Here is a 55,422-nt window from a genome sequence, read left to right on the forward strand (position 1 = left end):
CGGGCGCGCTCACCGAAGCGCAGTACGAGGCGCTTGCCGCGCCGCAGGGTGCGGACGGGCTGAGCGGCCACCCCGACGATCCGGCACCCGTGCGGGTCAGCGGTTCGCAAGCGATCATCCCCGCCGGCCTGAAGGGCAACCTCCGCGGCTTCCCGTGGGCGTCCGGCAGCGTCGACACCTCGCACACCATCGATCTGAGCGGGCCGGCCCGCGTCGACCTGATCGTGCTCCGGCTCGACCGGGCCGCCGGCTACGTCGTGGGGACGGCCGTGCGCAAGGGCACCGCCGACACCGCGCCTGCTCCGCTCACCGGCACCGGCCCGAACGACGTATACGAGATCCCGCTTGCCGAGGTCCGCGTCTCGGGCGGCGCGCTCACCCTGCTGCGCCTGCGCGCTTGGTACATCGGCGAAGACGGTCAGATCCTCTGCAAGTCGTCCACCCGTCCTCCGCACGCCCCCGGCCGGCGCATCCGCGAGACGGACACCGGACGCACCTACGAGTCGACCGGGACGGTCTGGGCCGCCGTGCTGGACGACTCGGGAACCGTCGGCGTGAGCGTCGCCAGTGGGTACACCTTCTTGGAGAACAACCTCCGTCGGGTCGGCCGCCAGTGCATCGCGTCGGTCAAGGTCATGCGCAAGGGCGCGGCGATGCCGGCTGGCTCGACGGTGAAGGTCGGCGTGATTCCGGACGGCTTCCGGCCGTCGTTCCCCGTGAACGGCACGGCCCTCTACTGGTCCGGGCAGGCCACGGTCGGGCTCCGCGCGACCCCTGACGGGTCCTTCTATGTCGTCACCCCCGCCGGCCTGGGCGTGAACCCTGACCGCTCCGTCGACGGCTCCCTGACCTGGTTCACCGACTAATGCGTGAGACGACTCACGCGCACCTTGGAGACTCCTAATGCGCTACTGGTTCTGCGGCGGCCCCGCCGACTACACGATCACGACCGGTGACGCGGTCACGATCAGCACGCCCGCCGGCAGCGTCACCGGCCGTCAGTCCGTCGTCGTCGGCGGACAGCCGATCACCTTCTGGTCCGCTGAGACGGGCGGCACCCTCCTTACCGACCTGCTCGACGACCAGGGCACGGCCGTTCAGTCGGTCAGCTCGGCCACCGGCACCGGGACGCGCGGCCTCGGCCAGATCCCGCCCGTGCAGGGGCCGGACGACGTAACGGAAATGTGGGCTTCGGCCGGCAACGGTCCCCGCGTCCGCATGGTCGCCGTCACCGGCTGGCGGCTGGTCGCACTGGCCTCGGCGCTCGACACCGTCTCGGCGAAGCTCGACGCCCACCTTGCCGCCCCCAACCCGCACGCGACCGACCTCGGCGACCTGGCCGACGTGCAGGCTGCGACGCCGCTGGACGGGCAGCTACTCGCCTACGACGCCGCCGCGAACGTCTGGCGGCCGGTGGCGGTCCCCGGCCTGTCCGGCGTGGCCGACCTGACCAGCGAGCAGACGATCTCCGGCGCGAAGACGTTCGAGTCGACCGACACCGGGACGCGCGTCACGCTGCGGTCGGCGGCCGGTCAGGTCGGCGACATGCTCGTCTTCTGGTCGTCGCCGTCTCAGGGCGAGGGCGGGCAGCGGCAGCGCACCGGCTACTTCAACGAGAAGGGCGAGCTGCGCGTCATCGCGGCGAAGGGCAACTCCGTTGCCGTCCGCATCAAGGGTCAGCCGACGCAGTCCGCGCACGTGTTGGAGCAGACGGACACCGCGAACAACGCCGTTTCGTGGTGGGAGCCGAACGGCTCTTGGCGCGCGCCGAACCTCGGCATCATGCCGGTCTGGACGCTGGACACGGCCGCCGTCGGCACCGGCACCTATCGGATCTACAACCCGACGCCGGTCCCGCTGACCATCCGGGGCGCAGTCGCGTCGTGCGGCGGCAGCACGCCGGCCGGCTCGGCGCTGATCGTGCAGCTTCGCGTAGACGGTGCTGCCGCGTACGCGGACGCCAACCGGCCGACCATCCCGGCGGGTGGCCGGTCCTCGGGTATCGCGTCGGCGCTTGCGGTCACCACCTGGCCCGCCGGCTCTTACCTGACTGTCGATGTCGTGCAGGTCGGCAGCACGACCGCCGGTAGCAAGCTGACGGTGCAGGTGCTCGCGTACTGATGGCTATCTCGCGTGTAAACGACAACGCGGCGATGCCTTCGGGGTCGGCGACGGCGCTTTCCGTCCCGGCCCCGTCGGGGGTCGCCTCCGGTGACCTGCTGCTGTCCCTCTTTGGTCTGCTGAACGCGTCGACCACCGTCACGGAGCCCGCCGGCTGGACTCAGCAGGGCGGCGTGAGCGTCGCCATGGGCACGAACCTGGCCGCCCGCCTGCGGTCCAAGGTGGCCGGCACCGAGCCCGCTTCCTACGACTGGTCGATCCCGAGCGCCGTGAAGCTCGGCGGCTGGGTCGGCGCGTATCGCGGCCTGGACGCTACGAGTCCGATCGCTGACGTAGCAGTGGTGGCCGGCGCAGCGAGCACGACGCAGGCGACCCCGTCCGTGTCCGTCCCCGAGGGCGGATGGCTGGTGTACGGCGTCGTTACGAGGCACGCGCCGGGCGCGGCCGGCCTCTCGACCTGGCGCAGTAGCGCGGCGAGCGAGGCTAAGCGCGCCGAGCTGGCGACCAACGCCGGCAGCGCGGATATCACCCTGGCCGTTTTCGACTCTGGCGACCCGCTGGCGGCGGGCGCGGCGACGCGAACCCTGACTTCTTCCCTCACGGAACAGAACGCGGTCGTCTTCGCCGTCGCGCTGAAGCCGGCCGCGACGACTCCGCCGCCGGTCGACCCGCCGCCCGTCGACCCGCCGCCGGCCGCGACCGAGCTGCGGCCCGGCCTGCCCATCTTCTAACCAGCACACGCGTAGGGCGCCCCATCGACGGGACGCCCTTCGTCGTGCGCGCGAAAGGAGCCTGAATGACTGCGGCCCCCGCCAACTTGAAGGCCGTCCGTACCCTCCTGCTCGACTCCCTGCCCCTGCACCCCCTGGCCGTCGGCATCGTCGGCGACAGCGCTCACCGGGGCGGCTATCACTGCGGCTCTGACCGCGTCGTCACCGGCGACTACTCCGTTACCGAGTCTGCCCGCGACCGGGCCGGCCTGAGCGCGTACGCCTCGGCACTCGATGTCGGGCAGTTCTACAAGGGCGCGCACAACCTGCGGACGTTCTCCGTCTGGCTGGTCGGCGAGTGCGCCCGAGGTGCGGCCGACACCCGCGACATCCGCGAGGTCATCTACTCGCCGGACGGGCGGACCGTTCGGCGTTGGGACCGCGAGGGCCGGCGCAGCTCCGGCGACTCGTCCCACCTGGCCCACACGCATATTTCCTTCTACCGAGACGCGACGAAGTCCGGTCGGGACCTGACGCCGCTCTTCCGCCGCTACCTCGCCCTGGTCGCAGGCAAGGCCACGCCCGCCCCGGCTCCGGCTCCCGCTCCGAAGCCCGCCCCGAAGCCCGCCCCGGTCGTTTTTGGCTCCCGAGTGCTGAAGCGTGGCTCAACCGGCGCGGACGTGCGCGAGCTTCAGACCCGCCTGAACCACTACGGCGCGCGGCTGTCCGCCGATGGTGACTTCGGCGTCGCCACGGAGGCCGCGGTGAAGGCGTTTCAGCGGCTCCGCTGGCTGGCCCCGGACGGCATAGCCGGCCCGGCCACCGTCGGCGCGCTGAAGTCGAACCTCGGCGGCCGGGTGCTGCGGCAGGGCAACCAGGGCGCAGACGTGGCCGAGCTTCAGCGGCTGCTCAACCGGCGCGGCTACAAGCTGACCGTCGATGGCGAGTACGGCCCGGCCACGAAGCGCGCGGTGCTCGCATTCCAGCGCGCCCGCCGGCTGGTGGCGGACGGCGTCGCCGGTCAGGCGACCGTCTCGGCGCTTCGGACGTGATCCCCGACCATGCCCCTACGAGTGATCAGAGCTGACGTGTGGGAGACCTGGCAACCCTCATCACCTCCGGCGGCGGCCTTGGCGCGCTGGTCGCCATCATCGGCTACTTGCTCGGCTCCAACCGGACCGACCGCAAGGAGTACCAAGAGGCGATCGACCGCGCGGAGAAGCGCGCAGACGACGCGGAGAAGCGCACCGACACCGCCGATGCACGGTGTGAGGCCCTACAGCAAGCGGTCGACGAGGCCCGGACCGCTCGGCGCACTGCCGAAGACCGGGCCGACTTGCTCGCCCGCGAGCTGGCCCGGTGCCGCTGCGAGCCTGAGCGGAGGATTCCGTGACCGATGAGACTCGCCGGCTTCGTCGCCGGATGCACAACCGCCAGCGCCGGAAGGTGCTGATCGTCGCTCTGTCCTCTGGCGCTCTCGCGGCGGCCCTCGGATGGGGCGTCGCATCGGTCGGCCAGCGAGCCGACCACGAACAGCGCCGGGCAGATTCCGCCGTGTCCGGCGCTGAGGCCCTGTGCGATCAGGTCCGCCAGCTCGGCGGCACCTGCGTTGTCGACCCCGCCGACTTGCGCGGCGCGGACGGCCCGCCCGGTCCCGAGGGGCCCGCTGGCCGCCCGGGGCCCGTCGGCTCGCCCGGTTTAAACGGGGCGGACGGGGCGGCCGGCAAGCCTGGCCCCTCCGGCTCGCCCGGCGCGAACGGCAAGGCCGGGGCGGACGGGGCGGCCGGAGACGCCGGCCCCACCGGTCCCGCCGGTCCGCCCGGTCCCGCCGGCCCGTCCGGGCCTCCCGGTGCCGCTGGCGAGGCCGGCCCCGCCGGACCGCAGTGCCCCACCGGCACCGCCCCGGACACCGTCACTGTCGTCACGGCCGACGGCGTGAAGACCATCCACACCTGCACCGAATCCTGAAAGGCCCGCCCGTGAACCGTCAGCCCATCGTCAACCGCGCCGCCATCGTGTCTGTCGTAACCGCCATCGTCGCCATCCTCGCCTCCTTCGGCGTGGCGGTGCCCGACGATGTCCGCCTGGCGGTGGTCGAGCTGGTCGCCATCGCCGCCCCGTTCGCCGTGGCGTACTGGGCCCGCCGCCACACCACGCCCGTAGACGACCCGCAGGACGCCAACGGGTCGCCCCTGGTCCCGGCCGAAGCCGCAGCTACCGAGCCCGATGGCGGGGCCGGGGCGGGCAGCTACTCGCCCGAGGCGGACGACTACGAGCCTGAGCACGCCGCCTGAGCGCCGCCATTCGCCCCGCCCCTGGGTCCGTCCGGGTGCGGGGCGTTTCGGCGTTTCTGGGGCGGCTCGCAGCTGTAGCCGTGGCGGGTGAGGCGGAGGGCGGGGCGGTGTGGCAGACGCCCGCCCCGGAAATTGGCCTGAACAGCCTTGGCACTACTGGCCGACTCGCCCTGTGTCCGATTCACCGACACAAGGGAGGGCGGCCCCGTGGCCGACTACTTCATCGTTGACGAGCCGTTCCGGTTCGGCCGGACGAGCCTCGCCGGCTCGACCCGCGCTGACGCGATCCGCCGCGCCGAGCAGATCCTTCGGGCCGCCGGAGTGAAGTTCGATCTCGTCCCGCGTCACCCGGAATGGAAGGCCGGAGACGTGGTCGTCGTCTTCTACGGCCCGAACCGTGCCCCGTACACCTACGTTCGCGGCAAGGAGACGTGGCCGGCCGACGGTGGCCGCGAGCCGAAGACTGACGCCTTCATCAACAAGCTGTACGACGAGGGCCGCGTGAAGCCGCTGCTTCAGGCCGGGGGCGTGCCGTTCGTGTCGGGCCGCCTGTGACGCGCACGATTGTCGGCATGGTCGGCAGGGCCCGCGCCGGGAAGGACTCGGTAGCGGGCCGGCTGGTCGACCGGTATGGCTTCGTCCGCTACGCCTTCGCCGATGAGCTGAAGCGCGCCGCCCTGGCCCTGGACCCGATCGTTACCCCGGTCGACACGGTCGCCGGCTCCGTGCGGCTCTCCGAGCTGGTCGCGCTCGTCGGCTGGGAAGCCGCAAAGGAGCACCGCGAGGTGCGCCGGCTGCTTCAGCATTACGGCGTCGCCATCCGCGACATCGAGCCGGACTTCTGGGTGCGTGCCGTCATGCGACACGTCGAGCGGGAGCCGCGTCCGGTCGTGATCACCGACGTGCGCTTCCCTAACGAAGCCGGCGCGATCGAGGCTGTCGGGGGCGTTCTCGTCCGGGTGATCCGTCCCGGTCAGGACGAATCCGACCAGCACGTCAGCGAAACGGCGCTACGTGACTGCTCGACCGATTTCGAGCTGACCAACGATGGGGACTTTCACTCTCTGCTGAAGAAGGTTGACAACCTGGCACCACATCTGTAACTCAGGTCACGGGTAGAAGATCACCACTAGGCCCCTGTCACGGTCCGGCATACGCTGGCCCGATGGCAGGGGCCTTTTGGCGTATTGCGCCTACCCGACCATGGGTAAGAGAGCGCCTGCGACACGCCAGCAGAACCGGACAGCGAAAGTCGACTCACGCGGCTACGCTGTCCGAGCACATCCGCCGACAGACGGGACGGTAGGGCAAATGCCAGCCGACACCACGCGTGACCAGCTTGCGAAATCGCTTGTCCGCGCGCTGAAAGCCCTCAGAAACGTCCGGCCGGAGGACAAGGCGAAGCGTACGGAGTTGTTCCGGCACGTCGCCGACTGCACCTTCTCACTCCGCGAGTTCTTCCTAGTCGACGGCGAGCCCGACTGGTCGGGCCGGAGCTGGGCGTACCGCGAGTTCCTGCGCGAGCGCTACACGGAGGCCGGCTACAGCCGCGAGGAATCGCAGGCCGTGCAGCCGACGATCCGCTATCACGTCTCGGTCCTGGTCCGGCAGCGGCTAGAGCCCGAGCAGGTGCGCAACCTGGGTCTACGCACGGAAGACGTGCTCGGCCGGCAGAAGGAGCAGCGCGAGGCCCGGAAGGCGCTGCTCGACGTGGCGCGCGGGGGCGGCGCGAACCCCGACCCGGGGCGGACGGTGGCCGCCGCGAACCTCATGCTTCAGCCCCTGGACGCCGGCACGATCCGCTCACTGAGCGAAGAGGAGCGCGGGCAGGTGCGGACGCTGCTGGCGCGACTGGCGCGGCAGGTGGCGGAGCTGAGCGCGGCGGCCGACGCCGGCTGACGCAATGACCGTAGTTTCGTCATTTCCCTATCCTTCTTCTAGTCGTCTACCTCTCTATAAGCACTAATAAGGAATGACGAAACTTTCGCCATAGCGTCACCCGCCGGCCCTACCGCCGGCCCCGATAGCCCGTCAGGCCCTCACCGGCCCGGCGGGCGTTTTCGTGCCCGCGAACCCTGAACAGCTCCCCGCGTACTGGCCGACTTGCCCTGTGTCCGAGACACGCGGCACGAAAGGCCAGCGAGTGACTACACCCAAGGTCAACACCATCAGCCGGGGCGGTTCCCGGTTCTACGTCAACCCCGAGACGGGCGCGAAGGCCCCGGGCGTCACCTCCGTGATCGGGATGCTCCCGAAGCCCTTCCTTCAGCACTGGGCCGCGAAGGTCGTTGCAACCTACGCCGTCGAAAACCTCGGGGACATCGTCGGCATCGCACTCCGCGGTGACCAGGCCGGCGCGATCGACTACCTGAAGGGCGCACCGCGCCGGGACACGGCGAAGGCCGCCGAGACGGGCACCGCCGCGCACGACCTCTTCGAGCGCATCGCCAAGGGCGAGACGGTCGGCCGGGTGCACCCGGAGTACAAGCCGTTCGTCGACCACTTCGAGGCGTTCCTGAAGGAGTTCAAGCCCGAGATCGTCTTCCAAGAGGAGACGGTGTGGAGCGAGGCGCACGACTACGCCGGCTCTTTCGACGCCTACGCGATCATCGACGGTGAGCGCGTGTGGCTCGACTGGAAGACCACCCGCAGCGGCGTGCATCCCGAAGTCGCTATCCAGCTCGCCGCCTACCGCCACGCCGACTACATCATCCGGCCCGACGGCTCCCGCGTGCCACTTCCTGGCGCGGACGGGGGCGCGGTGCTCCACGTGCGGCCCGAGGGCTGGTCGTTCGTCCCGGTGCGCTGCGATGCCGAGGTCTTCGAGGTCTTCAAGGTGCTCCGGCAAATCTTCGATTGGGACAAGGCCGGCAAAGAGCAGGTCATCGGCGACGCCCTGAACAAGGCCCCGTCGTCCGGCCTCACCAAGCGCCGCACCGCCGCCCCGCGCCGCCCGGCGGTGGCCCGATGATCGAGAACGCCGAGCGCGACGACATCGTTTGGCTTGCCGGCCTGCTGGAAGGCGAGGGCGCTTTCGACCTGCACCGGGACCGCTATCCGCGCGTCCGGGTGGCGATGACTGACCGGGACGTGGTCGGCCGCGCCGCGACGCTCTTCGGGGTGTCCGTGCGCCTGAAGCTGAACCCGCCGCCGAATCAGGCCACCTGGCACGCCGAGGCGTCCGGCCCGAAGGCCGAAGCCGTCATGCGGGCGATCCTGCCGCACATGGGCGCGCGGCGCTCGCAGCGCATCGCGTCGATCCTCGGCCACGCCCCGAAGACGGCGAAGGTCACCGTTTCGATCTACCGCCCGCCGGGCCTGCCGCTGGGTCGGTCGTGAGCATCCATGAGGACTGCGCGTACTGGGGCCTGACATGGCGGCAGTGCGGCAGGTACCACCTCCGCCTAGCCCGGTACTACGGCGATCAGGCTTCAGCGCGGGCCGCAGAAGCCGAGCGCTTCAGCCGGCTCGCGTCGCGGCTCTTGTGGGTCGCTGCCGCCGTTCAGGCGCTCGCGCTCGCGGCGCTGATTCTCCGCCTGGTTCTCAGGTGAACAGCGCGAACACCGCTGGCCGACTTGCTCACTGACACCACTTCGGCGCGGCTGATCCCCCCGCCACACAACGGAAGGAGGCCCGTACGTGGGCCTGCGTATCTGGGAGACCGACCCCGAGGCCGAGCCGAAGCCCCGGCAGTCCTTCGCGAACGACCTCGTCGGCCGCTTCCGCAGCGGCTACCAGGTCAACGGCCGCCCGGCCAGCCTGGAAAAGTGGCGGGTGACGACCGGTGACCCGGAGGTCGCCAACGAAGTCCGCCAGCTCTTCGGTGGCGACAAACCGCAGCAGTGGGAGACACAGGGTGAGGACAACTTGGAGGTCTTCACCGACTCCCCGAAGGTGAAGATCGTCCTTGACGGTCCGACGGCGATCCGGCAAGAGATGGTCCTCTGGGGCCGCTCAGGCGCGATCCGCCGCTGCGACGGCATGGAGCAGACCGGCGTCGACAAGGACGACGACGCCAAGGGCCGGCCGTGCGAGTGCCCGGCCTCCTACGCCGACCGCAAGGCGGCAGCGAAGAAGGGCACCGGGTGCACGCCTTCAACCACGCTCTACTTCACGCTCGCCGACGCCCCCGAGCTGGGCAAGTTCCGCTTCAACTCGGGTAGCTGGTCGCTGGTCCGCGACATCGTGACCGCCGAAGCGCGGCTCGCCGAGATCGACGGGCCGGCCGTGGCCTACCTCGGCTTGGAGGTGGTCGAGTTCGAGGCCGGCGGGCAGAAGCGGATCTTCACGAAGCCCGTCGTAGACGTGCTCGGCCCGCTGAAGGACACCGAGCCGCCCTTCTAATCCTGGTGCGTGATACGTAGCGCGCACCCCTGATACCGGCCCCGGGGGCGGCGAGACATCGAGTCCGCCGGCCTCGGGGCCTCTCACGTTTGGAGCCCTCTTGACCGTCACCGTCCACGTCCGCGACAACCTCGGCCGCGAGCTGCCCGGCCCCGCCGACCTCCACGCCATCGGCCCTGGCGAGTTCGTCGTGATCTCCGGGGAGCACAAGCCCGACGACCTCGGCCCGTGGGCCGGAGCTATCGGCATGGCCGTCCTTCGCGGCGTGCGAATCGAGCGCGTGTGAGCGCGAACAAGGCGAAGGGAACCGCCTTCGAGACGCTGTGCGTGCGAGCCCTGAACGCCGTCGGCATCGCCGCGTACCGGCCCGCGCAGGCCGGCGCGAAGGACACCGGCGACCTTCACGGGCTGTCCCCGTGGGTCGGCCAGAACAAGGCTTACAAATCCTGGGAAGAGGCGATCCGGCTCGGCCTCGACGGCGCGGAGAAACAGCGTGTAAACGCTCGCGAGTCGTACGGGGTGGCCTTCGTCAAGCGGGTCCGCCGCTCGGTCGGCGACGCCTACGCCGTCCAGACCTTCGCGACCTGGGCCCGCGTCTGCGTCCGCCTTCGGCGTGCTGAAGCGCTGCTCGCCTCTCACGCGCCCGAGGCGTACGCCCGGCACGTCGAGCTGACCGCCGACGAGCTGGCCCGGCCCTTCCCGCTCGGCACGGAGAAGCCGCAGTGAGGCCGCCGCTCGGGTGCTTCTACTGCGGCGTAGAGGAGCGCCAGCACTGCCAGCTCTGGCACCCCGTGGCTGGCTGGCACGGCTGGAAAGAGCCGACCCGGACGCAGATAGCAACCCGCCTGCGCGCCCGCCTGGACGTGCCGTACGCCGTCGGTGACCAGGTCCGCATCCTGCCCGATCCCGGCCCGAACCACGGAAGCCCGTTCGCCGCTGGCGGCGTCGGTGTCGTCGTGTCCGTGCACGTCTACCCGCCCGAGGCCGGCCCGACCCTCTTCGAGGTCAAGCCCCTGGGCCGGGCCTCGCATCCCTACAGCGCTGACCGTCTCGCGCCGACCTGAACACCTTCCCGACTACTGGCCGACTCGCCTCCCGACACCAACGGAAGGACACCCCTTGACCCTGGACGACTTTCTAGGCCGATTCCCCGAGGTCGTCGACGAGCGCGACGGCTGGCTTGTCCCGTGCCCGGCGCACGCCGACTCTCACCCGTCGCTTCGGGTGGCCGTCTCGACCGCCGGTAAGACCCTGCTGAAGTGCCGCGCCGGCTGCGGCACCGACAAGGTCCTGAAGGCCCTCGGCCTGTCGTTCGGCGACCTGGACGACATCGAGCCCGGCGAGGTGAAGGCCCGCGCCACGTCGACCGACACCCCGGCGAGCCCTGCTGCGGTGGCCGCGCTGGCGGCCGACCTGGACCGCTGGGCGGCGAACCTGCTCACGGGCGGGGACGAGGCCGCCGCGTACGCCCGGGACCGCTTCGGCCTGGACGAGAGCGACCTCTCCCGGCTCGGCCTCGGCTACGCCGTGGGCCTGGGCGGCGGGCCGCGCCTGGTTGTGCCGTTCCGCGACGAGCAGGGCGTACCGCGCGGCTACCAGGCCCGCGCCCTGGACCCGGCCGCCAAGGTGCGCTGGCTCGGGGCGAAGAGCCCGGAGGGCGAGAGCTGGACCAAGCTCGCCTGGTTCCCGTCCGCGACCGGATGGCCCGAGGTCGTCGTCACGGAGGGCCCCGGCGACGGACTGACCGCGTCCGCTGCGGGCTATGACACGATCGCTGTGCGTGGTGCCGGCTTGGCGGCGACCGTGGCCGAGGACATCGCGCGCATGGTCGGCAGTCGCCCCGTCGTCATCTGCGGCGACGCGGACCCCGCTGGGGACGGCTTCGCCCGCGTGCTGGCCGCCGGCCTGGCGAAGCTGGGCGTTCCGGTGCGCAAGGTCCGCCCGCCGCGCGACGGCGACGACCTGACCGACTGGCGGGGCCGCAACCCCGACGCGTTCGCGGCCGACTTCATCCGGTCCGTAGCGGCGGCCCCGTCGCTGTCCGGTGTGGCCGTGCGGGTGGACGCCTGGACGGATGCGGACCTGACCGAGGTCGCGTCGGCCCGCCGGCTGAAGGAGCATTTCGAGGCCGCCGGCTCCGGCGTCCGCTACTCCCCCGAGGCGGGTTTCTTCATCCTCGCGGGCGGCGTGTGGCGACCGGACAAGCTGGACGAGGTCCGCACGGCCGCGCAAGAGGTCGCCGGCTCGATCTGGGCCGAAGCCGCCGAGCTGGCCGCCGAGCTGGACGCTATCGAGGGGGCGGGCGACCCGGCGGGCGAGGCGAAGAAACTCCGGGCGCGAGTCGGCAAGCTGAAGGCGTTCGCGAAGAACGCGAACAGCTCCAAGGGCATCGACGCCATGGTGCGCGAGCTGAAGGCCCTCCGGGGCGTGGCCGCCGACCTGGAATCGTTCGACAAGCACCATCACCTGCTCGCCTGCCGAAACGGCGTGGTCAACCTGCGTACCGGCCAGCTCGGGCCGCACGACCCCGATCTGTTGCTGACCCGGCGCGTTGACCTGGACTACGACCCGGCCGCGACCGCGCCCCGGTGGGAAGCCTTCCTCCGCGAGGTCTTCCCGCACGCCCGGCACGCCGGCCTGCCCGACTACATGCGCCGGCTCGTCGGCTATGGAATCACCGGCCAGACCGACGAACAGGCGTTCGCGGTGCTCTGGGGCACGGGTGCCAATGGCAAGTCGGTCTTCACGGACACACTGACGGAGGTCTTCCGCGAGCTGACCGTGACGACGCCCTTCAGCACGTTCGAGGAGAAGTCGAGCGGCGGCATCCCGAACGACCTCGCGGCGCTGAAGGGTGCCCGCCTGGTCTTCGCTGCCGAGGGTGAGCAGGGCCGCCCGATGGCTGAGGCGGTGCTGAAGCGGGTCACGGGTCGCGACTCGATCTCGGCCCGGTTCATGCGCAAGGAGTTCTTCGAGTTCCGCCCGACGTTCCTCCTGATGCTGGCGACCAACTTCAAGCCGCAGTTTCGCGGGCAGGATGAGGGCCTGTGGCGGCGGGTGAAGCTGATCCCCTGGGAGCGTTATTTCGCGCCGTCCGAGCGGGATCACAAGCTCGGCGAGAAGCTGCTTGCCGAGGCGGCCGGCATCCTGGCGTGGGCCGTGCGCGGGGCGCAGGAATGGTATCGGGACGGCCTGGGCGACCCGCCCGCCATCGTCAACGCGACGAAGGAATACCGGCAGACCAGCGACGCCCTTACCGGCCTGCTGCCCGGCGTCTTCGTCATGGACTCCGACGGCAAGGTCACCGGCAAGCTCGTCTGGGACGCATACCAGCAGTGGGCCGACGACGAGAACCTGCCGGCTAAGGAGCGCTGGACGCGGCGGGCGTTCTTCGCGGCGCTGGAAGAGCGCGGGGCGGTCAAGAAGAAGGAGGCCGCCGGCATCGTCTTTCTCGGCCTGCGGCGGGCCCGGCAGACGGACGCGGTTGACGACCATGCCCCGGAATTTCCGGACGAAGAGCGAACAGCGGATAGCCCGCTGGCCGACTCGTCTAGTGACGTCCCGAGTTCCGGCCCCTCGCTGGACGACATCTTCTAGGAGCCCTGCCTTGGAACGAAAGCCCTACCTAGTCGCCGTGTCCGGCGAGGATGTCGCCGAGTCGACCTTCCTCCTAACCGCCGCCGAGGCCGACGCCTTCGCCTTCGTGGCCGCGACGCTAGCCGAGGTTCACAACCGGCCCGGTACGCCCCTCCTGAGCATCGAGGAGGCGGCGTGACCACACCGGCCGAGGACTGCGGCGTGACTGGTGGGTGCCAGGCGTGCCCGCTCTTCACCGCGAACGTCTGCGGTGACCCTGCGCCCGAGGCGGCGTGCCCGCCTCCGACAGAGCTGACGGGGATGTGGGAGCCGGCCGACTTCCTCGGCGGTGCGCCGGACGAGGTCCGTCCGCCGGCTGTCGACCCGGACGCCCCGGACGTCGACCCGAACGAGCCGCGCCCCGAGGGTGCCGGCTGCTGCGGCGGTGCCTGCGCCGGCTGACCTTCCCCGACCCGCCCGAAGGGCCGCTCTCCCGCGACGGAGGGCGGCCCTTCCCGCTACCCGAAAGGAGCCTTCGTGCTGACTCTGACTCACGAGGTGGCCGGGGAGACGTGCGCAATCCACTTCCCCGAGCGGGCCGCCGACCTGATGGGCTTCGAGGCGTTCATTGCCGGCCCTGACAAGGTGCTCGCGGTCGACACCGAAACGACCGGCCTTGACATCTACTCCCCCGGGCACCGCCTGCGCCTGGTGCAGATCGGCAACTCGCGTGAGGCGTGGGTACTGCAAGCCGACCTTTTCGCCGCGCACATCCGGCGAGCGCTGGCCCGGCCCCGGCACTACGTCTTTCACAACTTCACCTATGACGCCCTGGTGCTCGACCGGCACCTAGGCATTCCGCTGGAAGACCTCGGGGCCCGGTCGTTCGACACCCGCGTAGCCGCGCACCTGCTCGATCCGCGCGCCCCGCAGGAAGGCGGTATCGGCCTCTCGCTGAAGCCGCTCAGCGCGGTCTACGTCGACCCGAACGCGGTCGACACGGCCGACGGGCTCACCGCGGTCTTCCGGTCGCTCGGCTTCACGAAGGCTACCGGCTTCGCCCGCATCCCCATCGACCACGAAACGTATGTGCGCTACGCCGGCCTGGACGTCGTCTACACACACCGGCTCTTCCGGGAGCTGGGCCCGATGGTGCGCGATGTTGGCCTGGACCACCTGAGCCGCTTCGAGCTGCACCTTCAGGTGCTTCTCGCGATCCTTCAGCGGCGCGGGATGCGGTTGGACATCCCCTACGTCGAGAAGTTGCGCGCGGACCTGCTGGCCGAGGCCGACCAGTTTAAACAGGTCGCCCGCCGCTACGGGGTGGAGAACGTCAACAGCACCGCGCAGGTCGCGACGGCGCTTCAGGCCATGGGCGAAGAGCTGACCGAGACGACCGCCAGCGGTGCCGCGAAGGTCGATAAGGGCGTGCTCTTGCCGCTGGCGGATCTCAACCTTCAGTGGGAGCGCACCGAGTCACGCACGCCGAACCCGCTCGCCGACGCGGTCGTGCGAAGCAAGCGCTCGGAAAAGTGGGCGACCGCCTACGCGGATGCCTTCTTGGAGCTGCGCGACTCGGAAGACCGACTACACCCGTCGATTGGCGCCCTTCAGGCCCGGACGGCGCGCATGTCGGTGTCCCGGCCTCCGCTTCAGCAGCTCCCGTCGTCGGACTGGCGGGTACGGCGGGCGTTCATCCCGGACCCGGGACAGAGCATCATCGCGGCCGACTACCAGGCCGTAGAGATGCGCGTGCTCGCGGCGCTGTCCGGCGACGAGACGATGATCAAGGCGATTGCGGACGGCGTTGACCTGCACAGCTTCACGGCTGAGAAGGTCTTCGGCCCCGACTTCACCAAGCAACACCGGAAGATCGCGAAGGCCGTCGGCTTCGGCAAGGTCTACGGGGGTGGCGCGACAACGATCGCACGGCAGACCGGCGCGGACATGGAGTCCGTCCGGGGCGCGCTGGCGGCGTACGACGCGACCTTCCCGGGGATCAAGCGCTACTCGCGCCGGCTGGTCAACCGGGCGGAATACGGCCGCAAGGAGGTCGTGACCCCGGCGGGCCGGCATCTCCCGCTCGACCGTGACCGGCTCTACGCGGCGACGAACTACGTCGTCCAGTCGACGGCGCGGGACCTGCTGGCGCAGGCCATCGTCGACATCTTCGATGCCGGCCTGGGCGATCACCTGCTGCTGCCCGTGCATGACGAGCTGATCGCGCAGGCCCCGGAGGCGGACGCCGAAGAGGTTATCCGCGAGATCGGCCGCGTGATGGAGAGCGACTTCTACGGCGTCCGCATCGCAAGTGACCCTGAGGTGGTCGGGGCGTCGTGGGGCGCAGCGTACGGGGCTCCGTTCTGACCCTGCGTGACCACGCATGAGACAACTGACACCCGGAGGGATTCGGCATGAAGCCGGCTGATTTGGACATGGACCGTGACGCGGTTCGCATGGTCGACCTGGTCACCGCAGTGAGGGACGAGCTGGCGGCGCTGGAAGGCGTTCTACCTGCGGCGATGGATGCGCAGTGGACCTCAGCCCCGGTCGCTCGGCCGAGGGAGGACACGGCCGAACGGATGAAGAATCGGAGGAGTGAGCCTACGGCGGACATCACTCTTGATCCGCATCGCTTGCAACTCCGTGACCAGGTAGTACGCTCTGGCCACACCCTTAACAGGGCCTTAATTGCTCTGCGGCAAGTTCGCCAGGGCGTCGAGCAGGCGTTGACGCCATGGCACGGGGAGGACATCGAACATGGTTAGTGGGTCCTGGGGTGATCTCCGAGAAGTCCCGTTGACGGGACTCCGGCCGCTATGCGTGTACCTCGCTGGGCCGTCCACGGGCACGCCGGAGGAGCGTCGAGCGCGCTTCAGCGCGGCTTACGACTCGCTGACCGCCGACGGACACTCGGTCATTGCTCCGGGCTGGGTCCACCCGGACACGGCCGACGCCCGGGAGCTACTGTCTGTAGTGGAGGACGACATGGCGTCGCTTGCCGCGTCCGATCTACTGGTGACCCTGCCGGGCTCTGATCACCTCTGGGAAGTCGTCGCCGCATCCGCTCTAGGCGTCCCGCGCGTGCCCTTCACTGCCGCTCTGCCCGATTCTCTTACCGCATGACCTAGCTGGGAAAACGAAGGCCCCGGGATTTCCCCCCGGGGCCTTTGTCCTGTTCGTGCCTCCCTCGTATCGGACTCTCTCACTCCCTGCCCGCTGCACTTGCGTGAGTCGACTCGCGCGTCTTAAGTTCTCCTTAACGCGGGTTTTCCCGAACACCTGTTCGACTACTGCCAGTGACACCCGGCGGGCTTCTCACACCCTTTGGAGGGTAACTATGTCCGCTTTCAATGCGCTTTGGACTGTTCCGGCCGTCCGCCTGACCGTCGCCGAGGAGGTTGCCGCCATCGCTGCAGCGAAGAAGGGCGACAGTGAGGCTCAGCTTCGGCTCTTCACCGCGTACGTCCCGGCGCTGAACTCGGCCGCCGCGCAGTACGCCGCGCTGCTGTCCCTGGACGATGCCCGGCAGACCGCGCTTCTCGGGTTCCTGGAAGTCATCGCGGCGCACGACCCAGAGAAGTCGGACCGCCTGGCCGGCAAGATGCGCGTGCGTCTTCACGACGCGATGACCGAGGCCGCGTCGGACGCTTCTAACGGCTTCACGGTGCCGGCGCGCACGCTGCGGCGGTTCTTCAACGTCATGAAGGCCGCGAACGGGGACGTTGCCGAGGCCGCGCGCATCGCTCCGACTTTCGAGCTGGCGACGGATCGGTTCTATGACGTGCTCGCCGCCGTCCGGGCGGACGAGTCCCTTGATCTGGAAGTAGAGATCAACGGGGGCGACGCCGCGACGACGGTCGTCGGAGAGGTAACCGGGCCGCGCGAGATCGCCGATGCGGAAGACCGCGTGCTGGTGGACCTCGCCTTCCGGGCTGTGAACGACTTCGAGGCCGACGTGTGCCGACTGGCCTACGGCTTCGCGGAGTACGACACCGTCCCGGACGCGGAGATTGGGCACCGCCTCGGCGGCTTCGGCCGGCTGAAGATTCAGCGCACCCGCACGCGGGCCCTGGACAAGATGCGCGTCGCGCTTGGTGCGTGAGTCGTATCGCGCAAGTCGGGGTCGGGGTGCCTGAACACCTCGGCCCCGACTGGCCGACTTGCCCAACGTCCCACACATCACGGAAGGAAACGCCCAATGGACCTCTTCGACGCCGACATCGTCCGCACCCCCGAGGCACGCGAGGAGTACGACCTGATGACCTTCGAGGAGCGGGACGAGCTGGACGCCGCCCACGCCGACCGGATGCGCGAGGAGCTGACCGGTCTTCCCGCCCGGCCCGGGACGCGTCGGTGAGGCTCTGGGCCCGACTCCGGACGTACTGGCGCGAACGGCGCGAGGCTGCGGAGGTGCCTACCGGGTGGGAGTCACCCGAGGCCCGCGCCGAGCTGGCCGCCATCGTCCGGGAGATCACCGGGGAACACCGCACGGTGGGCGTTGCCCCTATCCCCTACCGCAGCCGGCACGCCGCCGAGGGCGAGGCAGAGCGCACCGAGGATTACGCCCCGCGCCGGGACGGCTCGCAGTCGATGGAGAACACCGGCTTTCTCCTGACGTACCCGGCGCTGTACCGCGAGCGCTATCGGCAACCGCTGCGGCAGTGGCGGGCCGAGCTGGAAGACGAGCCGTGGGGATTTACCCGTGACTACGACGCGCGCTGACTTCGCTCTGTATGTGGACGAGCTGACCGGGTGCGAGTGCGGGCCCTGCCGGGCGACCGGCCCGGGTGCGCTGGCGATCCGGCTCGGGATGCTCCGGGCCGGCGCGCACCGCCGGGTGACGCTCGCAGAGCACGCCGCAGAGGCCCGCGAGGTGAAGGCCGGCCGCCTGGCCTACCTTCGTGCCTCCGGTGCCTCTGCGGCTCACCTGGCGGCAGCGGAGCGCGGCTACGCGAAATATGCGGGCTACATGCGGGATGGCATCGGGGCCGGCCTGACGCCGGACACCCCGGGCCGTTGGTCGACCCCGCGCGTGTCGACTCGCGGACTTGCGTGATACGACTCGCGCAAGTACGGTCGTTTACACGCACCCCGGACAGCGAAGGAGCCCCCGATGACGACGACCTACGGCACCCGCGAGGAATGGCTGACCGCAGCCGTCGAGGCCATGCGCCCGCTCTTCGCGGAGGTGGGCGAGACGATCCCGACCGTGCGCGTGTCGGTCGGCTGGCCCGGCGGCAAGGGCAAGAAGAACGCCACGATCGGGCAGTGCTGGCCGACCGGCCTCGCCGGTGACAAGGTCGCGCAGATTTTCATCTCGCCCGTGCTGGACAAGCCGGCCGACATCCTCGCGACGCTCGCGCATGAGCTGGTGCACGCAGTGGACGACTGCGCGAACCAGCACAAGGGCCGCTTCGTGAAGATCGCGAAGGCCATCGGCCTCACGGGCAAGATGACCGCCACCGTCGCGGGTGACGAGCTGGCCGGGCGGCTGGCCGCGATCGCGAAGACCCTAGGCGACTTCCCGCATGGCCGGCTGAGCCTGGTCAGCGGCAGCGAGAAGAAGCAGTCAACCCGGATGATCAAGTGCGAGTGCGGTGACTGCGGCTACACCGCGCGGACAACCCGGAAATGGCTCGACGAGTACGGAGCCCCGATCTGCCCCTGCAACAAAGAGCCGATGGGCGTCGCGTGAGCGGCGCGGAAGGAGCACGAATGACGGAACAGACGACCGTGAGCGCCTTGGAGGTGGGCGCGCGAATCCTGGTCGACGCCTCCCCCGGGCCGGTCGCGCTGGCGAAGACGACGGACTTCGTACAGGTCGCCGCAGTGACCGCGCTCTACAAGGCCGGGCGCAAGCGGGGCGTCGTGACCGACCTCGGCGAGATCATCGCCGGGCCAACGACACGGGTTTTCCTCGCCGCCACGCCCACACCGGAGGAGGTCACCGCGGACTCCCCCGACCCGGACCCGCTCCCCGCGCCGGCTGGCATCGTCTGGGCCTCGGTAAGCCTGAACGCCGCCGGCCGCGTGACGCCCGGAAGCGAGATCACCGCAGGCGACCGCACCGGCCCCGTACCGCCGGCCGCCGCCGACGGCGCTACGGACGCCCCGTCCCGGCTGGCCGCCGCGCTGGCGGCGATCGGCTACGAGCCGGCCGGCCGGTGGGCGTTGAAGAACGGCGCGGCTACCTGCCCCGTGCGGCCGATCCACCCCTGACGCAAGGCCCCGTGACCTGGATTTCCTCCGGGCGCGGGGCCTTCGTGTTGCGCGAGCCGACTCACGCATGTACTCTCGTTTATACACCGCCGGAAACCACGCAAGGAGCACGCCGTGACGACCACCTACTACGCCGCCACCGCCCACCAGCGCCTGATGTTCCGGGCCGTGGACGCGATCTACGACGGCTTGGAGGCCGGCGAGGGTCTGCGCACCGTCACCGCCCGCGTCGCCGTGGACCTGGCGAACGAAGCGATTGCCGCTGGCGCGACCCGCGCAGAGGGCTTGGAGATCGGCCGCGAGGTCTGCGCCGTGGCGCTCGACATTCAGCGCGACCTGATGGCCCGCCGCCCGGCTTCGGCTGCCTGAAGCCCCTCCCATCCCGAAAGGACAGTCCGTGACCCTCGCCCCGACCGCGACCGCCGTCAACCGCTACGGCGTCGAAATCGTGCCCGGCCCCTACCTCGCCTCCGTCGGCGTATGCCAGTGGTGCGCGCAGCCCGTCGCGATGGACGCGGAGAACGACCTGTACCGCTCCGCGACGACCGGCCGCGCGATGTGCTCGCCTGAAGACCGGGGCGCGACGTGCGTCGTCAAGGGCTACGCGGCGCACGGCATCGACCCGCTCTCGCTGAAAGATCACGACTTCCGCTGCTCGTGTCAGCGCTCGATCGTCCACATTCCGGCCGCAGGGTCGCAAGCCCCGTACCCACACCCGGACCGCATCCCCGAGCACTGCGGCCAGCCCGCCCGGCTAACCCTGGACGCCTGGGTCTGCCGACACGTCGAGTTCACCTGGCCGAAGCCCGGCAAGCGCGGCACCGGCCGCCCGACCCGTCGCGCCTGCGGCTGGACCGTCCCGACCTCGGCCGCCTGAAGCCTCTCCCCTATCTCCCGAAAGGACACCTCGTGAAGCTCCGCATCATCCGTGACTTCCTTGGCGCGCTCGCCGACGCCGTCCGCCCCGAGACGCCGGCCGCCCGCGAGATCCGCGAGCGCGAAGAGCTAAAGGCCCGGCTTCGCACCGGCCAGAACGGAGGCGTGAAGTGAAGGCGACGGGGCGCGGCTGGGCCTACTTCGGCGCGATCCTCGGCGGCGCGCTGTCCGTCGCGGCGAACGTCGCACACTCCTACATCGCTGGCGATCCGTCTTGGCTGAAGGTCGTCTTCTCGGTCGCGTGGCCGGTCCTACTCTTCGTCGGTATCGAGGTCTTAGCGCGGGTCGCCTTCCCGAAGGGTGCCGGCTACGCGCTGCTGCGGTTCGTCGGCGTGGGCCTGGTCGCCCTGGTCGCCGCGATCGTGTCCTACCGGCACCTGTCCGGCCTGTTCGCGCACTACGGCGAAGACGCGGTGACGGTCGTCCTGGGCCCGGTGGCGATTGACGGCCTGCTGGCTGTCTGCTCGGCCGCGATGATCCTCACCGCCCGGAAGCGGGCACTCGCTGCGGCCGACCCCGCGCAGGCCCCGATGCGTGAGACGACCCCCGCAACCCCTGATGAGGGGCCCGAGGAGCGCCCGCAACCCCCGGCCCCTACCGAGGACACCCCCGAGCCCGTCCAGCCCGCCGTAGACCCTCTCCCGACCCCCGCGCCGGCCGTTGTCCCGGCGATGACTGAGGCCCCGGCCGAGCCAAACACGCCGGACATCCTGACGACCGCCGTCGCGATCCCGCCGGCCCCGTCGGGCGGCCGTCCGGCGACGCAAACTCGCGCGCTGGCCGAGCTGCTAAAGACGGAGAACCCCGACCGGACGCAGCAGCACATCGCGACGATGCTCGGCATGTCCCGATGGGCCTTGCGCGACGCGTTGAAGGCCACCGCCCCGAGGCCGTCGAGCCCGCCGAAGTTGGAGCTTGTCAGCACTGACGCGTGACCAACGTCGAGAGCGCCCGCCCTGGACTCCCCCGGGGCGGGCGTTTTCGTTTCGATACTTGCGCGAGTCGACTCACGCATCTAGTCTGATCTCAACGCCGGAACGCCGGCCCTACCGAAGGAGCCACCCATGACCGCCACCGTCACCGCCGCCGACATCCGGGCCGCCAAGGCTTCCGCTGCCCGCGCCGCCGCGAACCTCTCGGATGGCGAGCTGGCGCACGCCGTGACCGTCGTCCGCCGCCTGGTAAGCGAGAACCTGGCTTACGACTGGGCCGCCGAGGTTCTGGCCGCCGAGGTCGCCCGTCGCAAGCCGGCCGTCCTCGGTGACCGGGTCGAGATCATCGACGGTGAGGGCCTGTCGGGCGAGGTGGTCGAGACGTTCGCCGAGTGGGTCGCCGTCGACCTGGGCGGGTACGAGCCGCGCTGCTTCCGTCAGAAGCAGGTGCGGCGGGTCGTCTGACCCGCTCGGCCGCAGGCCCCGCCCCGGACTCCCCGGGTGCGGGGCTTTTTGCTGTATGCCCGACTTTCCATGTGCGTCTGTAGGTATCTCCGTGGGCAGCGGCCTGCTGCACATCGAGGCGCCGCCGGAGCACCTGGTGATGAGCGGCGGCCTGTTCCACGGCCTGCAGCTCTGGGTCAACCTGCCCCGGGTGGCCAAGATGAGTGCCCCGCGCTACCAGGACATCCGCGGCCGGGAGTCGGCGCTGCTGACCACGCCGGACGGCGGCGGCCTGATCCGGGTGATCGCCGGTGCGGTCGCCGGGCACCGGGGTCCGGGCTCGACCCACACCCCGATCACCATCGCGCACGTGACGTTGCAGCCCGGCGCGGAGCTGAGCCTGCCCTGGCGGGCCGACTTCAACGCGCTGGTCTACGTGCTCGCCGGCCGGGGCACGGTGGGCACCGACCGGCAGCCGATCCGGCTCGGCCAGCTCGCCGTGCACGGGCCCGGCGACGCGCTGCGGATCACCGCCGACCGCACGCAGGACGGCAACACCCCGACGTTGGAGCTGTATCTCATGGGCGGGCAACCGATCCGTGAGCCGGTGGCGCACTACGGCCCGTTCGTGATGAACACCCGGGCCGAGCTGATCCAGGCGGTGGAGGACTTCCAGGCCGGCCGGCTCGGGGTGGTTCCGAGCGGGCGGGTGCCGCACAGCGACGGCCCGGGCGACCGCCCCTGACCCGGTGGAGAACGCCCGGGCGCTCCGGTTCGCCGGTGCGCCCGGGCGGCTCAGGAGACGGCGAAGATCCCGGCCACCCCGAGGATCACCATCAACAGGACCGCCACCAGCGCACCCCGCTCCCCCTCCACCGCCCGGTCGCGGCCGTCGGTCACGGTGTTCGTCGTCTCGGCGGGCATGTCGGTGCCTCCTTGAGTTTCGGGGTCCAGGGGTCCGGGGTACCCCAGGCGCATGCCACCGCCGCCGACCTGCTGCGTCGTGGTGCGGGGCCCGACCGGGGGTCCTACCGTGTGAGGACGTCATCGACCTCGGGAGGATGGAAACGTGACCTTGCGGGACTGGTTTCTCACCGCACAGGAACGCGCCAACCCGAGGTCCGAGTTACCCGTCTGGACCGATGGAAACCTCGTCGAGCCGCTCATTCACGGCGCCGCGTACTTCGACCGGCTGGTCAGCGAGGTGGAGGCACTGCGCGCCGGTGACCACCTGTTCTTCACCGACTGGCGCGGCGACCCGGACGAGCTGATGCGTCCGGACGGGCCGACCGTGGTCCAACTCTTCGCCCGGGCCGCCCAGCGCGGGGTGATCGTCAAGGGGCTGATCTGGCGCTCCCACCTCGACCCCCTCTCCTACAGCGAGGCGGAGAACCGCGACCTCAGCGAGACGCTCCGCGCGGCCGGCGGTGAGGTGCTGCTCGACCAGCGGGTCCGGCGCGGCGGCTCGCACCACCAGAAGCTGGTGGTGCTGCGCCGCCCCGACGACCCGAGCCGGGACGTCGCGTTCGCCGGCGGCATCGACCTGTGCCACAGCCGCCGGGACGACGCCACGCACGCCGGCGACCCGCAGGCGGTGGGCATGTCCCCCCGGTACGGCCCGACCCCACCCTGGCACGACGTGCAGCTCGCGCTGCGCGGCCCGGTGGTCGGCGCGCTCGACACCACGTTCCGCGAGCGGTGGACCGACCCGATGCCGCTGGACTCGGAGAACCCGTTCGCCTACCTGCGGGACCGGATGCGCGACTCGGACCTCACCCCGGACCCGCTGCCCGCGCAGCCGGCCGACCCGCCGCCGCTCGGCCCGCACCACGTGCAGGTGCTGCGCACCTACCCGGCGGTCCGCCCGCGCTACTCGTTCGCCCCGGACGGCGAGCGCACCGTGGCCCGCGGCTACACCAAGGCGGTCCGCCGGGCCCGGCGGCTGATCTACCTGGAGGACCAGTACCTCTGGTCCACCGAGGTGGCCGAGCTGTTCGCCCAGGCCCTGCGCGAGCATCCGGAACTGCACCTGGTGGCCGTGGTGCCCCGGCATCCCGACGTAGACGGCCGGCTGGCGCTGCCGCCGAACATGGTGGGCCGCGAGCAGGCGCTGTCACTGTGCCAACGGGCCGCTCCGGCACGGGTGCACGTCTTCGACGTGGAGAACCACGAGGGAAACCCGGTCTACGTGCATGCCAAGGTCTGCGTGGTGGACGACGTCTGGACCAGCGTGGGCAGCGACAACTTCAACCGCCGCTCCTGGACCCACGACAGCGAGCTGTCCTGCGCCGTGCTCGACGACACCCGCGACGAGCGGGCGCCCGTCGACCCGGCCGGGCTGGGCGACGGCGCCCGCGTCTTCGCCCGCGACCTGCGACTGCGGCTGTGGCGCGAGCACCTGGACCGCGATCCGGACGGCGCGCAGGACGACGACCTGCTGGACCCGGCGGACGCGGTGGCGGCGATCGACGCGGCGGCCGAGGCACTCGACCGCTGGCACGCCGGCGGTCGCGTCGGACCCCGTCCGCCCGGCCGGTTGCGGCCGCACCGCCCCGAACGACTGCCCTGGCGTACGCGGGTCTGGGCACTGCCGGCGTACCGGCTCGTCTACGACCCGGACGGCAGGCCGCTGCGGGCCCGGCGCGCCGGCACCTGGTGACCCGGCTTCGGCTCGACCGGTAATTCCGGTCGGGCCGGGTAGGCGAAGGACACCCGGGGTGAGTAGAACCCCCAGCAGACGTGCAGCGGGTTGGCCGGGCGCAGCGCGTAGACCGGGTGCTCGGGCACCAGGAACTCCACCGACTCCACCTCGAACGGCGAGACCGGCTCGGCCACGTACGGATAGTCGGTGACGACCAGTTCCCCGTCGCGGCGGGTGAGGTAGCGGTGGTGGCCGCTGTGGGCCGCGGTGCCGGTGTCACCGGCCCGGGCGGTGACCCGGATCAGCGGCCGGCCGTCGGCCCAGGTTTCCGCGGTGAGTCGGCCGCCCCGCAGCTCGAGCCGCGTCACGCCCTCCGTGGCGGGGGCGCCACGGGCGGCGGCGTACTGCCGGACCCGGGTGCTCGACGCCAGGTAGTGCGCCCACCAGCCGCCCGGGGTCTCCCCGTCCGGTGGCGCCATGCCCGCCAGTGAGACGCCCAGGTAGGTCAGCGAGTAGGCGCCGAAGCCCGAGGTCTGCGTCTCGTCGTCGACCACGTACTGGCAGGAGAAGACCTGCCGCTCCGGATGCGGGCAGAGCGCGGCGGGAACCAACGCCGCGGCCGCGTCGGGGTCCGCCGGAAGCCAGCTGAACAGCAGCGTCCGGGCGTTGATGACGAGTTGCGGCGCGGCGGGATCCAGCACGGTGCCTCCGTAGACGTGTCCACACGGACGCTACGGGCGGTCCCATCGGCGGGACAACGACAGAAAGTCGACAGTGCCCGCCACCTGTCGGGTTCTCCCTTGACCGTTCGGCGGACCATCTGCGCCGATTATGCTCTCGTTCAGGGTTTTTCTAACCTGATGCACCTTAAGTGCATCGTACTTTCGGCTGGCTTTTTTTCGACCGAACAGGTTACGGTTGCTCCCGAACGGACCACTTAAACATGAACCTAAGCGTCTCTTCTTTTTTCTCCGCGGACGAGGTGCAGGGAGGACCACCATGACCGCCCACACGATGAGCGCCCCGGCGACAACCAGACCGGCCGGCTCCGCGAAGCTCGACAGCCGCACCGGCAGCGCCGCCGCCCTGCTCGACGCGATGGCGGCGCTGCCGGCGCACCACCCCTCGCGGGCCGCCCTGCGCGACCGCGCCATCGAGGCGTGGCTGCCGCTGGCCAACCACCTCGCCCACCGCTACAGCGGTCGCGGCGAGCCCAACGACGACCTGACCCAGACCGCCGCGATCGGCCTGATCAAGGCGATCGACAAGTTCGACCCGTCCCGCGGCGTCGACTTCGCCGGCTACGCCATCCCCACCATCATCGGCGAGCTCAAGCGGCACTTCCGCGACCGCACCTGGGACATTCGGGTGCCGCGCCGGCTCCAGGAGCTGCGCCTGGCGATCTCCGACGCCAACAGCACGCTGCTCCAGACGCTCGGTCGCTCGCCCACGGTCGCCGACATCGCCGCCCACCTCAAGGTCACCGAGGAAGAGGTGCTGGAGGGCCTGGAGGGCGCCCGCGCCTACAACGCGGTGTCGCTGTCCACCCCGACCGGGGACGGCGAGCGCGCCACCGAGCTGGGCGACCTGCTCGGCGGCGAGGACGGCGAGTTCGAGCTGGCCGAGATGCGGGTCGCCCTCGGCCCGGCGCTGGCCACGCTCGACCGGCGCGAGCAGAAGATCCTCACGCTGCGCTTCTACGGCAACCTCACCCAGTCGCAGATCGCCGAGCAGATCGGTGTCTCGCAGATGCACGTGTCCCGCCTGCTGGCCCGGGCGCTGACCAAGCTGCGCGGTCAGCTCGACGGCACCTACTAGCGGTCGGCGTGTAAGGAGGGGCCCCCTGTTAACGCCTCCGGTAGAGAGGGGGCCCCTTCTCACTCGTCCTGGCGCGGGGCTTGACAACCGGGGCCGCTGACGATCGTCGCGGCAGGTGCGGCCGGCACCTCCACCTCGGGCGTCAACAGGGGGCCCTACCTCTACCGGAGGCGTTAACAGGGGGCCCCTCCTTGCGCAGGTGCGAGAGTGGGGGCGTGCTCGCTGACGTGTCCCTCGACCTGCCGGTCCGGCCGGTGCTGCCCACGCTGGTCGCCGCGCTGCGGCAGCGGGGCGTCGGCGTGCTGGTGGCGCCACCGGGGACCGGCAAGACCACCACCGCGCCGCTCGCGGTCGCGGACGCGGTCGCCGGGCGGGTGGTGATCGCCCAGCCCCGGCGGGTGGCCGCCCGCGCCGCCGCGCACCGGATGGCCGCCCTGCTCGGCGAGCGGGTCGGTGAACGGATCGGCTACGCGGTACGCGGCGAGCGCCGCGGCGGACCGCGTACCCGGGTCGAGGTGGTCACCACCGGTCTGCTGGTACGCCGACTGCACCACGACCCGGAGCTGCCCGGGGTGGGCGCGATCCTGCTCGACGAGTGCCACGAGCGTCAGCTCGACGCCGATCTGGCACTGGCGTTCAGTGTGGAGGCCCGGGCCACCCTGCGTCCCGACCTCTGGCTGCTCGCGATGTCCGCGACCCCGCAGGCGGACCGGTTCGCCGCGCTGCTCGGCGGTGACGAGCCCGCGCCGATCGTGCGGGCCGAGGCCGCCCTGCACCCGGTCGAGCGGGTGTGGACGCCGCCACCGCGTCCGGTCGTCCCGGCGGGTGCGGGCCGGGTGGACCCGGCGCTGCTGGACCACGTGGCCGCCACGGTCCGCCGGGCGCTGCGCGAACGCGCCGGCGACGTGCTGGTCTTCCTGCCCGGTGCCGGTGAGATCGCGGCCGTCGCCGGGCGGCTGGCGGACCTGCGCGACACCGTCGCGGTGCTGCCGCTGCACGGTCGACTCTCCGCGGCCGCCCAGGACGCGGCGCTGGCACCGACCGGAGCGCCTGCCGCCGAAGCCGCTGACGCGGGAGGCGGAAGCTCCCGAGCCGGCGGAACGCCAGCGACCAGCGCCGGAACCGGCGCCGCCGGGGTCTCGCGGCGGGTCGTGCTGGCCACCGCCGTGGCGGAGAGCAGCCTGACCGTGCCCGGGGTACGGGTGGTGGTGGACGCCGGACTCAGCCGGGTGCCGCGTACCGACCTGGCCCGCGGGCTGGGCGCGCTGGTCACCGTGCCGGTGTCCCGGGCCGCGGCGACCCAGCGGGCCGGCCGGGCCGGGCGGGAGGCGCCGGGCACGGTGTACCGCTGCTGGTCGGAGGCGTCACACGCCCGGCTCGCCGCGCAGCCCGAGCCGGAGATCGCCACCGCCGACCTGACCGGGTTCGCGCTGGAGTTGGCCGCCTGGGGCGTGCCCGACGGCACCGGCCTGGCCCTGCCCGACCCGCCGCCCACGGCCGCGCTGACCGTCGCCCGGGAGACGCTGACCACGCTCGGCGCGGTCGATGCCGACGGCCGGGTCACCGCGCGGGGCCGCGCGATCGCGGCGGTCGGTGCCCATCCCCGGCTGGCCCGGGCGCTTCTCGACGGCGCGTCGCGGGTGGGCGTCGACCGGGCCGCCGAGGTGGTGGCGGTGCTCGCCGAGGAGACGCTGGGCGGCGCCGGGGACGACCTGCCGGCCCGGTGGCGGCGGCTGCGCGCCGCCACCGACCCGGCCGCCACCGGGCGCTGGCGTGCCGAGGTACGCCGCCTGCGCGCGGCTCTGCCGGCCGACGGCCGACCGCGACGGACCGCCGACCAGCCGGAGCTGCCCGCCGGGTCAGCCGACGGCCGACCGCAGCCGGCCTCCGGGAGGACCGGCGGCCGACCCGGGCGAGATGCGAACGAGGCCGGCGGCCGGCCGGGGCCGCTGCCCGACGATCTGGCCGCGGGGCTGCTGGCCGGGTTGGCGTACCCGGAGCGGCTGGCCCGGGTGCGGCGGGCCGACGGGTCCGCGTACCTCATGGCGGGCGGGACCGAGGCGGAGCTGGCGGCCGGGTCGGGGCTGGCCGGGTCGACGTGGCTGGCCGTCGCGGTGGCCGACCGCTCCCCCGGCGCGCCCGCCGCCCGGGTGCGGCTGGCCGCGCCGATCGACGAGGCCACCGCCCGCGAGGCCGGCGCGGCGCTGCTGCGCGACGGGCGGGAGGTCGCCTGGTCCGGTGGGGACGTGGTGGCCCGGGAGGTGGTCCGGCTGGGCGCCGTCGTGCTGCTCGACCGGCCGCTCGCCGCGCCCGGCCCGGAGCTGGTCGCCGCGGCGGTGCTCGACGGGCTGCGGCAGGAGGGGCCGGGGCTGCTGCGGTGGACCCCGGAGGCGACCGCGCTGCGCCGCCGGCTGGCCTTCTGCCGGCAGGCGCTCGGCGGCGACTGGCCGGACGTGTCCGACGCGGCGCTGCTCGACGCCGCGCCGGTCTGGCTCGGGCCGGAGCTGGCCCGGGCCCGCCGCCGGGCCGACCTGGCCCGGGTGGACGTGGCCGCGGCGTTGCGCCGGCTGCTCGACTGGCGGCAGGTGGCCCGGCTCGACGAGCTGGCGCCGGAGCGGCTGCCGGTGCCGAGCGGCTCACGGGTCCGGGTGGACTACACCGACCCGGCGGCGCCGGTGCTCGCGGTGAAGCTCCAGGAGACGTTCGGCTGGCGGGACGTGCCCCGGATCGCCGACGGGCGGGTGCCGGTGCTGCTGCACCTGCTCTCCCCCGCCGGCCGGCCGGTGGCGGTCACCGCCGACCTGGTGTCGTTCTGGCGCGGCGGCTATCCCCAGGTGCGGGCGGAGCTGCGCGGGCGCTACCCGCGGCACCCGTGGCCGGAGGACCCGACCACGGCCGAGCCGACCCGCCGGGCCAGCCCGCGCCGGCGCTGAGCCGCGCGGCTCACTCCTCCACGACGTCGGCGACGACCACGGTGATGTTGTCCGGGCCGCCGGCCCGCAGCGCGAGGTCGATGAGCCGGGCCGCGCAGGCGTCCCGTTCCAGGCGCTCCCCGAGGACCTCGGTGAGGGTGTCGGCGCGGACCACGTTGGAGAGGCCGTCGCTGCACAGCAGCCAGCGGTCGCCGGCGCGGGGCACCATTGTCGCGTACGCCGGGGAGACCTGGTCGCCCTGCAACGCCTGGGTCACCACCGCGCGGCGGGGGTGGCTGCTCGCCTGGTCGGGGGTGATCAGGCCCTGGTCGACGAGCATCTGCACGAACGTGTCGTCGCGGGTGACCTGCTTGAGCACGCCCTCGCGGAACAGGTAGGCCCGGGAGTCGCCGACGTGCGCCAGCGCCAGGCAGCTGCCGGTGCGGGCGAACAGCAGCGCGGTCAGCGTGGTGCCCATGCCCTGGCGCTCCGGGTCCTCCTCGACCGCCTGGCGGATCCCCACGGTGGCCCGCTCGATGGCGCCCTGCAACGCGGCGACCAATGCGTCCTCCGGCGTCTCCACGTCCAGCGGGGCGATCGCGTCGATCGCGATGCGGCTGGCCAGGTCGCCCGCCGCCATGCCGCCCATGCCGTCGGCGACCGCGACCAGCCAGGGACCGGCGTGCTGGGCGTCCTGGTTGCCGCTGCGGATCAGCCCACGGTCGCTCGCTCCGGCGGAACGAAGCTTCAGGGTCATGGGACGCAGCCTGCCAGGTCGAGGACTCGGTTGTCTCTAGGAGATCACCATCATCGTACGTGGCGCGGTGAATCTCACTGCGCACGGGCGCAGGACCGCCATCGGATCGGATCGATTGACAGCGACGGAACGCGGTGGAAACATCGGCTTGATATTGGGAGCGCTCCCAGCTCCCGTGCTCTCTCTCCCCCGCCCCCGAGCACGGAAGGAACCTCCGTGACCCGATCCCGTCGTCGGCTGGTCGCGCTCACCGCGGCCGCCGCGTTGGCCCTCACCGGCGCCACCGCCGGTCCGGCCCTTGCCGAAGTACCCCCGGACGCCCCCGAGCAACTGCGCAACGGCGACTTCAGCGCCGGCGTCTCCCCCTGGTTCTCCTACGGCACCGGCGAGCTGGCGGTCGCCGACGGCCGGCTCTGCACCACGGTCGCCGCCGGCACCGCCAACCCGTGGGACGCCGGCATCGGCCAGGACGCGGTGCCGCTGATCTCCGGCGCCGAGTACGAGCTGTCCTTCGACGTCTCCGCCACCCCCGGCGCGGCGCTCAAGGCGGTGCTCCAGCTCGGCAGCGCCCCCTACACGACGTACGCGAGCGTCGACGCCACCGCGACCGCCACCGCCAAGCACGTCAGCGCCACGTTCACCGCGCCGGCCGACAACGCCGGTGCCCAGCTGATCTTCCAGGTCGGCGGCAGCGCCCAGGCGCAGACGTTCTGCCTCGACAACGTGTCGCTGCGCGGCGGCGAGGCGGCCCCGCCCTACGAGCCGGACACCGGCCCGCGGGTCCGGGTCAACCAGGTCGGCTACCTGCCCGGCGGGCCGAAGCACGCCACCGTGGTCACCGACGCCACCGAGGCGCTGCGCTGGCAACTGAAGTCCGCCGCCGGAGCCGTGGTCGCCAGCGGTGAGAGCACGCCGCGCGGGGTGGACGACGCCTCCGCGCAGAACGTGCAGACCGTCGACTTCTCCGCCTACCGCACGCCCGGCACCGGCTACACGCTGACCGTCGACGGCGAGACCAGCCACCCGTTCGACATCTCCGGCACGCTCTACGACCGGCTGCGCGCCGACTCGCTCCAGTTCTTCTACGCCCAGCGCAGCGGCATCGCCATCGACGGCGACCTGATCGGCGACGAGTACGCCCGCCCCGCCGGCCACCTCGACGTCGCCCCCAACAAGGGCGACACCGACGTGCCCTGCCAGCCCGGCGTCTGCGACTACAAGCTGGACGTGCGCGGCGGCTGGTACGACGCCGGCGACCACGGCAAGTACGTGGTCAACGGCGGCATCGCCACCTACCAGCTGCTCAACGCGTTCGAGCGGACCAAGACCGCGGAGACCGCCGACGGCGGCGCGGCCCTCGGCGACGCCACGCTGCGGGTGCCCGAGCGCGGCAACGCCGTCCCGGACGTCCTCGACGAGGCCCGCTGGGAACTGGACTTCCTGATGCGGATGCAGGTGCCGGCCGGCAAGCCGCTCGCCGGGATGGTCCACCACAAGATCCACGACCAGAACTGGACCGGCCTGCCACTCGCCCCGCAGGACGACCCGCAGCCGCGCGAGCTGCACCCGCCGTCCACCGCCGCCACGCTCAACCTGGCCGCCGTCGCCGCCCAGTGCGCGCGGCTGTTCGCCCCCTACGACGCCGCCTACGCGGCCCGCTGCGGCACGGCCGCGAAGACCGCGTACGCGGCGGCCAAGGCGCACCCGGCGATCTACGCCTCGGCCAGCGACGGCACCGGCGGCGGCGCCTACGACGACACCAACGTCACCGACGAGTTCTACTGGGCCGCGGTCGAGCTGTGGCTGACCACCGGTGACAAGGCGTACCTGGCCGACGTCACCGGCTCGCCGCTGCACACCGCCGACGTGTTCGCCGCGAACGGCGCGTTCGGCTGGCAGAGCGTGGCCGCGCTGGGCCGCCTCGACCTGGCCACCGTGCCGAACACGTTGCCGGCCGCGGAGAAGACCCGGATCCGCGCCTCGGTCACCGCCGCCGCGGACCGCTACCTGGCCACGGTCGCCGACCAGGCGTACGGGCTGGCGATGCCGGGCACCGCCGACGCGTACGTCTGGGGCAGCAACAGCAACCTGGTGAACAACGCGATCGTGCTGGCCACCGCGTTCGACCTGAGCCGGGACGCGAAGTACCGCGACGGCGCGGTGCAGAGCGCCGACTACCTGTTCGGTCGCAACGCGCTCAACATGTCGTACGTGACCGGCTGGGGCGAGCAGAACGCGCACAACCAGCACAGCCGGATCTTCGGCAACCAGTTGGACCCGGCCCTGCCGAACCCGCCGGCCGGCTCGCTCGCCGGCGGCCCGAACGCCGCCCTCCAGGACCCGTACGCCGCGAACCTGCTCGCCGGCTGCGCGCCGATGTTCTGCTACGTCGACAACATCAACTCGTACGCGACCAACGAGGTGGCGATCAACTGGAACTCGGCGCTGGCCTGGCTCGCCTCGTTCCTGGCCGACCAGGGTGACTCGGCGGCCGTGCCGGCGCCCACCTGCGCGGTCTCGTACGCCACCCACGGGAGTTGGCCGACCGGCTTCACCACCCAGGTGACGGTGCGCAACACCGGCACGAAGGCGGTTGACGGGTGGAGCCTGCGGTGGGCGTTCCTCGCCGACCAGAGGGTGAGCCACGCCTGGTCGGCGGAGGTCAGCCAGGTCGGCGCGACGGTGACCGCGAAGAACCTGCCGTGGAACGCGAAGCTCGCTCCCGGCGCGTCCACCACGTTCGGCCTGAACGGCACCGGCTCCACCGCCCCCAACCCCGACCCCACCCTGATCACCCTGAACGGCAGGGCCTGCACCGTCTCCTGAGCGATCCGTCCCTCCGATCGTGGAGTCGTGGCACCCCGCATCCGGTGCCACGGCTCCACGATCGTCGCAGCCGGGTACGGTCCCCGGATGGCGTACCTGCTCCTGGCCCTCGCGATCACGGCCGAGGTGATCGGCACCAGCCTGCTCAAGGCGAGCGACGGCTTCACCCGGCTCTGGCCGACGGTCGGCCTGGTGGCGTGTTACCTGGCCGCATTCGGGCTGCTCGCGCTCGTGGTTCGGGACGTCCCGGTCGGCGTGGCGTACGCGATCTGGTCCGGGCTGGGCACCGCCGCGATCATGGCGGTCGGCGCGGCGTTCCTGGGCGAGCCGCTGAGCGTGACCAAGGTGGTCGGCGCCGCCCTGGTCATCGCCGGCGTGGTGGTACTCAACCTGGGCGGCGCCCACTGAACCTGGCGTGGCGGGATCGCCGTAACCCGATGGACATGCGTCGAGGCGTACGCGAGGGTGAGCGCATGGACGCAGCCGCGGAATCCCGTGTGTGGTCGGCGATGCCGGCCGGCACCCGCGCGGCCCTGGCCGGTCTCCCCGCGGCGGATCTACGGACACTTCTGCTCGCCGTGGCCAGTGACCGTGCCACGGCCGTCCGTCCGGCGCAGGTGCTGCGGCGTTGGCAGGAGGATCGGTTCGTCCGGCCGTCAACCGCCGACCCGCGCGCACTGTCCCGACTGGAGGGACGAATCTGGGCGTTGCTGCCCAGCGACGTGCATTGTGTCGAGCTGTCGCCGGTTGCGCCGCTTGGCACCTGCGCCGCCGTCGCACCGGTCAGCCAGCACCGGATCGTCTCCACCATGCGGGGCACCGAGGTGGTCAGCGACCCGACGAACGCCCTGGCGGTCGAGGCGGCGAACCGCCGCCGGCACGCCGACGAGGTGCATCTCGCCTCGATGCACCGGGTGCTCCGCGCACAGGACTTCGGCCCCGGCCGGCCCGCGCACTTCCGGCTCTGCGCGCTGGTCTCCACCGCGCGGGACACCGGATCGGGTCGCACCGAGGCCCGGTTACTGACCCGACATCTCCGCTTCTGGCGTACGGTCCTGGCCGACCTGGCTCCGACCGCCGCGCCCCGGATGCACATCACGGCACTCGACCCCGTGGTCGGCGAACGGCTCGCCGACACGGTCCGCCCGGCGCTCGGCCACGGCCCGGTTCCGCTGCGTGACGAGCCGCAGCGGCAACGCGGACGCGGCTACTACCGGGCCGCCGCGCTGCGTCTCACCCTGTCCGACGGCGTTGACGAGGTCGGCGCCGGCGGCTTCACCGATTGGACCGCCCGGCTGCTCGGTGACGCCAAGGAACGCTGCCTCATCTCCTGCCTCGCCACCGAACGGCTGCCGCCCGGCTGACCGGGACACGGCGGGCATGGCGTCGGTCCGGGTGCCGCACCCACGGGAGCGCGCGGCCAGCCGCTGACCGTCCCCGGCGTCCGCGCGGCAGTCCGCGGGCGGGGGACGAACACGCAGCGTGTTGCTCCCGCCAGAAGTGTGCGCTTTCGAGCGTCATGACTGACAGTCATAATTATGACTCTGAGTCATGGCGCTCTCCACGGCACTGTCTGCCGTCGGCGACACGCCCGAGCGGACCCGACGCCGGAGGACGCCGATGCCGACCGGTGTGACAGGCGTCGCGCCGTCCCGGGCCACGACAAGGGACCGCCCACGCCTAGCGTCGGTGCCATGACCGCCGATGGGGACGTCATGACCGAGGGCTCCGCGACCGGGCCGGTCCGTCGCCGATGAGGGGTGTGCCGCCGCCCGGCCCGCTGCGCACCCTGGCGCTCGCCACCCTGGCCAACACCGTCGGCACCGGGCTCTGGCTGGCCGGCGGCGCGCTCTACCTGACCCGGGACGTCGGCCTCTCCGCCACTTCGGTGGGCACCGGGCTGACCGTCGCCGGCCTGGTCGGACTGACCGCCAGCGTGCCGCTGGGTGGGCTGGCCGACCGGTGGGACCCTCGTACGCTGCGCGCCGCCCTCCAGGTGGGCCAGGCGCTCGCCGCGGCGGCGTACCTGCTCGTCGACTCGCTCGCGGTGTTCCTGGTGGTGGCGGTGCCGGAGGCGCTGCTGGCCGCCGGCAACCTGGCGGTACGGGCGGCGCTGGTCGCCGCGGTCGGCGGCCCGACCGGCCGGGTGCACGCGTTCGCCACCCTGCGCGCGGTGGCCAACCTGGGCATCAGCGCCGGCACCGCGCTGGCCGGGTTCGCGCTGGCGGTGGACACCCATCGGGCGTACCAGGTGCTCGTGGTCGGCAACGCGGCCACCTATCTGCTCTCGGCGGCGCTGCTGCTGCGACTACCGGCGCAGGTGCCCGGCGGCGCGCCACGACACGCCGCCGAGCCCGCCTCGCGGCGCGCGGCCGGCGTGGCAAAACGCGGCGGGCCGCTGCGGGACGGCTGGTTCCTCGCGGCGAGCGGCGCGTCGGCGGTGCTCGGCACGCACGTGACCGTGCTCGTGCTGGTGGTGCCGCTGTGGACGGTCGGTCGCGCCGGGGCGCCGCCGCCGGTGGTGTCCGCGGTGCTGCTCACCAACACGGTGCTCACCGTGCTGCTGGCGGTGCGGCTGAGCCGGGGCGCGGACACCGCCGCGCCGGCCGCGGCGAAGCTGCGCCGCGCCGGGCTGGTGCTGGCTGCCGCGTGCCCGCTGTACGCGGTGACCGCCGGTCTGCCGGTGCTTCCGGCGGTGGCGCTGCTGCTGGTGGCGACGGCGGTGTGGACGGTGGGCGACCTGTGGCACGGCGCGGCCGGCGCGGGCCTCGCCTACGACCTGGCCCCGCCGGGGGCGATCGGGGCCTACCAGGGCGCGGACGGGCTGCTCGCCGGGCTGGCGCAGGCGCTCGGCCGAGGGCTGCTCACGCTGCTGGTGCTGGGCGGGGGCGGGACGGGCTGGCTGGTGCTCGGCGGGTTGTTCGCCGTCGTCGGGCTGGCCGCCCCGGCGCTGGCTCGTCGGGCGGTGGCGAGCCGGCCGGCGCCGGTCCCCGTCGCGCGTCCGGCCGGCGTCGCGGCCGGCACCCCGCCGGTCGGGGACGTGTAGCAGCATGGCGTGATGACCGAGCAGGAGAGCATCACCATCCGGCCCGGCGGGCCGGCGGACGCGCCGATCGTGCTGCGGCTGTTCGACAGCGCCATCGCGTGGCTGACCGAGCGCGGCCGGCCCGACCAGTGGGGCACCGGCCCGGCCTCGACCGACCCGCGCCGTATCGGCCAGGCCGACGGCTACGCCCACGGTGACGGCCTGTGGTTCGCCGAGGTCGACGGCGCCGCGGTGGGCGCGCTGGTGGTCGGCGCGGCGACGGAGTACGTGCCGCCGGCCACCGAGCCGGAGCTGTACGTCAATCTGCTGGTCACGGACCGGGCGTACGCGGGTCGCGGGATCGGCGCACGACTGCTGGCGCACGCGGCGGAGCTGGCCCGGGAACGCGGTCTGGGCCTGCTGCGGGTGGACTGCTTCCGCAGCCCGGACCGGGCGCTGGTCCGCTTCTACGAGGGCTGCGGCTACACCGCCACCGACCCGTTCACGGTGACCCGGCCGGGCCGGCCGCCGTGGCCGGGGCAGGTGCTGGCCCGCCGGCTCGACTGAGTCAGCCGATCTCCTCGTCCACGAAGCACCAGCGCCACGACTCGCCCGGCTCGATCGACCGCATCACCGGGTGCCCGGCGGACTCGAAGTGCTTCGTGGCGTGCTGGTACGGCGAGGAGTCGCAGCAACCCACGTGCCCGCAGTCCAGGCAGGCGCGCAGGTGGACCCAGTCGCGGTTGCCGACCGCCACGCAGTCGGGGCACTCGGTGGTGGTGACGGGCTCGGCGTCGCCCGTCTCGGTCAGGTGCTGGCAGCTCATTCAGTCGACCTCCTGTCGCAGCAGGGACTCTTCCAGGTCCAGATCACGGTAGGCGCGGGTGAGCACCTCCTCCGGGATCTGCCCGGAGTCGCGGGCGGCCCGGAACACCTCCCGCTCGGCGTCGATCATCTCCTGTCGCAGCCGGGCGTACGCCTGGGAGGGGGTTTCCCGGTCGGTGCCGCCGAGCCGCTCCCAGGCCACGTTGGCGCGGGACGTGGTGAGCCCGCGCAGCCGCTCCACCACCGCATCCGGCGCACCGCCGGCCAGCGCGTCCAGCCGTTCGCAGGCAGCCCGGCTGGCCCGCTGCTGCACCCCGGCGGCCGACAGCGCGTCCTGCACCGGATCGTCCGCGGGCAGCCGCAGCCGCCGGGCCACCCACGGCAGCGTCGCGCCCTGCCCGACCAGCGTCGCCACGATCACCGCGAACGCCAGCCAGATCAGCAGCGCGCGCGGGTACGGCCGGTCGTCGGCCAGGGTGAGCGGCAGGCCCAGCGCGGCGGCCAGCGTCACCACGCCACGCATGCCGGCCCAGCCGATGACGATGGGGAACTGCACCGGCGGCGCCGGGTCGCGCTGCCGGACCCGGGGGACCAGCCGGGCCAGGTAGGTGGCCGGGAACAGCCAGACGAAGCGGGCCAGGAAGACCGCGGCCAGCACCGCGGCGGTGATCGCGGCCAGCGAGCCGAATGGCTCGTCGAGGTCGCGCAGCACCTCGGGCAGTTGCAGGCCGACCAGCAGGAACACCAGCCCCTCCAGGAGGAACTGGATCAATCGCCAGAACGCGGTCACCTGCAACCGGGAGGCCGCCGACATGAGCATCGGCAGCTTGTGCCCGATGCCGAGGCCGGTCACCACCACCGCCACCACCCCGGAGGCGTGGATCTCCTCGGCGGCGTACACCACCGCGAACGGCACGATCAGCGACAGCGCGTTGTCCAGCACCGGGTCGCTGACCCGCTTGTGCAGGTAGCCGAAGACCACCACGCCGAGCAGCCCGACCAGGATGCCGCCGCCGGTGGCGACCAGCACCTCCCGGGCCACGTAGCCGACGCCGACGCCGCCGGTGGAGGCGGTGGCGGCGACGATCGCCACCCGCAGCAGCACCAGCGCGGTGGCGTCGTTGACCAGGCTCTCGCCCTCCAGGATGGTGACCACCCGCCGGGGCAGGCCGACCCGCCGGGCCACCGCGGTGGCGGCGACCGCGTCCGGCGGCGCCACCACCGCACCCAGCGCCACGCAGATCGCGTACGGCAGGTCGGGCAGGAACAGGTGCACGACGGTGCCCACCACGAACGCGGTGAAGATGACCAGGCCGACGGCGAGCAGCAGGATCGGCCGCAGGTTGAGCCGGAACGCCGGCACCGAGGTGTTCACCGCCGCCACGTAGAGCAGCGGCGGCAGGATGCCGACGAGCACCAGGTCCGGCTCCAGCCGCACGTGCGGGAAGAACGGCAGGAAGGACAACGCGAGGCCGAGCACGACCAGCAGGATCGGGGCGAGCAGGCCGAGACGGCGGGCCAGCGCCGCGCCGAAGGTGGCGATCGCCAGGAACACCACGACCTCGAACAGAGCTTCCATGGGGTACGAGCCTAGGCGTCGACGGGACCGCCTGTGATCACGCGGTCGGCCGCACCTTAGGCAGCACCTCGGCGCCGAACGCGTCGAGGAACGCCCGCTGCTCCTGCCCGACGTGGTGCAGCGCGATCTGGTCGAAGCCCAGCTCGACGTACTCCTGGAGCCAGCCGACGTGCCGGCCCAGGTCACTGGAGACGTTGACGGTGTCGGTGACCTTCGACATCGGCACGTCCGCGCTGGCCACGTCGAAGTGCTCGGCGGTCTCCAGGTCCCAGCAGATCGGCGGGGCGAAGACGTTGCTGCGCCACTGCTCGTACGCGATCGCCTCGGCCTCGGCCTGCTCGGGCGCCCAGCTCACGTGCACCTGGAGGTGCAGCGGCCCACGCCCGCCCGCGTCCCGGTAGGCGTCGATCATCTGCCGGAGGTGGTCGACCGGCGCCTTGACCGTGATCAGCCCGTCGGCCCACTCGGCGCACCAGCGGGCGGTGGCGACGCTGACCGCGGCGCCGACCAGCGCCGGCGGTTCCTCGGGGCGGGTCCACAGCTTCGCCCGGTCCACGGTGACCAGCCCGTCGTGGCTGACCTCCTCGCCGGCCAGCAGCGCGCGGATCACGTCGACGCACTCGCGCAGCCGGGCGCTGCGGACGTCCTTGCGGGGCCAGGGGTCGCCGGTGATGTGCTCGTTGCTCGCCTCGCCGGTGCCCAGCGCGGCCCAGAACCGCCCCGGGTACATGGCGCCGAGCGTGCCGATGGCCTGCGCGATGATCGCCGGGTGGTAGCGCTGGCCGGGCGCGTTGACCACGCCGAGGGACAGGTTGGTGGCCTGGAGCGCCGCGCCGAGCCAGGACCAGGCGAACGCGGACTGGCCCTGCCGCTCGCTCCACGGCGAGAAGTGGTCGGAGCACATCGCCGCGTCGAAGCCGACCCGCTCGGCGTGGACCACCGCCTCCAGCAGCGCGGCCGGGTGGATCTGCTCATGGGATGCGTGGAAGCCGAACGCCGTCATGGGCAGCACTCCTACCCATGCCGGCGTCCGGCCAACCTCACCTCACTCGGCGTGCGCGCCGGCGCCCGCGCCGGCCTCGCCCGCGCCGATCCACACCGTCTTGGTGTTGCAGAACTCCCGCATGCCCAGGGCGGACAGCTCGCGGCCGTACCCGGAGTTCTTCACCCCACCGAACGGCAGCTCCGGGTAGGACGTGGTCATGCCGTTGACGAACACGTTGCCGGCGTCCAGGTCGACCGCGAAGCGCTCCTGCTCGGCCGGGTCGGTGGTCCAGGCGTTGGAGCCGAGCCCGAAGCTGGTGCCGTTGGCCACCTCGATCGCCTCGTCGTACGAGCCGACCCGGTAGAGGCCGGCGACCGGGCCGAACACCTCCTCGCTCCACATCCGCATCTCCGGTCGCAGGTCGGTGACCACGGTCGGCGGATAGAACCAGCCGTCCCCGGTCGGCTTCTCGCCGCCGCACAGCACGGTGGCGCCCTGGTCGACCGCGTCGGCCACCTGGGCGTGCACCTCGTCCCGGCCGCGCTCGCTGGCCAGCGGGCCGACGTCGGTGTTCTCGTCCATCGGGTCGCCGACGCGCAGCGCCGACATCCGGGCGGCGAACTTCTCGGCGAACGCGTCGAAGACGTCGGTGTGCACGATGAACCGCTTGGCCGCGATGCAGGACTGGCCGTTGTTCTGGCAGCGGGCCGTGGTGGCCACCTCGGCGGCCCGGTCCAGGTCGGCCGAGGGCATCACCACGAACGGGTCGCTGCCGCCCAACTCCAGCACCGTCTTCTTGATCTCCCGGCCGGCGATCTCGGCGATGGAGCGGCCGGCCGGCTCGCTGCCGGTGAGCGTGGCGGCGCGGACCCGCGGGTCGGTGAGCACCCGCTCCACCGCGTCCGAGCCGACCAGCAGCGTGGTGAACGCGCCCTCCGGAAAACCGGCGCGGCGGAACACGTCTTCCAGGTAGAGCGCGGTCTGCGGCACGTTGGAGGCGTGCTTGAGCAGGCCGGTGTTGCCGGCCATCAGGGCCGGCGCGGCGAAGCGCATGACCTGCCACAGCGGGAAGTTCCACGGCATCACCGCGAGCACCGGGCCGATCGGCTGGTAGCGGACGTACGCCCGCTTCGCCTTGACCGCGGCGGCGTCGGCGGGCTCGTCGGCGAGCATCTCCGGCGCCTTCCCGGCATAGAAGCGGCAGGCGGTGGCGCACTTGGTGACCTCCGCCTTGGCGGCCGCGAACGTCTTGCCCATCTCGGTGGTCATCAGCCGGGCGGTGGAGTCCCGCTCGGCGTCGAGCAGGTCGGCGGCGGCGGTGAGCCAGCGCGCCCGCTGCGCGATCGTGGTGTCGCGCAACTGCTGGAAAGCGAGGTGGGCCCGCTCGATCGCGGCGTCGATCTGCTCGTCCGACATCGCGTCGTACGTCTTGAGCACCTGTCCGGTGGCGGGATTGGTGGTGGCGATGGGCATGTCTACTCCTGTCACTCGAACAGCGAGTGCCGCACGCCCGGCTCCTCCCGGCGGCGGGCGGCGCGACGGCGCTGGATGACGACCAGATCGACCACGGCCACCACGGCGAGGACCGCGCAGACGACGCCCAGCCAGGCCAGGTCGGCGGCGAACGCGAACACCGCGAGGACGGTCATCACGACCAGGCCGAACAGTGCCAGCGCGAGGCGCAGGTTCAGCGCGCTGTTCGCGTGGCCGACCGTGCCTCGGGCGCGGCGGGGCTGTGATCGGGTCATTCCTCCCGGCTACCCCGGCACCGCCGGGACTAACCGGTGCCCTCCGCGGCACCGGTGATCCCGGACACGGATCGGGTACGCGGCGGATGCGGCGGGCGGGTGGCCGCGTTGGATCGTGCTGCCGGCAGAGGCGGAGATCCCGCGGCGGTGGAGAGGATGGCATGACCACGATGCAGGCGGGGCCCGTGACCGTCGCCGTGTCCCGGCGCGCCGACCCGGCGCGTACCGGGGAGATGGTGGCGTGGATGCGGGCCGGCACGGCGCTCGCGGAGAGCTTCCCCGGGTTCCTGGGCGCCGGCTTCGTCCGCAGCGCACCCGGTTCCGGGGAGTGGCACGTGATGTACCGCTTCGCGGACGCGGACACGCTGCACGGCTGGGAGGACTCGCCGCAGCGGCGCTGGTGGCTGAGTTCGGCGCAGGGCATCGTGGAGCACACCCGGGTGGAGCGCCGCACCGGCATCGAGGGCTGGTTCGACGCCCCGGTGGACCACGTGGTGGAGACGTTCGGCGAGCCCGAGCCGACCGCCCCGGTCGCGCCGCCGCGCTGGAAGCAGGCGGTCACCATCTGGCTGGCGTTCTTCCCGCTGAGCCTCACCGCCACGCTACTGACCGCCCGGTTCGCCGCCGGCGTGCCGCTGGCCGGCCGGACGCTGCTGATGACGCTGGTCCTCACCCCGCTGATGACCTATCTGGTGCTGCCCCGGATCACCCGGGCGTTGCACTGGTGGCTGCACGGCCACCCGGCCCCCTGGCGGCGCTGACCGCCGTTCATCGCACACGAATGTGAACGACAGGTGTCGATGCCGGAAAGGCGACAGACCTCCCGTACCGACGGTCGAGGCGCATAGGGTCGATCCGCCCTTGCGTGCCGCCGGACGGAGGACCGCATGCCGCGACGCTGGATCGCCGCGCTCGCCTGCCTCGCCGCGCTCGTCGCGCTGGCCTGTGACGGCTCCGGCTCGGCCTCGCCCCGCCCCACCGAGTCGACCCGCCCCGGCGCGCCCCGGGTGCTGACCGCGCTCGGCGACTCGGTCAGCACCGGCTTCGGCTCCTGTCTCGTGCTGGTGAGCTGCGAACGCAACTCCTGGTCGACCGGGGACAGCCTGCGGGTGGAGAGCCTCTACCGGCGGCTGCGCGCGGACACGCCGGCGCTGCGCGCGGACAACCGGGCGGTGCCCGGCGCCCGCGCGGCAGGTCTCGCCGACCAGGCCCGGGCCGCGGTACGCGACAAGGCCGACCTGGTCACCGTGCTGACCGGGGCGAACGACGTGTGCCGGGGCGACGTCGACGCGATGACGCCCGTCGCCACGTTCCGCGACCAGGTCGACGCCGCGCTCGCCGTGCTGCGCAAGGGCCGGCCGAAGGCCCGGGTGCTGGTGGTCAGCATCCCGGACCTGCACCGGCTCTGGGAGATCGGGCACACCGAGTCGCGCGCCGTGCGGGCCTGGAAGCGGGGTGTCTGCCCGGCGCTGCTGGCCGACGCCACGTCGACAACGCCCGCCGTGACGGCCCGCCGGGCCCGCGTCAAGGATCGGATCGAGGCGTACGACGACCAGCTCCGCGCCGCCTGCCGGGGATACGGGTCGCGCTGCCGCTGGGACGGCGGCGCGGTGCACCGGCACCGGTTCAGCCTGGACCAGGTGAACGCGCTGGACTGGTTCCACCCCAACGCGGCCGGTCAGGGCCGGCTGGCCGAGGTGGCCTGGACCGCGTCCGGGTGGGCACGCGACTGAACCGGGCCGGTCCCGACGGGCCGGAGCCCGGTCAGGGCCGGCGCGGGCCGGGAAGCTGCCGGGGGCCGGCGGCGCGGTAGAGCGCGCGGGCCCGGTCGGCCAGCTCCTTCGTGGCCGAGGAGTTGGCCCAGGTGCCGAGGATGATCGCGGCGCCGGGGACGACCTTGGCGAACATCCGCTTGGCGGCGCGCACGCCGGCCATCCGGGCCAGCCGCACCCCGAGCTGGAGCATCACCCGGCCCAGCGCCCGATCACCTGCGGAGCCGAACAGCGCGCCGGCCCGTTCCCGGCCGGCGGCCACGCCCAGCGCCAGCCGGGCGGTCTCGGCGGCCTTGTGCACCCGCTGGAGCACCAGCAGGTCGGTGGCCCGGTCGGGGCTCGTCGGGTCGGCGCCGTAGGCGGCCGCCACGTGCAGCACCAGCCGGGCCTGGGTCCAGGCCAGCACGCCCACGTCGATCACCGCGCCGGGCAGCCCGGCGGCCCCGGAGACCGCGCCGGAGAGCCGGGCGTGGTTGACGAACTTGCGGACCGCCTGGTCGGCCAGTTGCTCGGGCGGCGCGTCCGGACGCTGCGCCCGTTCCCGGGACGCCCACTGCGCGGCCTCCGGGCCGAGCCGGCGCACCGCCTCCAGGGCAAGGTGCTCCGGCGCGTACTGCGGGTCCTCCCGCATCCGGTCCCAGAGGGTGGCCGGGGGCCCTTCGGGCGCCTCGACCGGCGGGACCGGGGTGGCGGGAACGGTGGGTTCCCCGTCGACGGGGGCGGGGTCGGTCACGGGACGCTCCGGGGGTCGTGCGGCGGGGGGTGGACGGGCCGTCAGCGGCGACGCGTCGAGGTCAGGCGGTTGGCGACCTGCCGCAGGCGTTCCTGGTTCTGCGGCTTGGCCATCTCGCGCCGACCCCGGTCGACCAACTGCTGGCCGCGCGGCGAGCGGAGGAAGGCGGTGATCCGTTGCATCAGCGACATGGTGTCCTCCAGTCCGCGGTTCCCATCATGTGTACCTGGAACCGGCAAGTCCCTGGTACCCGAACCGGCGTTCCGGCAACCGTCCACCTCCTCAGCCGAGGATCTCGGCCACCACCGCGCCCGCGTTCCACTCGTGCTGGGCGTACGCGTCGGGGAACGCCGAGATCTGCACCGCCTGGGCGGCGACGGAGAGCGGCAGGTCCTGCCAGCCGGGGATCTCCTCCAGCGCGGACAGGAACGCCCTGGTCGCGTACTCCGGGTCCATCAGCTCCTCGACGGTGCCCCAGCCGCTGCTCGGGCGCTGCTGGAAGAGCCCGACCGAGTCGTGGTCCCAGCCGATGGCCTGGTGCGGGTAGTTCTGCGACTCGGGCAGCACCCCGCTGGCGTAGTTGAGCAGCGTGCTCTCCTGCATCGCGGTGGCCACCGCGATGACCAGCCCGCGACGCGGCACGCCCATCTCCTTGCCGGCCCGGACGATCTTCACCGCGTTGTCCATCTGGACGCGGTCCAGGCCGGCGACCGGGACGATCCGGCGGGGCTTCGGCTTGGGCTCCGGCTTGGGCTTGACCTTCGCCTTCGGCGTGGCGGTCGGGGACGGGGCGGCGCTGGGGGTGGTCGGGGCGGTGCTCGGCCGGGCCAGGCTGCGCGAGGCGGCGTCGAGCGCCGCCCGCTCGGCGACCTCCGCCGCGGGGGCCGGCCGGGTGGCGCGGTCGGCCGCGCCGAAGCCGACCTGGCTGACGCCGACCAGCCCGAGGCAGCAGGCCGCGCCGGTGGCGACCACCAGCTTGGTGCGGCGGTTCACCGCACCCCGCAGGCGGGTACGCAGGGTTCCGGCGCCCTGCGGGGCGGCGGTGCGGTCGATGGAGGGGGTATCGTCTACCCGTTCGGTGGAGGGGGTTTCCTCCGAACGGCCAGTCGGGCGGGCGGGGCCGTTCGAGTCGTCGAGGGTGCCGTCGTCACGCATCCGACGAGGCTAGGCAGGGCAAACCGGGATCACCCAGGCCCAAAGGGTGGCCCTCGCCACACTTCATCCCCTCTCAGCCGGACATCGCGGGAAGCGCGGGCCCGGTCCGGCACCAACCTCGCGGACCGGGCGAACCTCCGGTACGCCACGGGGCGGGGGCGCTCGGGCAGGATCCTCGCAACCGCTCCCCCCGCCGCCGATGATCGACTAACTCGTCCTTTCGGCCGAGCCGGGATGGACCGCGCGACCGGGGCGTGGCCGAACTGTGATCATGTTCCGGGCACCGGACGGGTCCGTAACGGAATGGACCACGCCCCCCGGTACGTTTGCCGAGTCGGGGACGCGCCGTCGCGCGGCACTCCCCGTACGTGTCGACAGGGAGGACCCACCGGTGCTCGACCCACACGAGCTCTACGAACTCACCGACGAGCTGCCCGACCTCGGTCAGCCGGTGCTGATCCAGGCGCTCACCGGCTTCGTCGACGCGGGCAGCGCCACCCGGCTGGCCCGGGAGCAGCTGCTCACCTCGCTGGACGCGCGGACGATCGCCCGGTTCGACGTCGACCAGATGTTCGACTACCGCTCCCGGCGCCCGGTGATGACCTTCGTCGAGGACCACTGGGCCGAGTACGACGCCCCGGAACTCGAGCTGCACCTGCTGCACGACGACGACGAGACGCCGTTCCTCCTGCTCACCGGCCCCGAGCCGGACCTGCAGTGGGAACGCTTCGTGGCCGCCGTCGCCGGGTTGTCGACCCGCCTCGACGTCCGGCTCACCGTCGGGCTCAACTCCATCCCGATGGCCGTGCCGCACACCCGGCCCAGCGGCGTCACCGCGCACGCCACCCGGCCGGAGCTGATCGCCGGGCACGAGCCCTGGCTGCAGAAGGTGCAGGTGCCGGCCAGCGTCGGGCACCTGCTGGAATACCGGCTCGGCGAGCAGGGCCGCGACGCCCTGGGCTTCGCCGCGCACGTGCCGCACTACGTCGCCCAGACCGAATACCCGGCCGCCGCGGAGGCGCTGCTCGCCGCCGTGTCCAAGGGCACCGGCCTGCTGTTGCCGCGCGACGGCCTGCGCGCCGCCGCCGAGACGATCCGGGTGGAGATCGACCGTCAGGTGGCCCAGACCGAGGAGGCGGCCACGCTGGTCCGGGCGCTGGAGGAGCAGTACGACGCGTTCGCCCGCGGGCGCGGCGAGAAGAACCTGCTCGCCGCCGAGACCGGCCCGCTGCCCACCGCCGACGAGCTGGGCGCCGAGCTGGAACGCTTCCTCGCCGAGCAGACCCACCCGGGCGACACCCCGGAGCGCTGAGCGGGCGCGGCCGAACCGGATGCGGCAGGCTGGGACCATGCGCCTGGCGACCTGGAACGTCAACTCGGTGAAGGCCCGCCTCCCCCGGCTGCTCGACTGGCTGGCCGGCACGAAGCCCGACGTCGTCTGCCTCCAGGAGACGAAGTGCCCGGACGGGGCGTTCCCCGTCGCCGAGGTGGGCGAGCTGGGCTACGAGGTGGCCAGCCACAGCGACGGCAGGTGGAACGGCGTGGCCGTGCTGTCCCGGGTCGGGCTGGCCGACGTGACGGTCGGCTTCCCCGGCGAACCCGGGTTCCCCGAGCCCGAGGCCCGCGCCATCGCCGCCACCTGCGACGGGGTCCGGGTCTGGTCGGTGTACGTGCCGAACGGCCGCGCCCCCGACGACCCGCACTACGCCTACAAGCTGGCCTGGTTCGCCGCGCTGCGCGACGCGCTGGAGCCGGAGGTGGCCGCCGGCCCGCCGCTCGCCGTCTGCGGCGACTTCAACGTCGCGCCGACCGACGCCGACGTCTGGGACCCGGCGCTGTTCGCCACCTCCACCCACGTCACGCCGGCCGAACGGGCCGCCCTTGCCGCGCTGCGCGACCTCGGCCTGGCGGACGTGGTGCCCACCCCGATGAAGGGGCCGCACCCGTACACCTACTGGGACTACCGGGCCGGGATGTTCCACCAGAACAAGGGCATGCGGATCGACCTGGTCTACGCCACCGCGCCGTTCGCCGACGCGGTCCGCGCCGCCTACGTGGACCGGGAGGCCCGCAAGGGCAAGGGCCCCTCCGACCACGCCCCGATCGTGGTCGACGCCGACCGGGTGCCGGCCGTCGAGGCGCTCTGAGCCGCCGTAGGGTGGACGCATGGCAGTCGTGAAGATCAACGCGATCGACGTCCCGCCCGGCGCCGGCGAGGAGCTGGAGAGGCGGTTCGCGGCCCGGGCCGGCGCGGTGGAGAACTTCCCCGGCTTCCTCGGCTTCGAGCTGCTGCGCCCGGTCGCCGGCGAGACCCGCTACTTCGTCTACACCCGCTGGGAGACGGAGGAGGCCTACCAGGCCTGGGCGCAGGGCCCCTCCCGCGCCGCACACGCCACCGACGGCCCCGAGCCCCGCCAGCCGGTAGCCACCGGCGCCACGCTGCTGGAGTTCGAGGTGGCCCTCCAGGTCCCCACCCCCACCTCCTGACCCCCCGCCCCACGCCGCCCCACCCCGCCGACCCACGGCGTCGATCATGAAGTTAGCCGCACATATTGTCCGAATTGTCGCCGCCAACTTCATGATCGACCCCGCGAGCGACGCGGCGGTCAGGGCTTCCGCAGCATGATCGAGGCGTAGTGGGCGTAGCGCTCCAGGGCCCAGTCGAGCTGGGCGCAGGAGTGCAGGTCACGGCATTGCAGGCACCCGCCGGCCCGGCAGGGCCGATCAGCCGAGCGGGTCGAGTGGGCATTGACGATCCGGTGCGCCGGGCCTGTCCGACACCGCCCCGAACGTCCCCCGAGGGCGTCGCCGCCCGATGCTTACGCCCTGGTCACCCCGGGTACCGGCCTCACCAGCCAACCCACCCCCGGAGGTCGCCGTGAGCGCAACCGCACTCGCCCTCGCCCTCTCTCCCACGCCCGCCCCGAGCGACGATTCCGACCTGCTCGGCGGCGTCGTCGGGGGCGTCACCGGGACCGTTGACGGCGTGCTCGGCACCGTCCCGAGGCTCGCCCCCTCCCCTACCCCTGAGTCACCCACCGCGCCGGCCCCGGACCGCACCCGGGCCACATCCGCGCCTGCCCCCGCGAAGTCGGTAGCGGCCACTACAGCAGGCCGCACGGCCACCCCCGCGAAGCCCGCCGCGCCAGCGCCTAGCCCGTCGCGGGCGGTCGTCCGGCCGGAGGCCGTGAGCGTGCCCGTGCCGTCCGGCGCGGCGTCGACCGAGGCCCCGCTTCCGGCCGCCGCTGTCCCTGCGCAGCGCACCGCGGATTTCTCCATGCCGGAGCAGCGCACCGTTACGTCTTCGGCCTGGCCGCTCTGGCACTGCCCGCCGGCTGGCTCGCTGTGCGCCGTGCTCGCCGGGAGCGGGCGCCGGCTGAGGTCTTCGAGGAGGCATACGAGCTGGGCCGCGCCGACGAGCGGACCACCGCCGAGCAGCCTGCCGCGAAGGTGCTGCGGCTCCTGCGCCACCGGGCCTAGCCTTGGACGTGCGAAAGCCCCCGACGTGCGCCGGGGGCATTCGTCTGTGCTGGGTCAGCCGACGGGGCCGATGCGCTTCGCGAAGTCCACGAAGCCTTGCCAGGTCGCCGGCTCGAAAGCAAGCGCCGGCCCGTTCGGGTCCTTGGAGTCCCGCACGCCAACGACGCCGGGCAGGTTGTCCGCTACCTCCACGCAGTTACCGCCGCCGGAGCCGCTGCGGGATGACTTGCGCCAGTGAGCGCCGATCAGGTCCACGAGTTCACAACTTCCTTCATCAGCTCGATTGACTGGCGGCGGGGTAGGGCCTCGTTGCGGACCGTCCACCTCGTCATCAGAGTATCCACATCGGCTGGTTTCTCGATGACCACCCCGCCGAGCTGGTTTTCCATCTCCCCTAGCCAGGTGTGCTCGGGCGAGCGCGCAAGGCTGAAGGGCCCGGTCAGGCCGACGTGCATACTGATGTCGTCTGGCAGTACGTGCACGCTGATGTTTGGCCGTTCCGCGAGCGCAATCAAGTGCTTTATTTGACCGGCCATGACCTGCCGGAAGTCTTCCCGCGCCCGGCGTAGCACCGCCTCGGCGATGACAGCGATGAACTGCGGGGCGTTGCCGCCGGTCAGAATCGTTTGCCGCTCCATCCGATCGGCTAGCCGCCGGTCGACCTCTTCATCGCTGAGCGTGTCGTCGCACCGGATGACGGCACGGGCGTAGTCCTCCGTTTGAAGCAGTCCCGGGACGAGCGACGGTTGCCAGCATCGGAGCTGCGTCGCGGCGCGCTCCGCGTCGAGCCAGGGCAGGAACCATGACGGCACGTCTAGCTTCTCCACCAGGCGCTCAAACATGCCGCCGGTGCTGAGCGCCCTGTCGGACCCCTTAATGAAGTCCATGGTGAGCGCCCGTGTGCTGCCCTCTATCGCGCTGACGTGCGATGCGCTGAAGCCTGCAACCCGCCCGAACGCCTCTTGCGTCATCCCGGAGGCCCCTCGGGCACGGCGGATCTCGCTGACGATGAACAGCGCGAGCGGGTGCGGCAAGTCGGCCATCAACGGTCCCCACACCTTGAGATCAACTATTCACGCCTCTACAGGTCGGCGACTTGGCCGCCCGGCCCCGCCCACCTGCACGAAGGGCCTTCCGAGGGTAGCGGCCTCCACACCAGAGTGTCACTAACGGAACCGCTTGCGGAGCACGAGCCGGGGGCGGAACCGAGCGGAGCCGTCTCGGGAAGGGGCGGGGCGGCTCCGCTTTCTCACCGACCGAAGGAGGCCAGCCGTGCGACTCCGGTTCTGGCGCTGTGACCCCGATTCGCCGAAGCCCGGCCCGCGTCCGGCACCGCAGCGCCCGGCGTGGGCCACTGCCCCGACCGATGTTTTCCCGACCACCAACCCGGGCCGTGCGGGCAACCTCACGCCGGCTCAGACGTTTCGCGCGAACGGGGGCCATCGGTGATCACGTCGATTCTGCCGTTCCCGACGCCGGGCCCTGAAGCCAAGCACCCGGGCTACCACACCAGTACGGAGCCGCCGCACACACCGTTGCGCCCATCGTGGGCCTGCCGTGCCTGCGGCCAGCCGTGGCCGTGCCCGCACGCCCGGCTTCTGCTGCGGGTCGACTACGAGACCGACATGCCCGGTCTGACGATCTACCTCGCCGGCCTCATGTATGAGGCGATGCGGGACCTCTACTACCTGAACCCGCACGACGGTCAGAGCCCGAGCGAGATGTTCGAGCGCTTTGTGGGGTGGGGCCCGTTCAGGCGTTCGATCGTAGGCCGGCCCTGATGGCGCGGCCGATTTTGCCGAGGGAGCGCGGGCCGCCTGCCTCGGCCTCGCGCGCAGGCTCCCAGGCCCTACCAGCACGCAACGCGCACAAAGATTCCCCCACACGCAGCGAGAGCACAGAAGGGCTTTCCGTGCACCCCCAAAGCAAACCCCGCACGTTCGCGCGACTGATGCGCGCCGCCGTCACCGGGATGGCCGTCTGCATCGCGGCCCTGTCACTGATGGGCGGCTCCGCGTCGGCCGCCGTGAAGCCGTCGCCGTTCTCCACCTGGCCCGCGCCCCCCGCCGGGAACGTGGACGGCACGATCTACCAGGGCACACCCTCGTGCGCAGTCCAGAGCGGCGTGAAGATCTGCGACGCCAACGTCTACACCAAGGGCCTGATGAACGGTTGGGCCACGAGCAACCAGGCGTACCGGCAGCTCAACCTGGAGTGGAAGATCTGTAACAGCTCCGGGACGATCGTCAAGACCGGCAGCAACTCGTGCACGGGCGCGACGGGCGCGATCAGCAGTTGTGAGCGGACCGGTCCGACGTACGCCGCGCGCTGGCCCGCCACCAGCACCGTTCGGATCTGCGTCGACACGATCGGCTTCGCGTACTACTACGTCTCGTCCAACGGCAACACGGCGAAGGTGACCGCCTCGGACTACGACTGCCTCACCCTGTCCGCGACGGGCGGCGGCGGAGGACTCCGCCAGCGGTAAGCCGCACATCCGGCAAGGTTCGGTGCTCGGTCACGTCAGTGGCCGGGCATCGTCCGGTAGCACTGACTCCCCCATCGCCAGCCGCAAGCGGTGGTTGAGCCGTTCAAGGCCCTGAATCACACGAGCGGCTTCCGGCTCGACCGAGGCAAGCTCATCGAAGTCCCCGAAGGCGTCGGCCATCTTGCGCACCGCCTTGTCACCGAGCCGGCTCAGCATCACCTCAGCCTGAATCGGCATTACAACGCGCAGAAGGGCAAGCAGTTCGTCCCGGTTTAGCTCGCTCATACCGCCAGCATGGCATCCGGCCCCGCGCCACGTCGACACCAACTCGCACCACCTGAGCCGCCCGCCCTGGGCCCGTCTCCTTCCCCCGTGGGAGACGACCCGGGGCGGGCTTCTTTTGCCTTGAACACCTCGGGCGTCCGGCTGAAGGCCATGCAAGAGATGGTTGAGCAGGGCCTATCGCATCAAGCGATCGGGGACGAGATCGGGGCGACCCGCCAGCGCGTCGGGCAGCTTCTCGGCACGACCGCCTACTACCGCAGCAACCGGAAGCGATAGCTAATTTCGCAGTGGTTTCCGCAGCTCAGGGCCGTTGCCGTTGCACTACGGTGCTGGCGGGAGTTGGAGGATGCGTACCAGGCGTGGGCGCAGGGCTCCTCCCGCGCCGCACACGCCGCCGACGGCGCCCAACCCCGCCAGCCGGTGGCCACCGGCGCCACCCTCCTGGAGTTCGAGGTGGCCCTCCAGGCCAGTTCGCCCCTCTTGTCCACCGTCAACTTCGTGTGGTCGACCGGGCTCCAGGGGCAGGGTCGGCGCGTGGTAGGCGCCTCGGCCGGCCCCGCCTCCGGGGTCAGCGCGTGGTGAGCGAGGCGAAGACGATGACGTTGTCCTCGTAGCCGGTGCGGCCGCCCAGCCACGTGCCGCCGCAGGTGATCAGTCGCAGCTCCGCCGGGCCTGAGTCGCCGTAGACCCGGGCGGCGGGCAGGTTGGCCTTGTCGAAGTACTCGACGCTGTCGACCTTGAACGTCACCACGCTGCGGTCCGCCCGGGTCACCTGGATCCGCGCGCCCGGCTTGAGGTCGCGCAGCCGGTAGAACACGGCCGGCCCGCTCTTGGTGTCGACGTGACCGACGATGATCGCCCGGCCGGGCTCCCCCGGCACCGCGCCCCGGTTGTACCAGCCGGTCTGGTCGGTCTCGGTCAGCGGCGGCACGTCCACCGAACCGTCCCGCGCCTGACCGACCGGGGTGACCGGCGCGGCCACCTTGATGGCCGGCACCGAGAGGCGGACCGGCAGGCTGGCCGGCTTCCGGGCCGGGGCGGCGGACGAGGCCGGCGGGGGCGCCACCGCGCTCGACCCGGCCGACGCGTCGGCGACGTCGAACGGCCCGGCGGTGCGGCCGAGTCCGGCCCCGACGGCGAACACGCCGAGCAGCACCAGCACCACGGCCATCGGTTTCGACCAGGGGCCCCGCCGCCGGTCCCGTCCCGGCGGCCCAGCCGGAGGCGGCGCCGGGACGGGACCGGCGGGCGGCGGGCCGGCGGGCCGGGCCCGGACGGCCGGCGCACCCGCCGGCGGCAGTTGCCAGGGACGCGACGCGGCCGGCGGCGGCAACCAGGGCCGCGAGCCGGACGGCGGGGCGTGCGCCGACCGCGAGTCGGCGGGCGGACTCCACGGAGCCGAGCCGGCGGGCGGCGGCGCGTCGGCAGGCGGGGAGACGGCCGGTCGAGAGCGGGAGGGTGGGGAGGCGGCCGGGGGCAGCGCGAGGAAGGGCCAGCCGGAGCGCCGGGAGCCGGCCGGCGGCGGGGCGGAGTAGTCGGCCATGGCGTGTCTCAGGGCCGGGCGGCGCCGGAGTTGCGGCGGGACGCGGCCACGCCGAGCCCGGCGCCGACCACTGTCAACGCCAGCCCGACCGGCACCAACAGGCCGCCGAGGCCGGGCCCGGCGGTGCCGCCGAAGCCGGTGGCCGGACCCCGGCTGGGAAAGTGGCTCGGCGGCCGGGTGTGCTGCCCCTGCTTGACCACCTGGAGCATGGTGGACGCGGTCTCACCGCTCGGGCATTCCAGCTTGACCCGGTAGTTGCCGGGCCGGGTGCGCTCGTTGACCATCGGCGAGGCGGTGAGCAGACCCCGTTGCGGCTGCACCTGGATCCGGCCGAAGGCGTCGGAGACCACGATCGCCGGCACCGAGTTGTCGCGGCAGCTTGCCCGGATGCCGACCAGATAGCCCGGCTCCACCGTGCTCGGGGTGACCTCCACGAAGATCACGTCGGCGGGCGGCTGGCCGGGCACCGGCTCGGCGGCGCGCGGCGCGGCCTGCACGGCCGCCGCGCCGAGCAGCGGGGCGGCACACACGACCACCGCGGCCAGCAGCGCCGCACGTCCCCTGACTGACCCCATGACCCCTCCCGGCGTACGGGATGAATCCTCTCACCCCCGGCCGCACCTCACATCCGATCGGCGCGGCTGTCGCGTAGGCTCGGGTCGCTGTGACCACCACCGACGTCCCCACCGCCCGCATCCGCACCTTCCATCCGCGTCGCGGGCGGATGAGCGACCGGCAGCGCGACGCGCTGACCCGGCTCTGGCCCGCGTACGGCCTGGAGATCGCCGCCCTCGACGGGCCGTGCGATCCGGCGGCGCTGTTCGGACGGCGGGCGCCGCTGGTGCTGGAGATCGGCTCCGGCATGGGCGACGCCACCGCCGCCATGGCGGCGGCCGACCCGAGCCGACACTATCTGGCGGTCGAGGTCCACACGCCGGGAATCGCCAACCTGCTGGAGCTGGTGGAACGGCACCGACTGGAGAACGTGCGGGTCGCCGAGGGCGACGCCCTGGACCTGGTGCGGGCCATGCCGGAGGGCCGTCTGGACGCGGTGCACGTCTACTTCCCGGACCCGTGGCCGAAGACCCGGCACCACAAGCGGCGGATCATCCAGCCGGCGCACGTGGCGCTGCTGCGCTCCCGGCTGGCGCCCGGCGGCACGCTGCACTGCGCCACCGACTGGGCCGAGTACGCCGAGTCGATGCGGGTGACGCTGACCGCCGACCCCGAACTGGTCGACGTGCACGGCGGCTACGCGCCCCGGCCGGCGCACCGGCCGGTGACCAAGTTCGAGCGGCGCGCGGTCACCGCGGGCCGGGAGGTCTTCGACCTGATCCACCGGCGGCGCTGAACCCGGTTGGCGCGGCGTGGTGTGATCCAGGCACGATGGGAGCCGCCATGACTCTCACCGCCGCGCTGCCGAAGACCGCCGACCCCGACACCCTCTACGACGCGTTCGCCTCCTGGGCGTCCGAGCGCGGTCTCGACCTCTATCCGCACCAGGAGGAGGCGGTCATCGAGATCGTCTCCGGCGCGAACGTGATCATGAATACGCCGACCGGCTCGGGCAAGAGCCTGGTGGCGATCGCGGCCCACTTCGCGGCGCTGGCCGACGACCGGACCAGCTTCTACACCGCGCCGATCAAGGCGCTGGTGTCGGAGAAGTTCTTCGCGCTCTGCGAGGTCTTCGGCGCGGAGAACGTCGGCATGCTCACCGGTGACGCCAGCGTCAACGCCGACGCCCCGATCATCTGCTGCACCGCCGAGATCCTGGCCAACCTGGCGCTGCGCGAGGGCCGCCGGGCCGACGTCGGCCAGGTGATCATGGACGAGTTCCACTTCTACGCCGAGCCGGACCGCGGCTGGGCCTGGCAGGTGCCGATCATCGAGCTGCCGCAGGCCCAGTTCGTGCTGATGTCCGCCACGCTCGGCGACACCACCCGCTTCGTCGACGACCTGACCCGGCGCACCGGGCGGCCGACCGCCGTCGTCCGCTCGGCCGAGCGGCCGGTCCCGCTCCTCTTCTCGTACGCGACCACGCCGCTGCACGAGACGCTCGAGGAGCTGCTGGAGACCAAGCAGGCCCCGGTGTACGTGGTGCACTTCACCCAGGCCGCCGCGCTGGAACGGGCGCAGGCGCTGATGAGCGTGAACGTGTGCACCCGCGCGGAGAAGGACATGATCGCCCAGGCGATCGGCAACTTCCGGTTCACCTCCGGCTTCGGCAAGACGCTGTCCCGGCTGGTCCGGCACGGCATCGGCGTCCACCACGCCGGCATGCTCCCGAAGTACCGCCGGCTGGTGGAGACGCTCGCCCAGGCCGGCCTGCTCAAGGTCATCTGCGGCACCGACACGCTCGGCGTCGGCATCAACGTCCCGATCCGCACCGTGCTCTTCACCGGCCTCTCGAAGTACGACGGGGTGCGGACGCGCCTGCTGAAGGCCCGCGAGTTCCACCAGATCGCCGGCCGGGCCGGGCGGGCCGGGTTCGACACCATCGGCCGGGTCGTGGTGCAGGCCCCCGAGCACGTGATCGAGAACGAGAAGGCGCTGGCCAAGGCCGGCGACGACCCGAAGAAGCGCCGCAAGGTGGTGAAGAAGAAGCCGCCGGAGGGCTCCATCGGCTGGGGCGAGCCGACGTTCCAGCGTCTCGTCGAGGCGGAGCCGGAGCCGCTCACGTCCAGTTTCCAGGTCAGCCACTCGATGCTGCTCAACGTGATCGGCCGGCCCGGCGACGCGTTCGCCTCGATGCGGCACCTGCTCACCGACAACCACGAGGACCCGGCCGCCCAGCGCCGGCACATCCGCCGGGCCATCGCCATCTACCGGGCGCTGCGCGCCGGCGGCGTGGTCGAGGAGCTGCCCGAGCCGGACGAGGCCGGCCGGCGGGTCCGCCTCACCGTCGACCTCCAGCTCGACTTCGCGCTCAACCAGCCGCTGTCGCCGCTCGCGCTGGCCGCGATCGAGCTGCTCGACCGGGAGTCCCCGTCGTACGCGCTGGACGTGCTCAGCGTGATCGAGGCGATCCTGGACAACCCGCGGCAGATCCTGTCCGCGCAGCAGTTCAAGGCGCGCGGCGAGGCGGTCGCCGCGATGAAGGCCGAGGGCATCGAGTACGAGGCGCGGCTGGAGCTGCTCGACGAGGTGACCTGGCCGCAGCCGCTCGCCGAGCTGCTGGCCGGGGCGTACGAGATGTACCGGCAGGGCCACCCGTGGGTCGCCGACCACGAGTTGGCCCCGAAGTCCGTGGTCCGGGACATGTACGAGCGGG

65 protein-coding genes and 3 pseudogenes (2 of these 68 only partly in view) are annotated in these 55,422 nt (G+C 72.4%); 52 read left to right on the forward strand and 16 right to left on the reverse strand.

Going from position 1 to position 55,422, the window contains the following annotated elements; genetic code table 11:
• The 33 genes and pseudogenes from O7618_RS14360 to O7618_RS14520 all read left to right on the forward strand — a co-directional run.
• Positions 1-866 carry the 3' portion of a hypothetical protein gene (locus O7618_RS14360; RefSeq protein WP_278106589.1) on the forward strand. 10 nt of this gene lie to the left of the window's left edge, so the window shows 866 of its 876 coding nt (coding positions 11-876); the start codon falls outside the window, past its left edge; the stop codon is at positions 864-866.
• A 37-nt stretch (positions 867-903) separates the two neighbouring features.
• On the forward strand, positions 904-2,121 hold the full coding sequence (locus tag O7618_RS14365; RefSeq protein WP_278106590.1) for a hypothetical protein: 1,218 nt from the start codon (positions 904-906) through the stop codon (positions 2,119-2,121).
• Positions 2,121-2,852 (forward strand): hypothetical protein, encoded by a 732-nt coding sequence (locus O7618_RS14370; RefSeq protein ID WP_278106591.1) that lies wholly within the window; start codon positions 2,121-2,123, stop codon positions 2,850-2,852. The genes O7618_RS14365 and O7618_RS14370 overlap by 1 nt, the downstream gene beginning before the upstream one ends.
• 65 nt (positions 2,853-2,917) lie before the next feature.
• A complete protein-coding gene (locus O7618_RS14375) occupies positions 2,918-3,883 on the forward strand; it encodes a peptidoglycan-binding protein (RefSeq protein WP_278106592.1) in 966 nt (321 codons plus the stop codon).
• Between the two features lie 38 nt (positions 3,884-3,921).
• On the forward strand, positions 3,922-4,224 hold the full coding sequence (locus O7618_RS14380; RefSeq protein ID WP_278106593.1) for a hypothetical protein: 303 nt from the start codon (positions 3,922-3,924) through the stop codon (positions 4,222-4,224).
• A complete protein-coding gene (locus O7618_RS14385) occupies positions 4,221-4,799 on the forward strand; it encodes a hypothetical protein (protein ID WP_278106594.1) in 579 nt (192 codons plus the stop codon). The genes O7618_RS14380 and O7618_RS14385 overlap by 4 nt, the downstream gene beginning before the upstream one ends.
• An 11-nt stretch (positions 4,800-4,810) precedes the next feature.
• Positions 4,811-5,125: a hypothetical protein gene (locus O7618_RS14390; RefSeq protein ID WP_278106596.1), complete on the forward strand. Its 315-nt coding sequence runs from the start codon at positions 4,811-4,813 to the stop codon at positions 5,123-5,125.
• A 207-nt stretch (positions 5,126-5,332) separates the two neighbouring features.
• Entirely contained in the window at positions 5,333-5,680 is a 348-nt protein-coding gene (locus O7618_RS14395) for a hypothetical protein (protein WP_278106597.1), read from the forward strand.
• Positions 5,681-5,697: 17 nt separating this feature from the next.
• Positions 5,698-6,228 carry a hypothetical protein gene (locus tag O7618_RS14400; RefSeq protein WP_278106598.1) on the forward strand — a complete coding sequence of 177 codons (531 nt, stop codon included), beginning with the start codon at positions 5,698-5,700 and terminating at the stop codon, positions 6,226-6,228.
• Between the two features lie 208 nt (positions 6,229-6,436).
• A complete protein-coding gene (locus O7618_RS14405) occupies positions 6,437-7,024 on the forward strand; it encodes a hypothetical protein (RefSeq protein WP_278106599.1) in 588 nt (195 codons plus the stop codon).
• Positions 7,025-7,235: 211 nt separating this feature from the next.
• The gene (locus O7618_RS14410; RefSeq protein WP_278106600.1) at positions 7,236-8,096 is read left to right on the forward strand and encodes a hypothetical protein; all 861 of its coding nucleotides are present in this window, start codon (positions 7,236-7,238) and stop codon (positions 8,094-8,096) included.
• Positions 8,093-8,464 carry a hypothetical protein gene (locus tag O7618_RS14415; RefSeq protein ID WP_278106601.1) on the forward strand — a complete coding sequence of 124 codons (372 nt, stop codon included), beginning with the start codon at positions 8,093-8,095 and terminating at the stop codon, positions 8,462-8,464. The genes O7618_RS14410 and O7618_RS14415 overlap by 4 nt, the downstream gene beginning before the upstream one ends.
• Before the next feature lie 300 nt (positions 8,465-8,764).
• Positions 8,765-9,469 (forward strand): hypothetical protein, encoded by a 705-nt coding sequence (locus tag O7618_RS14420; protein ID WP_278106602.1) that lies wholly within the window; start codon positions 8,765-8,767, stop codon positions 9,467-9,469.
• Between the two features lie 100 nt (positions 9,470-9,569).
• Positions 9,570-9,755 carry a hypothetical protein gene (locus O7618_RS14425; protein ID WP_278106603.1) on the forward strand — a complete coding sequence of 62 codons (186 nt, stop codon included), beginning with the start codon at positions 9,570-9,572 and terminating at the stop codon, positions 9,753-9,755.
• A complete protein-coding gene (locus O7618_RS14430; RefSeq protein WP_278106604.1) occupies positions 9,752-10,195 on the forward strand; it encodes a hypothetical protein in 444 nt (147 codons plus the stop codon). The genes O7618_RS14425 and O7618_RS14430 overlap by 4 nt, the downstream gene beginning before the upstream one ends.
• Positions 10,192-10,533 (forward strand): hypothetical protein, encoded by a 342-nt coding sequence (locus O7618_RS14435; protein ID WP_278106605.1) that lies wholly within the window; start codon positions 10,192-10,194, stop codon positions 10,531-10,533. Before O7618_RS14430 ends, O7618_RS14435 begins: the two co-directional genes overlap by 4 nt.
• Positions 10,534-10,588: 55 nt before the next feature.
• A complete protein-coding gene (locus O7618_RS14440) occupies positions 10,589-13,066 on the forward strand; it encodes a phage/plasmid primase, P4 family (RefSeq protein WP_278106606.1) in 2,478 nt (825 codons plus the stop codon).
• 10 nt (positions 13,067-13,076) lie between these two features.
• Positions 13,077-13,244, forward strand: a complete 168-nt coding sequence (locus O7618_RS14445; RefSeq protein ID WP_278106607.1) for a hypothetical protein — start codon at positions 13,077-13,079, stop codon at positions 13,242-13,244.
• Positions 13,245-13,366: 122 nt separating this feature from the next.
• Entirely contained in the window at positions 13,367-13,507 is a 141-nt protein-coding gene (locus tag O7618_RS14450) for a hypothetical protein (protein ID WP_278106608.1), read from the forward strand.
• 75 nt (positions 13,508-13,582) lie between these two features.
• Positions 13,583-15,412 carry a DNA polymerase gene (locus O7618_RS14455; protein ID WP_278106609.1) on the forward strand — a complete coding sequence of 610 codons (1,830 nt, stop codon included), beginning with the start codon at positions 13,583-13,585 and terminating at the stop codon, positions 15,410-15,412.
• Positions 15,413-15,459: 47 nt separating this feature from the next.
• The gene (locus O7618_RS14460) at positions 15,460-15,813 is read left to right on the forward strand and encodes a hypothetical protein (RefSeq protein ID WP_278106610.1); all 354 of its coding nucleotides are present in this window, start codon (positions 15,460-15,462) and stop codon (positions 15,811-15,813) included.
• A gap of 572 nt (positions 15,814-16,385) precedes the next feature.
• Positions 16,386-17,150: a hypothetical protein gene (locus tag O7618_RS14465; RefSeq protein ID WP_278106611.1), complete on the forward strand. Its 765-nt coding sequence runs from the start codon at positions 16,386-16,388 to the stop codon at positions 17,148-17,150.
• 96 nt (positions 17,151-17,246) lie between these two features.
• Positions 17,247-17,405, forward strand: a complete 159-nt coding sequence (locus O7618_RS14470) for a hypothetical protein (protein ID WP_278106612.1) — start codon at positions 17,247-17,249, stop codon at positions 17,403-17,405.
• A gap of 53 nt (positions 17,406-17,458) precedes the next feature.
• Positions 17,459-17,770, forward strand: coding sequence for a hypothetical protein (locus tag O7618_RS14475; RefSeq protein ID WP_278106613.1), 312 nt, complete (start codon positions 17,459-17,461; stop codon positions 17,768-17,770).
• Positions 17,771-17,783: 13 nt separating this feature from the next.
• Positions 17,784-18,104: a hypothetical protein gene (locus tag O7618_RS14480; RefSeq protein WP_278106614.1), complete on the forward strand. Its 321-nt coding sequence runs from the start codon at positions 17,784-17,786 to the stop codon at positions 18,102-18,104.
• Between the two features lie 57 nt (positions 18,105-18,161).
• Positions 18,162-18,743 carry a SprT-like domain-containing protein gene (locus tag O7618_RS14485; protein ID WP_278106615.1) on the forward strand — a complete coding sequence of 194 codons (582 nt, stop codon included), beginning with the start codon at positions 18,162-18,164 and terminating at the stop codon, positions 18,741-18,743.
• Positions 18,744-18,763: 20 nt separating this feature from the next.
• Entirely contained in the window at positions 18,764-19,267 is a 504-nt protein-coding gene (locus O7618_RS14490) for a hypothetical protein (protein ID WP_278106616.1), read from the forward strand.
• A gap of 114 nt (positions 19,268-19,381) precedes the next feature.
• A complete protein-coding gene (locus O7618_RS14495; RefSeq protein WP_278106617.1) occupies positions 19,382-19,636 on the forward strand; it encodes a hypothetical protein in 255 nt (84 codons plus the stop codon).
• A gap of 28 nt (positions 19,637-19,664) precedes the next feature.
• Positions 19,665-20,144, forward strand: coding sequence for a hypothetical protein (locus tag O7618_RS14500; protein ID WP_278106618.1), 480 nt, complete (start codon positions 19,665-19,667; stop codon positions 20,142-20,144).
• 32 nt (positions 20,145-20,176) lie between these two features.
• Entirely contained in the window at positions 20,177-20,317 is a 141-nt protein-coding gene (locus O7618_RS14505) for a hypothetical protein (protein ID WP_278106619.1), read from the forward strand.
• The gene (locus O7618_RS14510) at positions 20,314-21,138 is read left to right on the forward strand and encodes a hypothetical protein (RefSeq protein ID WP_278106620.1); all 825 of its coding nucleotides are present in this window, start codon (positions 20,314-20,316) and stop codon (positions 21,136-21,138) included. The genes O7618_RS14505 and O7618_RS14510 overlap by 4 nt, the downstream gene beginning before the upstream one ends.
• Before the next feature lie 129 nt (positions 21,139-21,267).
• Positions 21,268-21,600 carry a hypothetical protein gene (locus O7618_RS14515; RefSeq protein ID WP_278106621.1) on the forward strand — a complete coding sequence of 111 codons (333 nt, stop codon included), beginning with the start codon at positions 21,268-21,270 and terminating at the stop codon, positions 21,598-21,600.
• 85 nt (positions 21,601-21,685) lie between these two features.
• A pseudogene (locus O7618_RS14520) lies at positions 21,686-22,324 on the forward strand (pirin-like C-terminal cupin domain-containing protein); the annotation flags it as partial.
• Between the two features lie 50 nt (positions 22,325-22,374).
• Here the strand turns inward: O7618_RS14520 and O7618_RS14525 are convergent.
• Positions 22,375-22,503, reverse strand: a complete 129-nt coding sequence (locus O7618_RS14525; RefSeq protein ID WP_278106622.1) for a hypothetical protein — start codon at positions 22,501-22,503, stop codon at positions 22,375-22,377.
• 145 nt (positions 22,504-22,648) lie between these two features.
• On the opposite strand from O7618_RS14525, the gene O7618_RS14530 reads away from it, so the two are divergent.
• On the forward strand, positions 22,649-24,238 hold the full coding sequence (locus tag O7618_RS14530) for a phospholipase D-like domain-containing protein (RefSeq protein ID WP_278106623.1): 1,590 nt from the start codon (positions 22,649-22,651) through the stop codon (positions 24,236-24,238).
• On the opposite strand, the gene O7618_RS14535 is transcribed toward O7618_RS14530, so the two are convergent.
• Complete coding sequence (locus tag O7618_RS14535) at positions 24,187-24,921, reverse strand: hypothetical protein (RefSeq protein WP_278106624.1); 735 nt, start codon at positions 24,919-24,921, stop codon at positions 24,187-24,189. The two genes, O7618_RS14530 and O7618_RS14535, sit on opposite strands and share 52 nt — an antisense overlap.
• Positions 24,922-25,219: 298 nt before the next feature.
• On the opposite strand from O7618_RS14535, the gene O7618_RS14540 reads away from it, so the two are divergent.
• Positions 25,220-26,038 carry a SigB/SigF/SigG family RNA polymerase sigma factor gene (locus O7618_RS14540; protein ID WP_278106625.1) on the forward strand — a complete coding sequence of 273 codons (819 nt, stop codon included), beginning with the start codon at positions 25,220-25,222 and terminating at the stop codon, positions 26,036-26,038.
• 215 nt (positions 26,039-26,253) lie between these two features.
• Positions 26,254-28,971 (forward strand): ATP-dependent helicase C-terminal domain-containing protein, encoded by a 2,718-nt coding sequence (locus O7618_RS14545; protein WP_278106626.1) that lies wholly within the window; start codon positions 26,254-26,256, stop codon positions 28,969-28,971.
• Positions 28,972-28,981: 10 nt separating this feature from the next.
• Here the strand turns inward: O7618_RS14545 and O7618_RS14550 are convergent, their stop codons facing one another.
• The gene (locus O7618_RS14550; protein WP_278106627.1) at positions 28,982-29,707 is read right to left on the reverse strand and encodes a protein phosphatase 2C domain-containing protein; all 726 of its coding nucleotides are present in this window, start codon (positions 29,705-29,707) and stop codon (positions 28,982-28,984) included.
• Positions 29,708-29,923: 216 nt separating this feature from the next.
• Between O7618_RS14550 and O7618_RS14555 the strand changes: the two genes are divergently transcribed.
• The 5 genes from O7618_RS14555 (at position 29,924) to O7618_RS14575 (ending at position 36,125) form a co-directional block, all read left to right on the forward strand.
• Complete coding sequence (locus tag O7618_RS14555; RefSeq protein WP_278106628.1) at positions 29,924-32,533, forward strand: glycoside hydrolase family 9 protein; 2,610 nt, start codon at positions 29,924-29,926, stop codon at positions 32,531-32,533.
• 87 nt (positions 32,534-32,620) lie between these two features.
• Positions 32,621-32,941 carry a multidrug efflux SMR transporter gene (locus O7618_RS14560; RefSeq protein WP_278106629.1) on the forward strand — a complete coding sequence of 107 codons (321 nt, stop codon included), beginning with the start codon at positions 32,621-32,623 and terminating at the stop codon, positions 32,939-32,941.
• Positions 32,942-33,111: 170 nt separating this feature from the next.
• Entirely contained in the window at positions 33,112-33,897 is a 786-nt protein-coding gene (locus O7618_RS14565; RefSeq protein ID WP_278106631.1) for a hypothetical protein, read from the forward strand.
• A 389-nt stretch (positions 33,898-34,286) separates the two neighbouring features.
• On the forward strand, positions 34,287-35,579 hold the full coding sequence (locus O7618_RS14570; RefSeq protein ID WP_278106633.1) for an MFS transporter: 1,293 nt from the start codon (positions 34,287-34,289) through the stop codon (positions 35,577-35,579).
• A gap of 12 nt (positions 35,580-35,591) precedes the next feature.
• Positions 35,592-36,125, forward strand: coding sequence for a GNAT family N-acetyltransferase (locus O7618_RS14575; protein ID WP_278106634.1), 534 nt, complete (start codon positions 35,592-35,594; stop codon positions 36,123-36,125).
• A 1-nt stretch (position 36,126) separates the two neighbouring features.
• Here the strand turns inward: O7618_RS14575 and O7618_RS14580 are convergent, their stop codons facing one another.
• Genes O7618_RS14580 through O7618_RS14600 form a run of 5 tightly spaced genes read right to left on the reverse strand, consistent with a single transcriptional unit; the run spans position 36,127 to position 40,695 of the window.
• Entirely contained in the window at positions 36,127-36,384 is a 258-nt protein-coding gene (locus tag O7618_RS14580; RefSeq protein ID WP_278106635.1) for a UBP-type zinc finger domain-containing protein, read from the reverse strand.
• On the reverse strand, positions 36,385-37,962 hold the full coding sequence (locus O7618_RS14585; protein ID WP_278106636.1) for a Na+/H+ antiporter: 1,578 nt from the start codon (positions 37,960-37,962) through the stop codon (positions 36,385-36,387). It abuts the gene before it with no gap.
• 37 nt (positions 37,963-37,999) lie between these two features.
• Complete coding sequence (locus O7618_RS14590; protein ID WP_278106637.1) at positions 38,000-38,965, reverse strand: TIGR03885 family FMN-dependent LLM class oxidoreductase; 966 nt, start codon at positions 38,963-38,965, stop codon at positions 38,000-38,002.
• A gap of 42 nt (positions 38,966-39,007) precedes the next feature.
• Positions 39,008-40,420: an NADP-dependent succinic semialdehyde dehydrogenase gene (locus tag O7618_RS14595; RefSeq protein ID WP_278106638.1), complete on the reverse strand. Its 1,413-nt coding sequence runs from the start codon at positions 40,418-40,420 to the stop codon at positions 39,008-39,010.
• An 11-nt stretch (positions 40,421-40,431) separates the two neighbouring features.
• Positions 40,432-40,695, reverse strand: coding sequence for a DUF6343 family protein (locus O7618_RS14600; RefSeq protein ID WP_278106639.1), 264 nt, complete (start codon positions 40,693-40,695; stop codon positions 40,432-40,434).
• Positions 40,696-40,856: 161 nt separating this feature from the next.
• On the opposite strand from O7618_RS14600, the gene O7618_RS14605 reads away from it, so the two are divergent.
• Positions 40,857-41,456, forward strand: coding sequence for an antibiotic biosynthesis monooxygenase (locus O7618_RS14605; protein WP_278106640.1), 600 nt, complete (start codon positions 40,857-40,859; stop codon positions 41,454-41,456).
• A 126-nt stretch (positions 41,457-41,582) separates the two neighbouring features.
• Positions 41,583-42,428 carry a GDSL-type esterase/lipase family protein gene (locus O7618_RS14610; protein ID WP_278106641.1) on the forward strand — a complete coding sequence of 282 codons (846 nt, stop codon included), beginning with the start codon at positions 41,583-41,585 and terminating at the stop codon, positions 42,426-42,428.
• A 31-nt stretch (positions 42,429-42,459) separates the two neighbouring features.
• Here O7618_RS14610 and O7618_RS14615 read toward each other — a convergent pair whose 3' ends face one another.
• From O7618_RS14615 to O7618_RS14625, 3 genes are all read right to left on the reverse strand, one after another.
• On the reverse strand, positions 42,460-43,200 hold the full coding sequence (locus O7618_RS14615; protein ID WP_278106642.1) for an EcsC family protein: 741 nt from the start codon (positions 43,198-43,200) through the stop codon (positions 42,460-42,462).
• Positions 43,201-43,241: 41 nt separating this feature from the next.
• Entirely contained in the window at positions 43,242-43,382 is a 141-nt protein-coding gene (locus tag O7618_RS14620; protein ID WP_278106643.1) for a hypothetical protein, read from the reverse strand.
• Positions 43,383-43,482: 100 nt separating this feature from the next.
• Positions 43,483-44,355 (reverse strand): peptidase M23, encoded by an 873-nt coding sequence (locus O7618_RS14625; protein ID WP_278106644.1) that lies wholly within the window; start codon positions 44,353-44,355, stop codon positions 43,483-43,485.
• Between the two features lie 391 nt (positions 44,356-44,746).
• Between O7618_RS14625 and O7618_RS14630 the strand changes: the two genes are divergently transcribed.
• The 4 genes from O7618_RS14630 to O7618_RS14645 all read left to right on the forward strand — a co-directional run bounded on the left by O7618_RS14630 (position 44,747) and on the right by O7618_RS14645 (position 47,835).
• Positions 44,747-45,667, forward strand: coding sequence for a PAC2 family protein (locus O7618_RS14630; protein WP_278106645.1), 921 nt, complete (start codon positions 44,747-44,749; stop codon positions 45,665-45,667).
• A 37-nt stretch (positions 45,668-45,704) separates the two neighbouring features.
• Positions 45,705-46,502 (forward strand): exodeoxyribonuclease III, encoded by a 798-nt coding sequence (locus tag O7618_RS14635; protein WP_278106646.1) that lies wholly within the window; start codon positions 45,705-45,707, stop codon positions 46,500-46,502.
• 19 nt (positions 46,503-46,521) lie between these two features.
• Complete coding sequence (locus O7618_RS14640; protein ID WP_278106647.1) at positions 46,522-46,842, forward strand: antibiotic biosynthesis monooxygenase; 321 nt, start codon at positions 46,522-46,524, stop codon at positions 46,840-46,842.
• A gap of 858 nt (positions 46,843-47,700) precedes the next feature.
• On the forward strand, positions 47,701-47,835 hold the full coding sequence (locus tag O7618_RS14645; RefSeq protein WP_278106648.1) for a hypothetical protein: 135 nt from the start codon (positions 47,701-47,703) through the stop codon (positions 47,833-47,835).
• A gap of 54 nt (positions 47,836-47,889) precedes the next feature.
• Here O7618_RS14645 and O7618_RS14650 read toward each other — a convergent pair whose 3' ends face one another.
• Complete coding sequence (locus O7618_RS14650; protein WP_278106649.1) at positions 47,890-48,090, reverse strand: DUF397 domain-containing protein; 201 nt, start codon at positions 48,088-48,090, stop codon at positions 47,890-47,892.
• Positions 48,081-48,878 carry a helix-turn-helix transcriptional regulator gene (locus tag O7618_RS14655; protein WP_278106650.1) on the reverse strand — a complete coding sequence of 266 codons (798 nt, stop codon included), beginning with the start codon at positions 48,876-48,878 and terminating at the stop codon, positions 48,081-48,083. Before O7618_RS14655 ends, O7618_RS14650 begins: the two co-directional genes overlap by 10 nt.
• A 402-nt stretch (positions 48,879-49,280) precedes the next feature.
• On the opposite strand from O7618_RS14655, the gene O7618_RS14660 reads away from it, so the two are divergent.
• Positions 49,281-49,616 carry a hypothetical protein gene (locus O7618_RS14660; RefSeq protein ID WP_278106651.1) on the forward strand — a complete coding sequence of 112 codons (336 nt, stop codon included), beginning with the start codon at positions 49,281-49,283 and terminating at the stop codon, positions 49,614-49,616.
• Between the two features lie 170 nt (positions 49,617-49,786).
• Positions 49,787-50,323, forward strand: a complete 537-nt coding sequence (locus O7618_RS14665) for a hypothetical protein (protein WP_278106652.1) — start codon at positions 49,787-49,789, stop codon at positions 50,321-50,323.
• Between the two features lie 30 nt (positions 50,324-50,353).
• Here O7618_RS14665 and O7618_RS14670 read toward each other — a convergent pair whose 3' ends face one another.
• Positions 50,354-50,608, reverse strand: coding sequence for a hypothetical protein (locus tag O7618_RS14670; protein ID WP_278106653.1), 255 nt, complete (start codon positions 50,606-50,608; stop codon positions 50,354-50,356).
• A 336-nt stretch (positions 50,609-50,944) separates the two neighbouring features.
• Between O7618_RS14670 and O7618_RS14675 the strand changes: the two are divergent.
• Positions 50,945-51,064 (forward strand): annotated as a pseudogene (locus O7618_RS14675) (antibiotic biosynthesis monooxygenase); the annotation flags it as partial.
• Between the two features lie 112 nt (positions 51,065-51,176).
• Here the strand turns inward: O7618_RS14675 and O7618_RS14680 are convergent.
• Positions 51,177-51,803, reverse strand: a pseudogene (locus O7618_RS14680) (class F sortase); the annotation flags it as partial.
• A gap of 356 nt (positions 51,804-52,159) precedes the next feature.
• On the reverse strand, positions 52,160-52,726 hold the full coding sequence (locus O7618_RS14685) for a hypothetical protein (RefSeq protein WP_278106655.1): 567 nt from the start codon (positions 52,724-52,726) through the stop codon (positions 52,160-52,162).
• A gap of 149 nt (positions 52,727-52,875) precedes the next feature.
• Between O7618_RS14685 and trmB the strand changes: the two genes are divergently transcribed.
• Both trmB and O7618_RS14695 read left to right on the forward strand, forming a co-directional pair.
• Complete coding sequence (gene trmB / locus O7618_RS14690) at positions 52,876-53,502, forward strand: tRNA (guanosine(46)-N7)-methyltransferase TrmB (protein ID WP_278110011.1); 627 nt, start codon at positions 52,876-52,878, stop codon at positions 53,500-53,502.
• Between the two features lie 47 nt (positions 53,503-53,549).
• A protein-coding gene (locus O7618_RS14695; RefSeq protein ID WP_278106656.1) for a DEAD/DEAH box helicase crosses the window boundary here: on the forward strand, positions 53,550-55,422 show its 5' portion. It continues 632 nt past the right edge of the window; the window shows 1,873 of its 2,505 coding nt (coding positions 1-1,873); it begins with the start codon at positions 53,550-53,552; its stop codon lies off the right edge, out of view.

It is taken from the genome of Micromonospora sp. WMMD980, from assembly GCF_029626035.1.
In the GTDB taxonomy this organism is placed as follows: domain Bacteria; phylum Actinomycetota; class Actinomycetes; order Mycobacteriales; family Micromonosporaceae; genus Micromonospora.

Excerpts from the sequence above, each read along its gene's own strand:
- O7618_RS14485 (WP_278106615.1), top strand. The coding sequence starts at position 18,162 with ATGACGACGACCTACGGCACCCGCGAGGAATGGCTGACCGCAGCCGTC.
- O7618_RS14575 (WP_278106634.1), top strand. The coding sequence starts at position 35,592 with ATGACCGAGCAGGAGAGCATCACCATCCGGCCCGGCGGGCCGGCGGAC.
- O7618_RS14400 (WP_278106598.1), top strand. The coding sequence starts at position 5,698 with ATGGTCGGCAGGGCCCGCGCCGGGAAGGACTCGGTAGCGGGCCGGCTG.
- O7618_RS14465 (WP_278106611.1), top strand. The coding sequence starts at position 16,386 with ATGTCCGCTTTCAATGCGCTTTGGACTGTTCCGGCCGTCCGCCTGACC.
- O7618_RS14460 (WP_278106610.1), top strand. The coding sequence starts at position 15,460 with ATGAAGCCGGCTGATTTGGACATGGACCGTGACGCGGTTCGCATGGTC.
- O7618_RS14625 (WP_278106644.1), bottom strand. The coding sequence starts at position 44,355 with ATGCGTGACGACGGCACCCTCGACGACTCGAACGGCCCCGCCCGCCCG.
- O7618_RS14655 (WP_278106650.1), bottom strand. The coding sequence starts at position 48,878 with ATGGCCGACTTGCCGCACCCGCTCGCGCTGTTCATCGTCAGCGAGATC.
- O7618_RS14685 (WP_278106655.1), bottom strand. The coding sequence starts at position 52,726 with ATGGGGTCAGTCAGGGGACGTGCGGCGCTGCTGGCCGCGGTGGTCGTG.
- O7618_RS14605 (WP_278106640.1), top strand. The coding sequence starts at position 40,857 with ATGACCACGATGCAGGCGGGGCCCGTGACCGTCGCCGTGTCCCGGCGC.
- O7618_RS14580 (WP_278106635.1), bottom strand. The coding sequence starts at position 36,384 with ATGAGCTGCCAGCACCTGACCGAGACGGGCGACGCCGAGCCCGTCACC.
- O7618_RS14525 (WP_278106622.1), bottom strand. The coding sequence starts at position 22,503 with ATGCCCGCCGAGACGACGAACACCGTGACCGACGGCCGCGACCGGGCG.
- O7618_RS14470 (WP_278106612.1), top strand. The coding sequence starts at position 17,247 with ATGGACCTCTTCGACGCCGACATCGTCCGCACCCCCGAGGCACGCGAG.
- O7618_RS14635 (WP_278106646.1), top strand. The coding sequence starts at position 45,705 with ATGCGCCTGGCGACCTGGAACGTCAACTCGGTGAAGGCCCGCCTCCCC.
- trmB (WP_278110011.1), top strand. The coding sequence starts at position 52,876 with ATGAGCGACCGGCAGCGCGACGCGCTGACCCGGCTCTGGCCCGCGTAC.
- O7618_RS14490 (WP_278106616.1), top strand. The coding sequence starts at position 18,764 with ATGACGGAACAGACGACCGTGAGCGCCTTGGAGGTGGGCGCGCGAATC.
- O7618_RS14640 (WP_278106647.1), top strand. The coding sequence starts at position 46,522 with ATGGCAGTCGTGAAGATCAACGCGATCGACGTCCCGCCCGGCGCCGGC.
- O7618_RS14405 (WP_278106599.1), top strand. The coding sequence starts at position 6,437 with ATGCCAGCCGACACCACGCGTGACCAGCTTGCGAAATCGCTTGTCCGC.
- O7618_RS14515 (WP_278106621.1), top strand. The coding sequence starts at position 21,268 with ATGACCGCCACCGTCACCGCCGCCGACATCCGGGCCGCCAAGGCTTCC.
- O7618_RS14570 (WP_278106633.1), top strand. The coding sequence starts at position 34,287 with ATGAGGGGTGTGCCGCCGCCCGGCCCGCTGCGCACCCTGGCGCTCGCC.
- O7618_RS14600 (WP_278106639.1), bottom strand. The coding sequence starts at position 40,695 with ATGACCCGATCACAGCCCCGCCGCGCCCGAGGCACGGTCGGCCACGCG.
- O7618_RS14595 (WP_278106638.1), bottom strand. The coding sequence starts at position 40,420 with ATGCCCATCGCCACCACCAATCCCGCCACCGGACAGGTGCTCAAGACG.
- O7618_RS14365 (WP_278106590.1), top strand. The coding sequence starts at position 904 with ATGCGCTACTGGTTCTGCGGCGGCCCCGCCGACTACACGATCACGACC.
- O7618_RS14370 (WP_278106591.1), top strand. The coding sequence starts at position 2,121 with ATGGCTATCTCGCGTGTAAACGACAACGCGGCGATGCCTTCGGGGTCG.
- O7618_RS14620 (WP_278106643.1), bottom strand. The coding sequence starts at position 43,382 with ATGCAACGGATCACCGCCTTCCTCCGCTCGCCGCGCGGCCAGCAGTTG.
- O7618_RS14450 (WP_278106608.1), top strand. The coding sequence starts at position 13,367 with ATGTGGGAGCCGGCCGACTTCCTCGGCGGTGCGCCGGACGAGGTCCGT.
- O7618_RS14585 (WP_278106636.1), bottom strand. The coding sequence starts at position 37,962 with ATGGAAGCTCTGTTCGAGGTCGTGGTGTTCCTGGCGATCGCCACCTTC.
- O7618_RS14560 (WP_278106629.1), top strand. The coding sequence starts at position 32,621 with ATGGCGTACCTGCTCCTGGCCCTCGCGATCACGGCCGAGGTGATCGGC.
- O7618_RS14550 (WP_278106627.1), bottom strand. The coding sequence starts at position 29,707 with ATGACCCTGAAGCTTCGTTCCGCCGGAGCGAGCGACCGTGGGCTGATC.
- O7618_RS14665 (WP_278106652.1), top strand. The coding sequence starts at position 49,787 with ATGCGCGCCGCCGTCACCGGGATGGCCGTCTGCATCGCGGCCCTGTCA.
- O7618_RS14415 (WP_278106601.1), top strand. The coding sequence starts at position 8,093 with ATGATCGAGAACGCCGAGCGCGACGACATCGTTTGGCTTGCCGGCCTG.
- O7618_RS14610 (WP_278106641.1), top strand. The coding sequence starts at position 41,583 with ATGCCGCGACGCTGGATCGCCGCGCTCGCCTGCCTCGCCGCGCTCGTC.
- O7618_RS14540 (WP_278106625.1), top strand. The coding sequence starts at position 25,220 with ATGACCGCCCACACGATGAGCGCCCCGGCGACAACCAGACCGGCCGGC.
- O7618_RS14375 (WP_278106592.1), top strand. The coding sequence starts at position 2,918 with ATGACTGCGGCCCCCGCCAACTTGAAGGCCGTCCGTACCCTCCTGCTC.
- O7618_RS14670 (WP_278106653.1), bottom strand. The coding sequence starts at position 50,608 with ATGAGCGAGCTAAACCGGGACGAACTGCTTGCCCTTCTGCGCGTTGTA.
- O7618_RS14590 (WP_278106637.1), bottom strand. The coding sequence starts at position 38,965 with ATGACGGCGTTCGGCTTCCACGCATCCCATGAGCAGATCCACCCGGCC.